This window comes from Halomonas sp. DP1Y21-3 (genome assembly GCF_019801245.1).
Taxonomy (GTDB): domain Bacteria; phylum Pseudomonadota; class Gammaproteobacteria; order Pseudomonadales; family Halomonadaceae; genus Halomonas; species Halomonas litopenaei.
Window position 1 is genome coordinate 1 of the sequence record NZ_JAHVJM010000001.1, and the last position, 57,671, is coordinate 57,671.

24 protein-coding genes and 2 riboswitches (1 of these 26 running past the window's edge) are annotated in these 57,671 nt (G+C 65.3%); of the genes, 7 read left to right on the plus strand and 17 right to left on the minus strand.

Annotation, left to right across the window (positions count from 1 at the left end; translation table 11 throughout):
- Window positions 1-630 precede the first annotated feature (630 nt).
- The 9 genes from KUV74_RS00005 to KUV74_RS00045 all read right to left on the minus strand — a co-directional run bounded on the left by KUV74_RS00005 (window position 631) and on the right by KUV74_RS00045 (window position 41,494).
- Window positions 631-1,530, minus strand: coding sequence for an efflux RND transporter periplasmic adaptor subunit (locus KUV74_RS00005; RefSeq protein ID WP_315900700.1), 900 nt, complete (start codon window positions 1,528-1,530; stop codon window positions 631-633).
- A 12-nt stretch (window positions 1,531-1,542) separates the two neighbouring features.
- On the minus strand, window positions 1,543-3,492 hold the full coding sequence (locus tag KUV74_RS00010) for a DEAD/DEAH box helicase (protein WP_222515314.1): 1,950 nt from the start codon (window positions 3,490-3,492) through the stop codon (window positions 1,543-1,545).
- Between the two features lie 4 nt (window positions 3,493-3,496).
- Window positions 3,497-5,659, minus strand: a complete 2,163-nt coding sequence (locus KUV74_RS00015; protein WP_222515315.1) for an HlyD family secretion protein — start codon at window positions 5,657-5,659, stop codon at window positions 3,497-3,499.
- 3 nt (window positions 5,660-5,662) lie between these two features.
- A complete protein-coding gene (locus tag KUV74_RS00020) occupies window positions 5,663-7,549 on the minus strand; it encodes an efflux RND transporter periplasmic adaptor subunit (RefSeq protein WP_222515316.1) in 1,887 nt (628 codons plus the stop codon).
- A gap of 43 nt (window positions 7,550-7,592) precedes the next feature.
- Window positions 7,593-36,209, minus strand: a complete 28,617-nt coding sequence (locus KUV74_RS00025; protein WP_222515317.1) for an LEPR-XLL domain-containing protein — start codon at window positions 36,207-36,209, stop codon at window positions 7,593-7,595.
- Between the two features lie 71 nt (window positions 36,210-36,280).
- The gene (locus KUV74_RS00030) at window positions 36,281-37,084 is read right to left on the minus strand and encodes a SapC family protein (RefSeq protein WP_222515318.1); all 804 of its coding nucleotides are present in this window, start codon (window positions 37,082-37,084) and stop codon (window positions 36,281-36,283) included.
- A gap of 44 nt (window positions 37,085-37,128) precedes the next feature.
- Window positions 37,129-37,986: a hypothetical protein gene (locus tag KUV74_RS00035; RefSeq protein ID WP_222515319.1), complete on the minus strand. Its 858-nt coding sequence runs from the start codon at window positions 37,984-37,986 to the stop codon at window positions 37,129-37,131.
- The gene (locus KUV74_RS00040) at window positions 37,970-39,337 is read right to left on the minus strand and encodes a TolC family outer membrane protein (RefSeq protein WP_222515320.1); all 1,368 of its coding nucleotides are present in this window, start codon (window positions 39,335-39,337) and stop codon (window positions 37,970-37,972) included. Before KUV74_RS00040 ends, KUV74_RS00035 begins: the two co-directional genes overlap by 17 nt.
- A gap of 477 nt (window positions 39,338-39,814) precedes the next feature.
- On the minus strand, window positions 39,815-41,494 hold the full coding sequence (locus KUV74_RS00045) for a diguanylate cyclase (protein ID WP_222515321.1): 1,680 nt from the start codon (window positions 41,492-41,494) through the stop codon (window positions 39,815-39,817).
- Between the two features lie 171 nt (window positions 41,495-41,665).
- Between KUV74_RS00045 and KUV74_RS00050 the strand changes: the two genes are divergently transcribed.
- Together KUV74_RS00050 and KUV74_RS00055 are read left to right on the plus strand one after the other, a co-directional pair.
- Window positions 41,666-42,454, plus strand: coding sequence for a hypothetical protein (locus KUV74_RS00050; protein ID WP_222515322.1), 789 nt, complete (start codon window positions 41,666-41,668; stop codon window positions 42,452-42,454).
- Window positions 42,455-42,513: 59 nt separating this feature from the next.
- Window positions 42,514-42,616, plus strand: a riboswitch (TPP riboswitch).
- 80 nt (window positions 42,617-42,696) lie between these two features.
- Entirely contained in the window at window positions 42,697-44,142 is a 1,446-nt protein-coding gene (locus KUV74_RS00055; RefSeq protein WP_108449909.1) for a sodium:solute symporter family protein, read from the plus strand.
- Between the two features lie 115 nt (window positions 44,143-44,257).
- Here KUV74_RS00055 and KUV74_RS00060 read toward each other — a convergent pair whose 3' ends face one another.
- The 3 genes from KUV74_RS00060 to KUV74_RS00070 all read right to left on the minus strand — a co-directional run bounded on the left by KUV74_RS00060 (window position 44,258) and on the right by KUV74_RS00070 (window position 47,275).
- The gene (locus KUV74_RS00060) at window positions 44,258-45,538 is read right to left on the minus strand and encodes an LLM class flavin-dependent oxidoreductase (protein ID WP_222515323.1); all 1,281 of its coding nucleotides are present in this window, start codon (window positions 45,536-45,538) and stop codon (window positions 44,258-44,260) included.
- An 8-nt stretch (window positions 45,539-45,546) separates the two neighbouring features.
- Window positions 45,547-46,356, minus strand: coding sequence for a 3-oxoacyl-ACP reductase (locus tag KUV74_RS00065; RefSeq protein WP_222515324.1), 810 nt, complete (start codon window positions 46,354-46,356; stop codon window positions 45,547-45,549).
- A 47-nt stretch (window positions 46,357-46,403) separates the two neighbouring features.
- A riboswitch (TPP riboswitch) is annotated at window positions 46,404-46,502 on the minus strand.
- Between the two features lie 98 nt (window positions 46,503-46,600).
- Window positions 46,601-47,275 (minus strand): SOS response-associated peptidase, encoded by a 675-nt coding sequence (locus KUV74_RS00070; RefSeq protein WP_222515325.1) that lies wholly within the window; start codon window positions 47,273-47,275, stop codon window positions 46,601-46,603.
- 164 nt (window positions 47,276-47,439) lie between these two features.
- Between KUV74_RS00070 and KUV74_RS00075 the strand changes: the two genes are divergently transcribed.
- From KUV74_RS00075 to KUV74_RS00095, 5 genes are all read left to right on the plus strand, one after another.
- Window positions 47,440-48,183: a thermostable hemolysin gene (locus KUV74_RS00075; protein ID WP_222515326.1), complete on the plus strand. Its 744-nt coding sequence runs from the start codon at window positions 47,440-47,442 to the stop codon at window positions 48,181-48,183.
- Window positions 48,176-49,810 (plus strand): AMP-binding protein, encoded by a 1,635-nt coding sequence (locus KUV74_RS00080; protein ID WP_222515327.1) that lies wholly within the window; start codon window positions 48,176-48,178, stop codon window positions 49,808-49,810. Before KUV74_RS00075 ends, KUV74_RS00080 begins: the two co-directional genes overlap by 8 nt.
- Window positions 49,807-50,577, plus strand: coding sequence for a TenA family transcriptional regulator (locus tag KUV74_RS00085; RefSeq protein WP_222515328.1), 771 nt, complete (start codon window positions 49,807-49,809; stop codon window positions 50,575-50,577). The genes KUV74_RS00080 and KUV74_RS00085 overlap by 4 nt, the downstream gene beginning before the upstream one ends.
- Window positions 50,565-51,395: an SDR family oxidoreductase gene (locus tag KUV74_RS00090; RefSeq protein ID WP_222515329.1), complete on the plus strand. Its 831-nt coding sequence runs from the start codon at window positions 50,565-50,567 to the stop codon at window positions 51,393-51,395. The genes KUV74_RS00085 and KUV74_RS00090 overlap by 13 nt, the downstream gene beginning before the upstream one ends.
- A gap of 151 nt (window positions 51,396-51,546) precedes the next feature.
- Window positions 51,547-52,326 (plus strand): glutaredoxin family protein, encoded by a 780-nt coding sequence (locus KUV74_RS00095; RefSeq protein ID WP_222515330.1) that lies wholly within the window; start codon window positions 51,547-51,549, stop codon window positions 52,324-52,326.
- Between the two features lie 96 nt (window positions 52,327-52,422).
- Here the strand turns inward: KUV74_RS00095 and KUV74_RS00100 are convergent, their stop codons facing one another.
- The 5 genes from KUV74_RS00100 to KUV74_RS00120 form a co-directional block, all read right to left on the minus strand.
- Entirely contained in the window at window positions 52,423-53,193 is a 771-nt protein-coding gene (locus KUV74_RS00100) for a copper resistance protein B (RefSeq protein WP_222515331.1), read from the minus strand.
- Window positions 53,194-53,206: 13 nt separating this feature from the next.
- Window positions 53,207-55,039, minus strand: a complete 1,833-nt coding sequence (locus KUV74_RS00105) for a copper resistance system multicopper oxidase (RefSeq protein WP_222515332.1) — start codon at window positions 55,037-55,039, stop codon at window positions 53,207-53,209.
- A gap of 211 nt (window positions 55,040-55,250) precedes the next feature.
- A complete protein-coding gene (locus tag KUV74_RS00110; protein ID WP_261394976.1) occupies window positions 55,251-56,600 on the minus strand; it encodes an ATP-binding protein in 1,350 nt (449 codons plus the stop codon).
- Window positions 56,587-57,282, minus strand: coding sequence for a response regulator transcription factor (locus KUV74_RS00115; protein WP_240184300.1), 696 nt, complete (start codon window positions 57,280-57,282; stop codon window positions 56,587-56,589). The genes KUV74_RS00110 and KUV74_RS00115 overlap by 14 nt, the downstream gene beginning before the upstream one ends.
- A 50-nt stretch (window positions 57,283-57,332) precedes the next feature.
- Window positions 57,333-57,671, minus strand: the 3' portion of a protein-coding gene (locus tag KUV74_RS00120; protein ID WP_222515333.1) for a plastocyanin/azurin family copper-binding protein. The gene runs 150 nt beyond the window's last position; 339 of the gene's 489 nt are visible here — the last part of the coding sequence; its start codon lies beyond the right edge, outside the window; it ends in the stop codon at window positions 57,333-57,335.

The window sequence follows — 57,671 nt, forward strand, 5'->3', positions numbered from 1 at the left end:
CTTGGCTCAAGGTTCAAACGTCTCGTTTGACGAGTCGCTTGCCTTGATATTTCAGTGACAGTGTCACTGACTCATCGGCAAGCGCCCACATGAATTACCTGATCAATTTTTAAAGAGCTTCTCGCTTTGCAGCGCCTGTTGGCGCAGCGCCCTGCGAGGAAGGCGTATTCTACAGAAGCGAAGCGTTTCGTCAAGGCTTTCTTTTTTCGCCGTGCAAGCGATGCCTGCAGGACTCAAGAGAAAGCGAAGCGAGCCTGACGCGCATTCTGCGATGCCGTCCTGGCGACTCCGATCGAGTGGCGCGCATTTTACCGATTTCTCGTTGCCCGTCAAGTGGGGAATTTCTCGAAGACTTGAAAAAGCCTTTTCAAAACAATCACTTTTACCACCCTTTACCGCCTGTGACGTTTGCTCGTCGCCGGCAGCGGATGCGTACTCTACGGATTGGGACCGGCCTTGGCAAGCACTTCGTGTAAAAAAATTTCACGCCACCGTCATCTGCATGACATCCCCGACAAGGCGACGAGGAAGGCGCCAAGAAACTGCAGCAAACCGCCGGGGCTTTCTCTGCTTACCCGGCCTCTGCTTACCCGGCTCGTCATGGAGCATCCACTGACGTATCGAATCGGCCTAGGCGTCGCCACCTTCCACGATGCCGCCGAGCTCACAGGCGATCCCTGCCGGAATCTGCTCATCTGGGTTGGCAAGCCGCATGGCCAAGGCGAAGGTCCCGCTCGAAGCGTCGATCACCGGGTCCACATGGATGACCTCCGCTGAATAGCGTTGCCCCACCGGGCTCGATAACGTTACCTCGATGACATCTCCTGCAGCGATTCTTCCGTAAGCGGCCAGCGGCAAAGCGGCCTCGATGCGTAGCGGATCGAGCTGAACCAGTTCAAGCACCGGCGTGGCGTCAACGAATTCGCCCTCCTCCGCCAGGCGTTCGCTCACCCACCCATCGAAGGGAGCCCGCGTCGTGAGCTGTTGCAGACGTGCATTGGCGAGATTGACCTGCAGGCGGGCCAGGCGAAGCTCGGTATCGATCTCGTCACGTTCGCTCTCGCTGAGCATATTGCGCTCGATCATTCGCTGGTTTCGCTGCATGCGTCGTGACGCATAGGCGGCGCGAGAACGCTCCAGTTCGACACTGGCGGATTCGACATCCCGCATCAGCGAAAACAGCGGATCGCCAGCCGCCACCCGCACGCCCGCTTGTACGTCGATTCGCTCGATGACGCCCGGCACCTGGCTCGACAGAGCAGCATGGCGACCTGGCTCCACCAGGCAGCTTATTTCACCAAATCCCGGTTCTTGCAGGTCCGTGTCCTGCGCCAGTGCCGGCGCGGCGATGCATCCCAGGGCGACGATCAGTGATCTCGCTGCTTTCATGCGCACTTCCTTTCCATCACGAAGACAAGGGTTAAACAACGATCGGCTATCAGCGCAGACCATGGCCATACAGATCTGCCAGTAGGAAAAACCATAGAGCGGATGAAAGAAATGAACGCGCCTCTTTCCGCGCGATGCCACTTCCGCGCCACGCTACTCCCCTCTTCCGCTGAAACCCAGTTGGTCATCTTCACGCCAGTCGGCTTCGAGCAAACGTACCCGCTCCCGGGCGTGGCGACGCTCCCTGGTCTGCTGCGCGCGGCGCAGTCGTGTGGCAAGCCTTCCAAGACGGCGTTGCCAGCCATCCAGTTCCGTCAGCAATTCATCCTCTTCGGACAGCACCCACTCGACGCTGCCCGGATCACCCTGGCGAGCGCAGCGCCCCATGATCTGACGATCTATCCGCGCAGCGTCGTGATGGCCCGCCAGGATCACGTGCAGGCCGCCCGCGCCACGAGTCACCGGATCAAGCGGAATATCGGTCCCGCGTCCTGCCATGCTGGTGGCAAGGGTGACCGCCCCTGGCGCCCCGGCTGCGGCGACGACCGCCGCTTCGTCGGCGTCCTGGCGAGCGCTCAGTACTCGGTGTGCAATGTCGTTGGCCTTGAGTCTCGCCGAAAGCGCTTCGGCATCAGCGAGGCTGACGGTGGTCACCAGCACAGCACGCCCTTGCGCGACGAGAGAAGGAAGACGTTGGCAGATCCATTCCCACTTGGCCGCCTTCGTGTCGCAACGCATCACCTTGCCGAGACGCCGCCGGCCAGGCCGATGGGGAGGCACCGTCACCACCTTCTGACGGTAAGTCGTCCAGAGTTCGCGCCGCACCTCCCTGGCCGTACCGGTCATACCCGACAGGTGGCGATAGCGGCGAAAGAAACGCTGGTAGGTCAGACGCGCCAGGGTAATGTTGGGATCGCTGGGCTCGCACCCTTCGCGGCGCTCGATCATCTGCTGCAACCCCTTTTCCCAGCGCCGATCCTCCATCACCCGGCCGGTGTGCTCGTCAATGATCAGCACCTTGCCATCCCGTACCAGGTAGTGGACGTCACGTTGAAAGTGGTGCTGCGCCAGCAGAGCCTGCTGGATCAACCACTGCTGACGGGAACGTCCCTGCCAGTGCCCGGCCATCGACTGGCGGGACAGTCGTTCGACCTGCGATTCCAGATAACGCTTGCCGCTGTCGGTCAACAACAGCTGCCCCTGTTCCCGCACGAAGTGCTCGTCCTCGACAAAGCGCTTCGCCATGGCGATGGCCTCATCGACAAGCGCAATATCCAGTGCACCCTCGCCGGCGGGGCCAGACAGGATCAAGGGAGTCCGCGCCTCGTCCATCAGCACGCTGTCGGCCTCGTCGACGATGGCGAAGTGCAGCCCTCTGAGCAGCAGCCTGTGGCTGGTGAGACGCCCCTGCAGTCGTGCAGCGTGGGCGCTCAAGGGGTGACGCCTGGTGCCCAGCTCCTGGGTGTCCCGCAGGTAGTCGAATACCAGTTCCTTGTTGGTGCAGTAGACCACATCCGCCGAGTAGGCCCTGCGCCTTTCGGCGGGCGTCATGCCGTGGACCACCGAGGCCACCGAGAGACCCAGGCGGGCGTAGACGGGGCCCATCTTGTCGGCGTCCCTTGACGCCAGGTAGTCGTTGACCGTGATGATGTGCACCGGGATGCCGGCCAGGGCGGCGGTAGCAGCCGGCAGAGTGGCCGTCAGGGTCTTGCCCTCGCCGGTCTGCATTTCCGCTACCTGTCCCTTCAGTAGGACCATGCCCCCCAACAGCTGCACGTCGTGGTGTGCCATGCCCAGTTCACGTCGTGCCACTTCCCTGACCAGGGCGAAAGCACGTGGCCATAGCCACCCAACCACGCCGCGACGGCGCAACGCCTGGCGCAGAAGGCCAGCCTGCGCATCGAGCGCGGTGTCGTCGAGTCGTGACAGCTGCCGCGCATGCCAGTGAAGGACGGGAAGACGGCAACGCAAGACCCATCGTCTGACCGAGGAGGGCCCGCCGAGGCTTGCCCTCAACCCATGCCAGGCCCGTTCCAGTGCACCAGGTGCTGACACCGGGCGCTCGGCGCGGCTGATGACGTCTGCGGGAACTCGTGTCAGCATCGACTCAGCGCTCGAACAGGCGCAGGAAGGAACGCCGGACCTGCCGCCACACGCGGAATCCAATCGGCTCCGGTGTGTGCTCGATACGCACCTGGACACCTTGACCCAGGCGCACCCTTGCAGCGCTCTCGATCAGGCTTGTGGCGCTGAAGTCCGCCAGATGATGCCGACGAAAGGCCCTCAGCGGCTCGCCTTCCCCCGACGCCGCCGTGGGGTCCAGGGCAACATCGCCTCCGCCCTTCTGGGTGAGACTCAGGCTCGGCACCTCATGACTGGCGCCAGGGGACAACCGCAGCAGGTGCGAGGCGACGGCCTTCGCATCACCGCCGGTACGCACGCTGACGCTGCGCCGGTCGTCGCGCACGAGTTCCGCCTGGTGGGTCGGCACCAGCGTCCGCACTCGCAGGTCACCGGATTTGACCAGCACCCCGAGGGCCTGGCCGCGGCGAACATGGCTACCCAGGAGGGGCGCCCCTTCGGGCATCATCCAGCGTCCATCGTGGGGGCTCGTCAGCAATGTCGCCGCCGCTCTGCGCCTGGCATCGACCAGCTGACCATCGACCAGGCGTTGAGTCTCCGCCAGCACCGACAGCGCCTGCGGGTCCCGAATGTCGGCCTGCTGCTGCTGCTGGATTTCCCGTGCCCTGGCCTCGAGCAGCCTCACCTCGGCTTCGAGTTCCGGTGCCGCGATACGGGCAATCGGGTCGCCGGTGCGAAGTGGCTGCCCTTGTATCGCCATCAGTTCGACCAGCTCACCGCTGACACCGGACCGCAGGCGCGCGGGCTCGGCAGAATCGATCACCCCCTTTAGGGTGGTGGCGTGAGGCGCGGGCACCAGCAGCAGGCCCGCCAGCAGCAACGCCAGGCCGCCGAGCAACCAGCTCCAGGCGCGAGTGCGAGAACCTTCGAGTTGGCTATCCACGGACATGGCCTTCAACAGCTTGAACAGGGGCAACAGCAGCGTCATGGTCACCGACCACAGCGCCAGCAGGATACCGATGAACAGGTACTGGGTGGCGACGAAGGTGGCGATGACCACCATGATGATCAGTCGGTAGACGAAGGACAGCACCGCATAGGCCACCAGCCACCAGGCCTCCTTGAGCGAACCGGCCTGACCGCTGACATCGCGACGTCCCAGCAGGTAGCGCTTGACCACGTAGGTGAGCTGCTGGTTGGCGCGGGAAAACAGATTCGGAATTTCCAGGTAGTCGGCCAGCACGTAGTAGGCGTCGAAGCGCAGCAGCGGGTTGCCGTTGAACATCAGGGTCGAGACACCGCCGATCAACATGACGTTGAAGGCCAGCGAGCGAACAACGCCAGGCTCGGCCATGGCCCACACCAGCATGGCCGCCGCCGCCAGCCAGAGTTCGACCAGCACCCCGGCGGCCCCGACCAGCATACGCTTGCCCTTGTCCGGGCAGGCCGCAGCGGCGCTGGCGTCGACGTAGGGTACCGGGAAAAAGACCAGCAGCATCACCCCGATCTCGTGGACCTCGCCGCCCGCGTCGCGGGTGGCCCAGGCGTGCCCCAGTTCGTGCAGGGTCTTGATCAACGGGTAGACCAGTGCCATCAGCAATAGATTGTCGACCCCCAGCACCCGATCGGCCAGGTTGTCGCTCAGCTGCGTCCAGTGGATGCCTGCGACCACCAGCGCCAGCACCACGGTCGCCAGCCACAGCACCGCGCCCAGCGGGCCCAGCAGCGGCCTTACCAGCGGGTAGCTCGCGGCGACGAAGCGCTCCGGATCCAGCAGCGGGATGCGGATGCCCAGCGGCGACTTGATCAGCTGCAGCCACTTGCTGCGACGCTGCCGCGTCTGACGCCGTGACAGTTCCGCGATATTGATGTCTTCGTGCCCCGAAAGCAGATTGGCACGATGCAAGCGACCGATCAGGGTGACCAGTTCCTGCTGTGTCGGCATGGCTTCGCCCAACGACCGGCTGACCTGATGCCAGATGTCGTCGAGGGTGCGTCGTCCATCGAGTCGCCCGATGATCTGATAGGACTCCGGCGTAAAACGATGCACCTGTCCAGTCAGCGAATCGTGCAGCACGTACCACGGCTCGCCGCGATACTCGTGGCGTGACAAACGCGCATGCCGGCGCAGGCGCAGGCGTAGATCGGCGACTCGGTGCCAGTGCTGGCTGAACAGTGCAGTGGTCATGATTCACCCCCACCAGCGCCACAGCGTCAGCTTGAGCCAGTCTCGCAGCCCGCGGGTCCAGATCTCGATCAGCGGACCTTCGCCGACCTCGACCCGCGCAATACCCGACAACCCTGGGCGCAGCAAGCGTTCCACCTGCCGGGGGTCAACCTCGCCGGCGTTCATCTCCAGGCGAGCCTCGACGATAAAGCGGGTCTGACCTTCACCGCTGGTGCTCCGGGGTGTGATCCGCTCGACCACCAGCGGCCAACGCTTGCCGGTCATCGAGGCGAGCACCATCGAGCCATGCTGGGTCGGCGCCAGATCATCGATACGGCCCTCGGGCACGGCCAGGTCCAGGCGAAACCCGTCCAGCGGAGAGACGCGAAACAGCTCCTCGCCCTGCTCGGTCACCGCGCCCAGTCGCTGAGTCAGGTCGCCACTGACCACCACCCCATCGAAGGGCGCGACCAGGGTGGCCCGATTGAGCCTGGACTCGACCAGCGCAACCCGTGCCTCGGCCTGCTCTCGCTGAGCCGCCAGCACGTTGAGCCCGGCGCGATCACCACGCGCGCGGGACTCCTGCTCCTGGCGTGACAGCTTGGCGATTTCGCTCTGCCATTGCAGCCGTTCCAGCAGCAGCTCCCGGGTTTCCATGCTCGCCAGCACCTGCCCGCGCTCGACACGATCACCGGCTCGCACGCTGGTTGCCTCGAGATACCCCCGGAACGGCGCCGAGATCACCCGCTGCACACGACTTTCGACGGTCACCTCCGCCGCCACCTCTTCCACCGTGGTGATCAGGGTGGAGGCGACCAGCAGAGCCACCAGCGCCAGCACCGCCAGCTTGAGCCCGAGATGTCCCGGTCCAAGCAGGCGCTCCAGTTGCTCGCCAGCCGATGCCAGCGCCTTGACCACCAGCGGCCGGTCGTTGCGCCTTTTCTCCTCCAGCGCACGGGTGCATAGCGCCAGCAGACTCTCCAGCGCCTCGATCTCGTCGAGGGTAAAGGGTCGATCGCGTTCCAGGGTCACGGCGCCACGCGCCACCCCATCGTCGAGGCAGGGTACGCTGACCACCGAAGGAACACCGCCGAGGGCGACCAGCTCCTGATGGGCCAGCTGGACACCGCCATCGTGCCGCCCTGCCGCACCTTCCACGGGAGGACAAGCCACGCTGGCCAACTGGTCGAGCGCCTCATCCATCGCCGCCGCCGTGGCCTTCACTCGATTCATCTTGCGATTGAACTGGGCGCTGTGGGAAATCTGCAACACGCGACAACTGGCACCGCGGCGCCAGCCGAGGCTTACGCGTTCGGCACCGAACTGCTCGGCCAGACGGGTCACCAGCTGTGCCGAGGCTGCGGCGAAGGTAGCCTCCGACAGCACGCCGGCCAGCAGGGACAGGCGGTCCCCGAGTACCGCCTGGTGTCGCAGCATGTCTTCTTGCCGCTCACTCATCAGGTCCCGTTCCAGCGCAGCGACACCTTCCTCGAGTCGCTGCATCAGTGGCACCAGGGACTGACGTGCCCGCGCCACACCGTCGTCGGAGGTGTCGCGCAGGCCAGGCGGAATCGCCAGGCTCAGCGCTACCGCGCCTGCCACCTCGCCATCCATGCTCACCGGATAGCCGATGCCCAGGTGCGCCTCATCCAGTTGGCTGACCATGCCACTGGCAACCTCGGCGACCTCACTTGCCAGCGCCAGCAGTGCCTCGCCGGCGCCCTCGCCCTCGCTGAAGCCCGGCCACAGCGCCACTGGCTCGATGCCGGATGGCCCACGCCACGCCACCAATCCCTCGACCAGCCGCACCTCATCGACAGCGCCGCTGCGCTCACAGTGCCGGGCCAGCCAGTGCTGCATCCGTTCACGCATGGACGCTTCAACGTCGCCCCTTGCCTCGTCTAGCAGCATACCGCTCCCGCTGGCCCGTTCAGGCCCCTCATCAAGGTGTCAATCAAGACGTCTCCTCATCGTCATCCTTGCGCAGCCGACGCCATTGCTCGGCGGCCTGTTCACGTCGAAGCGTCTTGAGTCTATCGGTGTGGTCGGTGGACGACGTCATGGCTCGGGCGACACCCCAGCCAGCGCCGGCCAGCGCCGCTGCCAGGCCACCCAGTGCCGAACTGCCCATGGCACCTTGCTGTTCGGCAGGAACGGACGCATCTGCCTCGCTCGACACCTTGGGCGATACCTCGGTCGACGCCGGTGAGCCTGCCGCCTGTGGCGACTGGTCCAGGGTTGCGTCATCGACCGACGGTACCGCCTCGAGCGACTCACTACCCTCCGCAGCGTCTGGCGCCGTTGGCACGCTGCCGGCAGCCGGGGGAGCGGCGAACAGCGGCAAGCCGCTGATGATGCCACCGCGACTGTCATGGTGGGCCGCCCAACCAGCGACAACACCACGTAGATCCTCGAGTCCCTGACTCGGAGCCACCGCTGCCGGGCGGTTGTTCGAGACCATCGCCTCGCCCAGGGCGAACGCGGTGCGATCCATCCAGCTCCAGGCGGCCAGGCGGCCGCCTGGCTCCTGCTCACGGTAGAGGTTCTGCTGCGCACCGCGCACCAGATCCAGCTTGCCCTGAGCCAGGGTCACGATGGAGGTGACACGCTCGACCTCCGGCACACTCGTCGAACCGGCAGAGGCCACACTCAACCGTACTCGGCCATATTCGCCGATCAGGATGTCGAAGCCGTAGTCACCACCGAAGCCGTCGAAGCCGGCGCCGCCCATCGCCACATCGTGGCCCAGTCCGGTCAGGATGACGTCGTCGCTACCTTCGAAGTTGTCGATGGTCTCGATGGTGATCAGCCCTGGCACGCGAGTCACCCGAGCGAAATCGCCCATCAGAATATCGTTACCGGCACCGCCCTCGAGCGTGTCCTGGCCGCCGCCACCCAGCAGCACATCGCGATCGATGCCGCCAATCAGGTGATTGTCGCTGCGCAGGGCAATATTGCCGGTTTCCGCCAGGCGGTAACGGCCGGTGGTATCACTGAGAATGCGGCCGTCATCGGCGATGGCCACGGTCTCGCCGCCGGCGTTGACAAGGGTATCGGCGCCGACACCGCCAATCGCCTGATCCCGGCCCACTCCCAGCAGGATGACGTCATCCCCACCGGTGCCCTGGCGCCGATCGAGGCTCTTCACCTCCTGGCGAACACCATCTTGTGCGGTGATCGACCCATTGTCCCCAATGACCACGTTGTCGCCGCCAAGGGCACTGATGCGTTCACCACCAAACCCGCCGATGATCCAGTCATCACCTTTGCCGGTAGTGATGGTATCTATCCCGCCGATGGCGAAATGAAGGGACGCAAAGGACGTCACCACGCCATTGGCGTCGAACAGTACCTCGGCGTGATCACCCGCTACCTTGTCAGCACCAGCGGCGGAGGTGATGACATCGTCGCCTTCGGCGCCGATCACCAGGTTGCCGCCGCTGCCGACACTGACGCTATCCGCCGCGCCGTGACCGTGCGCCAACGAACGCGCGCTCACCAGATGTCCCGCTGCGTTCCACTCCAGGCGACCGAGGTCGGCAAGCACCGTGCTGGTCTGATCACCCGTGGTGATGGCATCGCTGCCCGCACCACCGACGATCTCATTGCGACCGGCATTGACGCCGATGCGATCCTGTCCCGCCACCGCCGATGCGGTACTGGTCATCGTCCTCAACACCGAGGTGTCGTCCCACTGGAGTCGCCCATTGTCACCGATCAACTGGTGACGACTGGTGGCCGAGGCGGCGGTGATCGAAATCCGATCATCGCCAGCGCCGCCGATGGCCGTGACCGAACCGGCATTCACCTCGAGGGTGTCGTCGCCGCCGATGGCAGTCGCACTGGAGGCGGCGCTCAACAACACTCCGCTGGCACTCTGGCGCAGAGAACCGTTATCGCCAAACAGCAGGTGACGGGCGTCGACCGATGCTGCGCTGATCTCGATGGTGTCCGCACCGGCACCGCCCACAGCGGTGACCGAACCCGACTCGACAGCCACACGATCGGCGCCGCCGACGTTGGGCGTCAGACTATCGCCGTTGACCAGAACGCCGACGTCGCTCCAGCTCAGGGTGCCGCGATCCGCCAGCACCACATGGCGCGCCCCGTCGCCAGCCTTGACGATCTCGATCAGGTCACTGCCCACCCCACCGATGACCACGGAGTGGCCACCGCTCAAGCGAATGCTGTCGTCCCCGCCGCGGGTATTCAGCATAGCCGCCGTCTCGCTGGCGGCAGTATCGGACGCCAGGCGGGAGGTCGCAATGACCAGGACACCCGCAGGGTTCCACTCAAGCAGACCATGGTCACCGATCGCCACGCTGGCACTGCGCTCAGGCGAGGCGACAGTCACGCTGTCATTGCCACCGGTGCTGAGGCTGTCACTGCCTTCTCCGCCAATCAGGACGTTGCGACCATCACCACCGTCAAGACGATCCGCTGCCCCATTGGCGCTTGGCAGCGTGACCAGTTCACGCACCTGGGTGCCCACCACGTCCAGCCGGACGTAGTCGCCCACCAGCAGGTCATCACCGCTGCGACCGCCGCTGGTCAAGCTGCCACCGTAAAGCACGTCAGACCCGCCCCCCCCCAGCAGCAAGTCATTGCCCTCGCCGCCGAACAGTCGGTCGCCTCCGTCGTGGATACTGTCCTTGAGCACCAGCGTGGCACCACTGGACAGATCGTTCACCACCTTTAAGGTAACCTTGGCGTTGTCACCGATCAGCCAGTCGGAAGCGCCGCCTCCGCTCAGGACGTCGTTGCCACTGCCACCGATCAACAGGTTGTCGCCACCGCTGACGCTCAAGCTGTCATCGCCGCCCGACGCCATGTCGACGCCTTCCACCGCGAGCACCCGCTGACTATCGAGCAGTCGCAGGCCCGCCTCTCCGGGGCGAGCCTCCAGCTGGATCACGCCGTGGTCCCCCAGCAGGATGTCGTTGCCTCCCCCAGTACTCAGCACGTCATCACCGGCTGTGAGGCTATCTCCGGTCGGATGGGCAATCGCTGCGGCGCTGGCATGCACCGTCATCACCGTATCGGCCAGACTGAGGCGTCGGGAAACATCCACGTCGATGCCACCATCACCGTACAGATGGTTGTTACCGCCCTTTTCATCACTCAGACGGTCATCGCCGGATCCACCAAACAGCTGGTCATCACCGAGGCCGCCAATCAGCGTATCCGCGCCGGCACCACCCACCAGCACCACGCCACCGATGGCCTGACTGGCGTCCAGCAGGTTATCACCGGCCTCCAGGAACGGCTGAGCCAGCAGCGTCGGCCGGCCGCCGACGGCGCTGTAGCGCTCGCCACTGCGAGAGGTATCGCCGAACACCACCAGCGGCATCTGCCACTGATAGCCACCGCTCACCCGGATGTGGTCATCACCGCCGCCACCGTGGACCACACTGAGCGGCATTTCACGAATCACACGGCCACTGCTGGCACTCACCACTCCGTCGAGCACCAGCGCCCCGGCGCTGGTGATGTCGCGAATCAACAGACGCTGTTCGCCGACCAGTACGCTGTCACCAGCACGGAAGCCATCGGCGTACCAGCTGCCGGCACTACGATTCAGCTGGGAAACACCCGCCACCGTCTGTGCCTGCCAGTCGCCGTCGAAGGCCACCGGATCGGCATCGATGGCAAGCTGATCATTGCCTGCGCCCAGCAGCGCCTCGAAGACCTCGACACCGTGGAAATGAACCCCTCGCTCGGTATCGATGGTACCGCCCACACCGTTGTCCTGGGACAGCATGCCTTCACCCATGCCGAGCCCGCCGATCCGCTCGGCACCGATGACACCGGACAGGTCGGCCACGCTGGCATCCACGTGCAGCACCAGGCTGTCGCTATCCTCATGCGCGGTGCCGGAGGTCTCGGCGGCCAGCGCGCTGACACCTTCAGAAGGCAGCATCAGCGGCACAGACGGCACCGGCGTATCGGCGACAGTGCCCCCTTCGACGATCAGCGGTCCCTGAATGTCGGACAGACGCCGTTCGGTGACAAACTGCATGCCCGCCTCGACCGGAGCCCGATATCGGGTCTCCGCCACCACCTCGACGGCCACCTTGTCGGCCCAGTTGCTGGCGTCGAACACCACCGCAGGTGTGGTGACGGAGGTCAGCGTCAGGCTGTCACCGACCCAGCTTCCCAGGGTATCGTCGGACATCAGGTGCAGCCTTCCCTGGGCATCGATGTGGTTGATCCGCAGACGCCCGGCAATGCTCGATCCCGAGCCATCTTCCAGGCTCAGGTAGCGCCCGGTCTGGGCCCCCAGCGATGCCCAGTCGCCACCTTCCAGGACCAGAATCGCCCCGGCTCCCTGCGCGGCCAGCACCGTCACGCTACGCTCACCGTCGAACAGGGTATCCAGCACGATGCGCCCACCCAGGGGGAACTCGGTCTGGCCATCGCTATTGAGATGGACCCTGACCTCAGCGCTCGGCGCCTTGGTCAGCCTCAGCGTGTAGCTGTCGCTGCCGCCCAGGGTCGAGACTCGGGTACCGCCATCCGACTGCTCCACCACCAGCCCAGCGCTGTCATCGTCGTGGACGCTGACGTCGACCTTGCTCGTGGCGCGCTCGGCAAACGAGCTGGCCTGCCCCAGATTGCTGGAGATATCGAAGCCCAGCTGGGCGTCGATCCGGTCTTCGATGTCGGTGTTGCCGAGCGCCTCCAGCACCAGCGTCTGGGGCTTGTCCCAGTTGGAGGCATCGAAGCTCAGGGTGGCGCCGTGCTTTGCCACCAGACGACCGCCGAAGGCCGACAGATCCACGCTGACCGTGATCACCTCACCGGACTGGGGCGCCACCGACAGGCGCACTTCGAGGCTGCCGGACTGAGCCGACGCACCCTCGCCTTCGATCACCTGGAGTCGATCCTGGGCCGTGGACACCACCACATCTCCGCGCGTCGCATCGAATACCGTGATCTCGGTATCGACGATGGGCTGATCCAGCAGCGAGGCCAACGCCTGGGGCAACGGAGACGACGAGGGCGTCTCGACCTGGGCCAGATAGCTGATCGCCATCTGTCGAGTCCCTTCGGCCAGACCATCGGTCGGCGCCTTGACGAAGATCTGCTGGCGCGGTGACCAGCTACCCCCGGTGAACACGAAGTCCACGGTGATCGCCTGGGTAAACTCGCCCAGAGCGTCGAGTGACAGAAGCAGCGTCTCGGCCGACGCCGCGCCCGCCGCGTGACGGTCCTGAGTCGACGCCATGCTGGCAGACAGTGTCAGCGTCACCCTGCTGCCCTCGGCTATACCGGAGATCGGCAGGTTCGTCGACAGCCAGTAAGCGGCAGCGTCGCCGCCTTCCACCACCCGCGTCGCCCCACCGGGCTGCTCGACCAGGATGGCACCGTGCTCGGGGCTAGCCACCTGCACCGTCAGCGCCTCGGCCAGAAGATTTGCGTAGGCCTCGTCAGCGGACACCGTGCCATGGCCCACCAGACTGCTGGCACCCCTGGCGTCAATCGCCTTCACCTCGCCGCTGACGTCCCCCGCCACCTGGATCTGGTCACTGCCGAGACCACCGATGACCTCAGTCAGTACGCTTTCGCGGGTGCTCAGCACCTGAATCCGATCGTCTCCCGCTCCGGCCTCGACGCGCACACGCTCGAGATCGTCATGGGACAGATTGAGCCCAGCGCCAAACACGGCACCCGCGGTGATCACGAAGTTGTCCTCGGCGCTGCTGCCGAAGGCACTCAGACTGTCGTAGCCGTCTTCGCCATCAAGTGCCAGAGGCGCCTGGGTGGCGTAGACCTGATACTGATCGTTGCCCTGGCCCCCCAGCACGCTCATTGCCTGGCCGTTGCCTCGACTGACAAAGCCGTCGCCAGCCCGGGTCACCGCGATCTCGTCGCCCACGACGACGCCCGAGGCGTAGACGCCAGCGCTGGCCGTGCCTACAGGGTTCGGATGCTCGCCGTACTGCTGGCCAATCTCGAAGCGATCGTCGCCGCGACCTCCGTCCAGCGTCATCACGGTCGATGAGCCATCGACCACGAAGCGGTCGGCGCCATCGTGGCCATTGATGGTCACCCGGGCATTGATGCTGGCCCCCACATCGATACGCTCCACGGCGCTGCCAGCCTCGGCCAGACGCGCAACGAAGTTGTCGCGGACCAGGAACAGATCGCCCGTGGTAGACGCCGTCGTCCGGGCCCGGACCATACTGCCGTCATAGTTGTCGTAGCCACGACCTTCGATGAACAGGGAGTCCGCTCCGGCATTGCTGGCACCGCTGTCGAGAACGCGAATGCGGTAGTCGCCCTGATCCGCTTGGCGCGTGACAATCCGGTGCTCGTCGCTGCCGGAACCACCATCCAGGGTCAACAGCGCCTGGCGATCATTGAGCTCCACCACGGTCAGACGATCCTTGCCGCCGTCGCCGGCCACCAGCATGGCGCCCACCAGGGTATCGGCATGGATCAACATGTCGTCGTTGCCGCTGCCACCCCGGAAGCCCATGTTGTTGGTCACCGCGATATCGCCGTGCACATGCAGAATATCGTTGTCGTCTCCCAGATCGACGGCGATTGACCCTGCGCGATGCCGGCCATCGAAGAGCAGACGATCGTCTCCCGCCCGGGTCACCACCGTCAGGCTGTCGGCAAACTGCCATTGGCCCAGAAAGGACACCAGATCGTCGCCATCCCCGCTGTCTACCGACAAGGTGTCGGCCCGGTGATCGCCATTGAAGGTAACAGTATCGGTACCGGCACCAGAGGTGACCTTGGCCGCGGTGGTGACGGTCAGGTCTTCGGTCACGCCCAGGGTATTGGCGCCCTCGCCCATGGCGAGGGAGAGCGAGCCGGCCTGGATGCTGGCGTCGAAGGTGATGCGGTCATCGCCCTCTCTGGTCGTCACATCAAAGGCGTTGGTCACGCCCAGTGAGTTGTTGACGGACAGCACGTTATTCCCGGCGCCTAGCGCCAGACTCAGCGAGCCCGCCTGATGGGTGCCGTTGAAGGTGACGGTGTCCACACCCGATCCGGCGGTGACACTGGCCGCTGCGGTGACCGTCAAGTCTTCTGTCACGTCTAGGGCGTTGGCACCCTCGCCCATGGCGAGGGAGAGCGAGCCGGCCTGGATACTGGCGTCGAAGGTGATGCGGTCATCGCCTTCTTCGGTTGTCACACCAAAGGCGTTGGTCACCGTCAGGCTGTCTTTAACGGACAGCACGTTATCGCCGGCGCCCAGCGCCAGGCTCAGCGAGCCGGCCTGATGGGTGCCGTTGAAGGTGACGGTGTCGACGCCGGAGCCGGCGGTGACACTGGCCGCTGCGGTGACGGTAAGGTCTTGGGTCACGTCCAGGGTGTTGGCACCCTCGCCCATGGCGAGGGAGAGCGAGCCGGCCTGGATGCTGGCGTCGAAGGTGAAGCGGTCATCGCCTTCTTCGGTCGTCACACCAAAGGCGTCGGTTACCGTCAGGCTGTTTTTGACGCTCAGCACGTTATTCCCGGCGCCCAGCGCCAGGCTCAGCGAGCCGACCTGATGGGTGCCGTTGAAGGTGACGGTGTCGACGCCGGAGCCGGCGGTGACACTGGCCGCTGCGGTGACGGTGAGGTCTCGAGTCACGCCCTGGGTGTTGGCGCCCTCGCCCATGGCGATGGAGAGCGAGCCGGCCTGGACGCTGGCGTCGAAGGTCAGGGAGTCATCGCCCTCTTCGGTCGTCACATCGAAGGCGTCGGTCACGCCCAGTGAGTTGTTGACGGACAGCACGTTATTCCCGGCGCCCAGCGACACACTCAGCGAGCCCGCCTGATGGGTGCCGTTGAAGGTAACGGTGTCGACGCCGGTGCCAGCGATGACACTGGCCGCTGCGGTGACGGTAAGGTCTCGAGTCACGCCCAGGGTGTTGGCACCCTCGCCCATGGCGAGGGAGAGCGAGCCGGCCTGGATGCTGGCGTCGAAGGTGATGCGGTCATCGCCCTCTCCGGTCGTGCCATCAAAGGCGTTGGTGACCGTCAGGCTGTCTTTGACGCTCAGGACGTTATCGCCAGCGCCCAGTGCTAGGCTCAGCGAGCCCGCCTGATGGGTGCCATTGAAGGTAACGGTGTCCACACCAGAGCCGGCGGTGACACTGGCCGCTGCGGTAACGGTAAGGTCTTGGGTCACGTCCAGGGTGTTGGCACCCTCGCCCATGGCGATGGCGAGCGAGCCGGCCTGGATGCTGGCGTCGAAGGTCAGGGAGTCATCACCACCCGTGGTTTCGACATCGAAGGCGTTGGTTACCTTCAGGCTGTCTTTGACGGACAGCACGTTATCGCCAGCGCCCAGCGACAGACTCAGCGAGTCCGCCTGATGGGTGCCGTTGAAGGTGACGGTGTCGATGCCGGAGCCGGTGGTGACTTCGGCCAGACCATCGACGGTCAGATCTTGGGTCACGTCCAGGGTATTGGCGCCCTCGCCCATGGAGATGGAGAGAGAACCTGCCTGGATGCTGGCGTCGAAGGTGATGCGATCATCGCCCTCTTCGGCCGTCACATCGAAGGCGTTGGTTACCGTCAGGCTGTCTTTGACGCTCAGTACGTTATCGCCGGCGCCCAGCGACAGACTCAGCGAGTCCGCCTGGTGGGTGCCATTGAAGGTGACGGTGTCCACACCAGCGCCGGCGGTGACACTGGCCGCTGCGGTAACGGTAAGGTCTCGAGTCACGCTCAGGGTGTTGGCGCCCTCGCCCATGGCGATGGCGAGCGAGCCGGCCTGGATGCTGGCGTCGAAGGTGATGCGGTCGTCGCCCTCTTCGGTCGTCACATCGAAGGCATTGGTCACGTCCAGTGAGTTGTTGACGGACAGCACGTTATCGCCGGCGCCTAGCGACAGACTCAGCGAGCCCGCCTGGTGGGTGCCGTTGAAGGTGACGCTGTCGACGCCTGCGTTGCCGTCGATTCTCAGGCTCGCCGCCTCGACATTACCCTCGATAGTGACGCTATTGTCACCATCGCCGCCGGCAATGTTGAGTTGCTGGGCGATGTCCAGGCTACCCTGCTGGGTCAGCGCATCATTGCCGGCGCCCAGCGCCACGCTCATGCTGTCGGCTTTCAGGCTTGCACCCGCCGCGATCAGTACCGTCTGGCGCTTGTCACCCCCTTCCAGAGTGATATCACCGGCAACCGTCCAGTCACCACGCAATTCGACCTTGGCCTCCGGCGTATCACGGAAGGTGGGCTGGTCTTCATCTGGCGTGTCGACCTTCATCACCACATGGCGCGCGGCCTTCACGATGATGTCGTTGGCCTTGAATAGCAGATCGTCGCCCGCGGTCATCAGGATGTCGCGACCGGCATCCAGCGTCACCCCTGCCTCGATGTGCAGGTAGTCTTCGTTGTCATTGGCGTCAGAGGTGTTTTCCCTGGCCGTCAGCACGATATCGCCATCAGCCGAAACGATATCCTCGGTCACCGTGATCGGACTGTTGGCGGTTATCTCGATATCGCCGGTGGCCGTCAGTCCCAGACCATGGATGGTCAGATGTCCGGTGTTGTTGAGGTAGACCTTGCCGTCGCGGGACTGGCCTTCCAGGGTACCGATACGGGAGGTCAGCACCTTGCTCTTGGTGCCCACGTCCTTGACCGCGATCAGACGTACCCCGGCGGTCAACAGGTTGAACGTCTCGTTGGCACCCAGGGCGCTGTAGATGGCGCCCTGCGAGAACACGAACGCCAGTGCATCGGTGGAGCCCGCCGGCCCCGCCTGCACGGTTCCCAGCCGCAGATCACCCTTCACCTCGCGCACGAACACGGAATCGGCGCTATCGATATCGACGCGCCCCGCGGTGTCATCGGTGACCAGCGCCAGCAGGCGATCGGCGGCGCCGACTCCGCCGAAGCCGGTCTCGAGCTGCAGCGTTTTCGCCTCGATGTCGCCGCGGAATTCATCGGCATGGGTCGCGAGGATGGAGTTGAGCGCGCTGAGTTCGACCCGCTCTCCCCCCTTGATATGGCCGACCCTGAGATTGCCATCCACCGCCGCCAGGTAGACGTCTTCGCCGGCATCGACGGTGACGACACCATCGCCGCGCGTGGCCAGCTCGATGGCGTTGGTCGCCTGGCCCACGCTGTCGCCGGCGATCAGGGTGATATTGTTGGCCAGCACCTTGAGCAGGTCGTGGTTCAGCCCGTCGATGATGCTGCCCGCGGCCTTCAGCCACAGATCGCCGCGCTCGGTGAACAGGGTCGAGATCGCCAGATCCCCCTCGATCTCGTGCAGCGAGATATCGCCCTGAGCGCGTGCGGTCAGGGTGGCGGCATCGGTCAGGGCCAGCTTGAGCGGTGCACTGGCGCCGGAACCGATCTGCCCGCTGGCCGCTTCCAGCACCAGATCCGAGGTGCGTATGACCAGGTCGGCACCGGAGGACGTGGCCGCCAGGATCGATCCGGACACCTTGACCCTGGCGTCCTGTCCGGCCACCAGCTTGGCTAGGCGAATATCGGTCTCCGACACCACGTAGGCCGAGTTGGCGGCGGTGATAAAGGTATCGCCTGCGTTTTCGATGGCGAAGTCATCGATCAGGTTGATCGAGATGTAGCGAATCAACTGCTCACCGCTACTGACCTGGGTCTGGGGGTCCAGCAACACCGTTGCCAGCTCCACCTGGGCGCCAAGCTCGCCGACCACCTCCAGCGCGGTGGACAGCTCCAGCGTGCCGCCGCTTATCGCGGTCACGGTGTAGTAGCGTCCATTCTCGGTCACATTGAGCGACTTGCCGGCAAGATCGACGGCCTCGCCCACCTTGAACACGCTGGTATCCCAACTCTGCCCGTCGGTGCGCACCAGCTTGACCGTGGTCACACCCTGGTCGCGCTGGATATCAAGGAAGTCCACCACGGCGCTATGTGGCGCCTGCTTGAGGTAGGTGACATCGGCCCGTTCGGCGGCGGACAGCAGTACCCGCTGCTCGTCGGAGAGCCCGGTCAGCCCACCTGACATGTCGAGCAGCTCGCGTCCGCGGGCCACACCGACACTGTCGCCGGCGATCAGGGTGATATCGCCCCCGGCAATCACGTTGGGTTCCTGAATCTCGGTGCGAGTATCGGTGGTTTCCTGCAACAGGCCCGCGCCGATCAGCGACAGCAGCTCCTGCTCGGTCCACACCTTGATGCTGCCGCGCACCTGCTCCTTCTCTGCCGCGCTAAGGGTGACCTTGAAGCTTGCGTCCTGGTACTCGGTCGCACTGCCGTAGACGTCATGCAGCTCGTGGTAGATATCGGTGCGATCGGACTCGATGCCCGTGAGGCGAGCCTCGATCTGGGCGTCGTCGAGACCCTGGTCGGCGAAACGCTGACGATAGGCGTCACGCTCCGCCTGGGACAGCCTGATCACCTGATCGCTGGCGTAGAACGCCACACGACGGTAGGTCAAGGTGTTGCCCTGGGCCACGCCAGCCCCGGAGGCCAGGATCAACCCTTCTGCGCTGAGGTCGGTCAGACTGTCGATGGTGAAGTAGCTGCCATCGGCCCGATAGAAACGATGCTCGACGCGGGCATCACCGGCGACGATGTCCGGCGCGCTGAGGCGCAGCTCGTCACGTACTTCCAGGGTGCCGCCGCTACCATCGCTGATCTGACGCACAAGACCGAGCAGGATGGCCCCGCTGTCGACGCTGAGCACACTGTAGCTGGTGCCATCGGCCAAGCCGCCGATCCAGTCATCGGAGGTTGCCTGGCGGTAGTTCCAGTAGGTGTTGTACTCCTGGGTCTTGCGGGTTGCCAGGTCGTCCTCGGCGTCCTGAATCTTCTGCTCGGCGGCGCTGCCGACCAGATTGAGCTGTGACCAGACGCCGTCACGCAATTGCTCCACCGTACGCTCATCGACCGTGGCGGCGTCATTGCGGTCGAGCAGATCCCCCGCGGCACGCACCCAGACATCGCCCAGGCGGCTTTCGACCCGTTCGATCCCCAGGTCCCCGCTGAGCTGATCGATGGCAATATCGCCACCGGCCAGGGCATTGAGGCGGCCATCGGCGTGCTGGGCCAGGGTCAGGGGTGCGGCCAAGGAGCCGATCGCATCGCCGGCCGCCAGACTCAGGTTGTTGCCCTTGACGTGGACACCGCCAAGGGCACTGCCCGCCTTGAGCGAGCCCTCGGCAGACAGGCTGACGTCGCCCCAACCGCTGTGGGCGCGTAGCACGATCAGGTCAGCGTTTTCGTGCGCCAGATTCAGCGGACCACGCTCGGTCACGGCGTCCACCGTCATGGTCATCGCCGCAGCGCCGCCAGCGCCCTCGATGGACAGGAGCTTCAACGCCGAACCGTCACCGATACCGTCCGCTGCGCGCAATACCACGCTGGCGCCGGAGACCCGCACATCACGGGTCGGGTCATTGTAGTGAAGAATCTGGCCATCGCTGTCGATGCGTGTCTCGCCGTTATAGTTGGCCAGATCCCCGAGCACCACCACGTCGCCCACCGAATCGATATTGATCGAACCCGTAGCCTGGCCGAAGAAGCTGATATCCACCGACTTGTTGGCGGCCACCGAGTGGGTGTGCAGGATCTGACTCGACTGTTCCTGGACGAACTTGGCGTAGTGGGTCTTCTTGCCATACCAGGTGCTGGTCGACCACTTGTCGACGAGCTGCGGATCGGTCCACTCGCTGGCGTTGACCTCGCTCTTGTTGTACTGATAACCGGTCTCGCTGCTGGTATAGAAGTAGGACAGCGAATCCTGCAGGCGCCCAGGCGATATCTCGGATTCGCCCCAGTTCAGGGTATCCGGGTCGGCGGCAAAGGCGTCGATTCCCGCCCAGGCGCTGGAGGCGGTCTGAGCATAACGCCGCTTGGAGCTGTCCTGGACCACGCTGAAGCCGTAGCGCACATCACTGTCCGGCGTATAGGTGTAGGTCTTGCCAGGATCGGCGAAGTCGTAGCGATACTCGGTCACCAGGGGATTGGTACTGGAGCCCTTGTACTTGTCGGCGATCCGTAGATAGCCCTCGCCATGACGGCTGACGTCGAGATCCCCCACCGCCAGGGTGTAGGAAGTGTTGTTGGTGATATTGATCGCACCATAGCCCCCCAGCACCTCAAGCTTGCCGTTGCCGGTATTGGCGATGTGACCGGTGATATCCAGCTTGCCGCCGCTGATGGCAAGGCCGGTGACCTCGATCTGGCGAGTATGGCCATTGAAGATCACCAGGGCGTCGCCGGAGGACGCCGACAGCGTCAGGCTACCGCTGGAGCCGCTGCGGATGTGGTCGGCGATACGCTGGGCATCGGCGGCGCCGATGGTCAGGTCGTAGCCGTCGACGCCGGCACGAATATAGCCGTTCAAGTTGACATATTCGGCATCGATGACGATGCTGCGCGCCTCCACTTGTGGGCTCGCGCTCGCGCTGTTGGCGATCGCGGACAGCGCATCGGCGTCCAGCGCCCCTGCGCCATCGTCGCCATCGGCTCGCACCGCCGCGGCATCCGCGTTACCCCCGGGGTTGAACTGTGACAGCCCCTTGATCGTCAGCTCGCCCGGCGAGCTCAACAGGATGCTTTCAGCGCGCATCTCGTTTTCCACCGAGATGGATCCCTTGGCGTAGCCAATCAGCTCGCCGGAAATATTGCGGGTCAGCCCACCGAACACCAGGCTCGAGGGCGGAGCGGTGTCGAAGGAGCGACGATCGTAGAGCGACTCCGCGTCGCTGTAGCCAAGCGCCCCCATCAGCACGTCGCGGATCTTCTTCTGGTTGGCGTCGTTTTCATCGAAGGCAACACCGTAGCTGTTGACCACGGTGATGCGCGGCTGGCCATTCTGGGCGCCAGGGTCCCCCTCCACCGACAAGCCGGCGCTCTCGCTCGCGTTGATGGCGTCGATCTCGGCGCTGGAAGCCACCTGGGTCAGGTTCAGGTAAAGCCCCCCGGTAACCTGGGGAATCTCGATATCGCCCAGTACCATACGCGAGGGCGCCTTGTTGAGGATGGTGATGCTGGCGTCGGTGGGCGCCTCGACATCGCCGCCGCCGCTCAAGTCGTCGGCGTAGACGTAGACCGCCCCCGCCTGGGCCCAGACGTCATCCAGGGTGATGGTCAATTCGTCCACCCGACTGACGATCAGCTGGCCATTGACCTTCTCGCCATAGCCTTCATCGACCAGGGCCTGCTCGAGGCGCGCGATCTCGCCCTGGTAGAAGTCGACCAGCCGGGTATTGCCGGAGTTGCGATAGACGTTGTATGCCTCGCGAATGCGTTGAAGCTCGTCGACCAGTCCGCTCTGACCCGGAGTGACGCTCACCGCGAAACCAATATCGTCGTGGCCGGATTCAGCCACGATATAGTTGCCACTATTGGCCACCTTGGCCGCTAACTGGTCCTCGAGGGCTGCCATTTCGGCTTCTTTCTGGGTGCGCTCGGCAGGGGTCAGGCTGGTGCTGTTGAGCGCTTCTGCGAGGGCATTGATGCGCGAATTGAGATCCGCGATGTCTTGCTGTTCCTGCGTTACATCGATCACCCCGAGCACCAGCGTCTTGTGGCGCCCAAGGCCGGTTTCCACCCGGCCGTCGATGATCACGTCGGCGTCGGCGTCGGTCTCGACATCGCCGTCCACCAGTTGAGCGCCGCCGCTGCCGAGGGCTGCGTCGATGGCACTGCCCACCGCCGACAGCCAGTTGACGCCCTTGGCCCGCGCCTCCATGTCGCTGAAGCCAAAGCGCTCGGTAAACAGCAGGATATCCCGCGCACCGATGACCTCGGCCCCGCTTGCCACCTCGATGCGGTTGGTCTGGTCCATCTTGGCCAGGGCGTTGAGGTCATCGATCGGAATGATGCTGCCGGCAAAGCTGTCGAGCACCGCGCTGACCGCGTAGCGATCACGCTCGCCCTGGGCACTGCCACCGGCCACGATATCGATATTGCCAAGCGCGGACACCTTGGCACCACCGCGCACGGTGACCCTGTTGTCCGGAGTCACCACCACCTTGGCGCTGCCCACCCCGACGGTGGCCGCGCCATAGGTATCCATCAGCAGGGTCGCCGCCAGGTCGCCGCCGCCACGGGCCGACATCAGCAGTTCGCCCTGGCTGACCAGCTCGGCGTTGCTCTTGATCTCGACGCTGGCGGCCAGATTGGTGGTCAGGATGTCCACCGTGATACCGGCGCCGGAGGCCAGGCCGCCGGCGGTCAGGTTGACCTTCTCCTTGAACACCACCTGGTTCTTCGCCGCCAGGCGAAGATCACCGTCACTGGTGTGCAGGTAGGCATCTTCGCCGACCACCACTCGGGTATTCAGATCGAGACGGGCGACGCTGGAGGCGCCGGCGCCGGCCACCGCACCACCGGCCACCCCACGGATATTGCCATCGTCGGTGCCTGCCAGACGCTGCTTGTCCAGCCGGGTATCGCTGAATACGTCGATCGCCGCAGCCTTGACCAGCGCCTTGTCACCGACCTCGGCCAGGGTATTGGCGGTAATCCAGTAGCGCGACTCGGCGCCGCTTCCGGCGAACACGCCCCCGGAGACACTCATGATGCGGGCGTCGACGTCGAAGCTCTGATCGGCGTGCACGGTCAGCAGGCCGCTGTTGCCGGCAGCCTTCACCAGCAGCAGTTCGGCGGCGCCGATCAGCGCTTCGGTGGTGGCATGCTGGGTGACGTGGGTGGCGGCGCCGGCGCCGGCGGCCACACCGCCACTGCCGGCCAGGGCGTCGAGGGTCGCTTCCAGCTGCCCGTTCGCACGGACGCTGGCGTCTCCGGCGAGGATGCCATTGCCGCTGCCGATGCGTGCGCGACTGACGGTCCGCTGTTCGACGGTAACCTTGGCAGCCCCCGCCGCCACCAGGCCGCCGACGATGCTGCTGGACTTGCCAGAGAGGCGCGAGATCAGGTCGCTGGTGACGTCCAGCCGCCCGGCGATGGCAAGATTGGTGCTCTCGCGCAGGCTGCTGCCGCTGCCGTCCTCCAGGGAGGTGTCGGCGATCTCTGCCACCACCTCAGTGCTGTCCTTGAGCGTCACCAGGGTCGCATCGACGCCCAACAGCGCCCCCCCGGCGGAACCCAGGGCCTCACCGCTCAGGCTGTTGCCATTCGCCAGGGTATTCAGGGACGCGGCAACGTCCATGGACCCGGCGGTGATGCGGATATCATGGGCCGCGCTGGAGTCAGGCGTGCCGACCCGCGCCAGCACCTTGGCCTTGAGCTCTCCTTCGACCACCGAGACGCCGATGCCGACGCCCGCCGCCACCGATACCCCCAGGGTCTTGATCTGTACCGCAGGCGTCAGGCTGGCGTTGATGCTCAGGGCGTCAGACAACGAGATCCGCGCGCCGTCACCGATCCACGCCTGCACCTCCTGGGACAGGGTCACCAGGGCCACGTTGGCGCTGCCGCCGGCCATCCCGGCGGCCACCGCCACCACCTCCAGCGCGACCCGATCGATACTCGTGGCCGAGACGTTCAGCGAACCGACGCTCTGGTTCTCGCCCACCCTGGTATGCTCGCCGACCCAGGCCCTCGTCGCACCGCTGATCTCGACGGTGCCCACCGACACGCCTGCGGCCACCAGGCCGATGGCCCCACCTGCAGCCCTCAGTGAATAGTCGCGATCGGCGCTGGCCATAATATCGACGCGATCCGCCGCCTTGATCAGGGTGCCGCCAGCGGCGCTCGTGGCGCCTTCCAGCGAGGCAAGCTGCTGGGTGCGATCCAGCAGGATGGCCACCTGGCCACCCACCGCGATGCTGGGTGCCGCCGAACCGCCATAGGCGCTGATCGACACGTCACCGTCGTAGTCGCTCGCCACCTCGATGGTGTCCGCCGCATCCAGGGTCGAGCCGCGGCCCACCTGGGCGGTCACCGCCCCGTTGAGCTCGACCACCCCCACCGACAGGCCGACACTGGCAACACCGCTGACCGCACCGGAGCCGGTCAGGGTCTGCACCTTGAGGGCTTCGCTGGCCTTGACGCTGACGTCCCCGCCGGCGGTAATCACCACGCCACGTCCCAGGGTCGCGGCGGTGTCACCTACCTTCAGAGGCGACTTGACGTCGAACAGCTTGTCACCCGAGAGACCACCGGTCAGGGTGCTCAGGGCGCTGTTGGTCGAGGTGCGGTTGGCCTTGTTGTGGTTTCCGGCATCGTCGGGACGATCGAAGTCACCGTCGAACGCCGCCTGCTCGTCGCTGTCCAGCGGCGTATCGGTGCCGGAATCAGAGTCTTCGGCCTCGGCCTTCATGGCGAACTCGCCGCTCTGGAAGCCGGCGAAGGTATCGCTCACCAGGTCTTGCAGGTCCTCGACCCGCTCGAAGCTCTCCTCACTCAGCCCCTTGCCCAGACTGATCACCGAGATGGCGCCACTGAGGCTCAAAGAGCCGGAGCCAGCAAAGGCGATCACCGTGGAGTTGAGGGTACGCGACAGCCTGGCCTCGGCGGTCACATCGCCCCCCGCGATGATCTGCGCACCATCCGCCACACTGACACGGGTCTGCTCGCGCAGCACCATGACGTCCACCGAAGCACCGAAGCCCGCCGCGCCGACGGCGGCAGCGCCGACCCCCTGCAGATAGCCGGCCAGGCCACTGCGCTCATTGACCAGGGTGGTGGTGGATGCCTCGAGCAGCACGTCATTGCCGGCGTTCAGTTCGCTATCGCCGGACACCAGCACCTGCGTCACCGAATCCGCCGTCATCACCGATACCGCGCCGGCCACACCGACCGCACCGCCACCGGCGGTGGCTACGGTGATGCCCAGATCCAGGCGCTGGCTTGCCGACACCGCGATATCATTGCTGGCAGTCACTATTGCCTTGTCCAGCGACACTCGTGCCTCGGGGTTGAGCAACCCCAGCGCCAGCGAGGCGCCAAAGCCGACGGAGCCACCGGCCACCGCACCGACGATAAAGCGGCCGTCCACGTCGTTGTCGGCACGTACCGCCACGTTGGTGCCGGCGACCTCCACGTCCTTGAGATAGGCCAGGGTCTCAAGCGACAGATCGACCACGCTGGCCGATCCCGCACCGGCGACGCCGTTGAGGCCCACCGCCGCCCCCATCACCGTGGACAGGAAGCTCACGTCGGCGCGGGCCTCCACCGCCACGTCGCCGCCAGCCTTGACCATCAGGCCGTCGCTTTCAGCCGAGTGGTCGAAGCCGTCACCGCTGATGAAGGCCTCGGTCTTGTGCTGGAAAAGGGTGACATCGACACCAGCGGCGCCGGAGCTGCCCCCACTGACCGCCGCCGCGCCACCGCCACTGTCGGCGTCGCCACGATGCAGGGCCCGTACCACCACGTCGGCGGTGCTGTCGATGCGCGCCTTGTCGATGTAGGCGCGGGTCGCGCCGGTGACACCATCCACCACCACATTGGCCGCCAGGGCATTGCCGGCGGCGCCCGCCGCGGTCACCGCCACGCTGGTGAAGGACACCTCGCTGGTGGCCAGCACCACCACACCCTTGTGGCTGTCTGTCGTCCAGCCATTGTTCCAGTCATCGCGCACCGATACGGCCGCACCGCCGGCGCCGGCGCTGACGCGCGCACCACCACCGATCCAGGCTTCAGAGGTGCTGCCCAGCAGGTCGACCCCGACACCGCCGCCCAGCGCCACCGCACCCACGCTGACGGTGCCCAGGGTAATAGTGCTGACGTCCTTGCTGTCGCTGACCACGCTGACGTTGCCGGCGGCATCGACGCTGCCGCCGTCGATGCGCGCGACGCTGGTGTTGTTGATCAACGAGCTGCCGGCGTTGCCGGCACCTGCGCCGAAGGTGCCGTAGCTGACACCGGCTATCACGATCAGGTTGGTGGAGCGCGAGCGGGCATCAATGGCGATATCGCCGCCGCTCGAGTCGAGCGTGGCGCCCTGGCTACCGGCCAGGATGCTGTTATCGATGTCCAGGTAGGCCACCGAAAGACCGGCCGCACCACCCTTGACCGCCACGTTGACCTGGGCACTGGCCGCCGAGATCGCGCTGGTGTCGCTGGCGCTTACCGCGATGCCGCCGGCGCCACTCACCTCGGTGGCGCTGTCGCGAATATCGGCGACCACGTCCTTGCGGGTGAAATTGAGCGAGGTGGTACCGCTGAGTGCGGCGAAACCGGCCACGGCACCACCCAGGGAGTAGGCGCTGATGCTCGAGGATGAGACCGCTGAAAGGCTGACCTTGCCGTCGCTGGACGCCACGCTGGCGCCGCCCTTGATCAGCGCGTGGATACGGTTGGCGCTGTCGCTGGTGGGGTCGTCCGGATCACCGCCGATATAGTTGTAGGCCAGGTAACCGGCCAGGGCGAAGGCCCCGGCACCGGACCCCGCCACGGTAAAGGCATTGAGGCCGAGATCATCGCTGGCCGACAGGGCAATGTCTCCCGTCGCCGAGACCGTGGCCTGGTCGATCACCGCCGTGACGCTGCCGCGCAGCCAGTTGAGCGACAGCGCCCCGGCCACCGCCACCTTGCCGGCACCGGCACCGGCCAAGGCAAAGCTCCAGACCTGGTCACCCTGCCCGGGCGTCGCCGGGCGATTCTCGTCTGAGTCTTCTGGCGGTATCAGGCTGTCATCGACCTTGACCAAAGGCACATCGGTGATCCGAATCAGCTCGGCCTTGACGTCGACGCGCCCACCCGCCGTTACCTCGGTGCTCGCCCCGAGGATGCTCGCGCTCAGCGCCGACGCCATGTCGTTGGTCGCCGAGGCGCCGGCAAGACCGACGGAGCCGGCACCAGCCGCCGCGCCGGCCACGTTGATCATGATCGGCGCCACCGAGGCATGCACGCTGACGTCACCGGCGCTGGCCCTGACCACGGCACCATTGCCAATCGATGCCAGCACATCGTTCTGCATGAAGTTGATGCCGATGGAGCCGGCCAGGGCCACCGCCCCGGCGCCCGCACCGCCGGCGGTAATATTGAGCATGCTGGCTTCGGAACGGGCGTCCACCAGCACGTCGCCACTGGTGGCGGTCACACTGGAGGCATCGATCAAGGCGGCGATCTGGCCCACGCTGTAGCCGTGGTCGCTGCGCTCGCCCTGGAGGATGAAGGCGTCTTCGCTGGCGTCTACGTTCTGGTCGCTGGAGTTGTCGACGGTGCGCGAGGGATCGCTGGGGTCGCCTCCCAGATAGTTGAAGGCGATCGCCGCGCCCCCCGCCGCATTGCCGGCACCGGCGGCGCCGAAGGAGAAGTTGACCAGGCCCTTCTTGTCCTGGGCCAGCACGCTGACACTATCAGCGGCGGTGATACTGGCGCCCCCCGAGACTTCGGCCAGCACGCTGGAGCGCAGCCAGTTGAGCCCCACCGCAGCGGAGCCGGCCACGCTGCCGGCGCCCGCACCGGCGATGGTCAGGTTGATCACCCCGGCGGTCCAGTCCATGTTGGACATGTCCCGGGCGGCAATATCCGATGATCCCGTGCTCGGATTGGTCTCGGTGCCCTGGGTCGCCGGGTCCACCTCAAGTCCCAGTGCCGACAATTCCAGCGCGGCGCGACCGCTGCGCTCGGCCAGGCCCGCCCAGACGGCTACGTCACCACCGGCGATCAAGGTGGCCCCCGTCACCCGGGCCACAATGGCGTTGTCGACCTGAACGGTGCCGCTGCTGACCCCACCGGCCACGGTGCCGGCGCCCGCGGCGCCGATGGCCACGACTACCACCTGGGCACTGTCGGTGGCCTGGATGCGAATATCACCGGTACTGCTTTCGACGCGCCCACCGTCGATCAGCGCCTCCACCTTGCCCTTGATCAGGTTAACGCTGACGGCACCGGCGAGGCCCACCTTGCCGGCCCCGGCACCGCCAAGAGCGACCGACACCACCAGGCTGCTGGCCTCGGCGTCCACCACCACATCGCCGCCGGCCGAAACGCTGGCGTTCTGGATCAGCGCCTGGCTGTCGTTGTCGATCAGGTTGACCGAGACGCTGCCGGCCAGGGCCACCTTGCCGGCACCGGCTCCTGCGCCGCTGATCGCCACAAGCTCAGCGCGATCGCGGGTGGCCACCAGCACCTGGCCGACCGTCGAGACGTTGGCGTTGCTGATTGAGCTGCGCAGGGTATTGGCGATCTGGTTGACCGAGACGCTGCCTGACCCGGCGAACTTGGTGCTGGCGCCGACCCCCAGGGTCAGCGATCGCACCAGACCGGTGTTGGCCGCTACCACCGACACCGCGCCGGCGTTGGCGATGGCACCGCCACTGATCAGGGCCAGCGTTTCATTGGACAGACTGTTGACCGACACCCCGGCACCAAAGCCGGCGGTGCCACCGACACCGACGGCGCCGGCCAGCGTCCAGACGCTGCTGTTGTCCTCGGCGTTGATCTCCACTTTCGGCGCCGGCGCAAGGGCGTCACTGCCCTTGTCCAGAAAACTGTCGACCACACGCGCCTGGGTGGCATTGTCGATCAGGTTGACCGCGGCGGTCCCCGCAAGGCCAACCCCCTTGGGCCCGGTACCGATGCCGGCCGAACCGGCCAGGCTAATGATCAGGGTATCGCTGAGCGCCTGAACCGAGAGTCTGCCGATCACCAGCGACTCGCTGGCACTGCCCAGTGCTTCAACGTGGGCGTCGACGTCGTGGCTGATATCGGCGAAGGCCGCCGCCCCGCCGACGCCGGCCTTGCCGGCGCCAGCCACCGCGCCGGCGATCAGTACCGCGTTGGCGGCGTCACGCGCCACCACGCTGACGTCCCCGAGATCACCGGACTGGATGTTCAAAAGCCCCGCATCGACGGTGCGCGCGGAGGTCAGCACACTGGCCGCCCCGGCCACACCAAAGCCCTTGGCGCCCGAAGCGACGGCGACACCGGCGGCAGCGACCACCGTCCAGCCCTCACGCGCCGCGCTGAGTGCCAGACCGCCCGTATCAAAGGAGGTGACGCGATCGATCCGCGCCCGGGTGATGCCGCTGTCGAAGGCCAGGGCGGCGGCCCCGGCCACCGCCACCTGGGTGCCACTGCTGCCCAGCGACAGCGCCGCGCCACCGGCCAGCATGCCAAGATGACTGCTGTCCTTGGCGGCCACCGACGTCTTGCCGGTGATCTTCAGCGTCTCGATCCCCTGGATCAGGGCTTCGGTACGATAGTCGGCGATATTCACCACCACCGAACCCGAGACACCGAGGCCGAAGCTACCCTTCTGGTCACCGCCGGACGAGGTGGAAGACGTGCCGCCGCTGCCGCCGGAAGACGCCTTGGCGGCACCGCCGAGCTTGCCACTCAACTCCTTGAGCACGCTGTCATAGTTGCTCTGGTTGTTGGGCCACTTGTTGGGGTCGTCCTTGGTGGCGCTGCCCCCAGCCGAACCACCACCAGCGCCCGAGCCGCTGGCGTCACCGGCCGAATCCAGCCCGCTGGTACCGCCGCTGCCCGCCTTGGCTCCGGCCAGGGCGAGGTTGGCTACCACCCCGCCGTTATTGGCCTCGACCAGCAGATCACCTCCTACGGTGATGTTGCCGTTGGCGCTGGCTGGCGTGGTCACACCACCGATCACCGCTCGGGTGTCGCGCTCCATCACCGAGACCACCGCCGACACACCGACGCCAGCGCTTTTGCCGGAGGCGACGCTGCCGCCGATACCAAAGGCGTAGGTGTCGTCGTTGGCGCCGACCCTGAGCGCCGGCCCACTGGCCCCGTCCACCGAGACGGCACCAATGTTCAGCGATACCCCGTCCTGAATCTGCGCCAGGGTGGTGTTGTCGACGATATTGGCCACTGAGGTGGCGTTGAAGGCGACCTTGTCGGCCTTGCCACCGGACACCGCCGCCCCGATCAGCAGGGTGTCGCTGTCGGCGCGCACGTCCAGACTGCTGGCGACCAGCGCCACACCGGTCTCGATGACCGCACGAGTATCCGCGCCGAGCAGATGCACGCCGATGGAAGCACCGATGGCGCTGCCGTCGGACTGGATGCCGGCGAACCCGGACTTGATGGTATCGATATCGCTCTTGAAGGCGTCACGCCAGGCCTCGGCGCTGGCCTCGTCGGCGCCGGCAAAGGTCGGCAGGCTGAGATTGCCGACCAGCGACAGCAGGTGGTTGTCGCTGCGAGCGATGACCTCGACCTGCTGCTCGTCGCTGGGTGTGACGCTGGCCACATCGGTGGCGCCCCCCAGATTGATCCGGGCACCCTCGCGGATGCGGGCCTCGCTATCCTGATTGACCAGGAAGACGTTGGCGGCACCGGCGATGGCGAGCTTGCCCCCCTCGGCGGTGGCCACGGTCCAGCTGTCGAAGCTGCCGCTGATCCCCAGATTGCCGGTAGTAAAGGCGTTGAGCGCCTCGACGAATTCCTCGATACGGGTCTGCAACGGCGAGCTCAGGGCAGTCCAGCGGCTGTCGTCGCTGAAGTCTTCACTGGCGAGATCCACACCGCTGACGTCGGCCCCCTCGAACTGATAGATCAAGCCGGCCTCGCCCCCGCGCTGGTGGTCATCGGCCACCAGCACCTTGTCGCCGTTGGCCAGGTCTGCCGTACCTTCCGCGCTTGCATGGTCGTAGGTGCCATCGAGTTCACCCAGGGCCTTGCCCGCCACATACAGGTGACGCCCCCACAGGCTATCCATATCGACGCTGTTGAGGCTCTCGGCGGTGACGCTGATGGCATCGCCGGCGTCCAGGTCCACCAGGCCCTCGACCACCGCATCGGCGTGGTTGTTCTGCAGCGCAAAGACGAAGCCGCCGGCGACACCGACATCGGCTACCTGGCTGTCTTCCTTCTGATCCTTGGCGCTGTCGGTGCCCTGGACCTCGGACTCCGCCGCGGCGTCTCGCAGCTTGCCGATCAGGGTGTTGCCCAGCACCTTGTCGGTGAAGCTCTCTTCCTTTTCCTTCTTGTTGGGGTCGACGCCGGTAGCCGAACCCTCTGCACTGACCGCCGGGCGGTGGGCGCTGGTGGCGCTGACACTGACCGCGCCGGCCACCTCGATGTCGCTGCGCTGGGAGGCGATGGCGCCCAGTCGCGTCACGTTGGTGCCAAGGCGGGCCTCGGCACGATTGATGTCCACCGAGACCGCCAGGGCGGCGGCCACGTCCAGGGCGTTCTTCTGCTGGCCCTGGGATTCCTTGAAGTGCTCGCCGATGGAGGCAGGCCCGCGGTCGGCGATGCCTTCCTTGATCTTGTCACCGATGACGCCGCTGAGCGCCTCCTGAAAGTTGCCGATCACCGATGTCGGCGACAGGTCCTCGGCGCTGGCCGTGGCCCCGTCGACAAGGCTATCGGGGCCACCACCGGGGGCGGTACCGGCGCTGGCGCTGGTACCGCCATGGCCTTCGCCCTGGGAGGTCTCGGCGCTCAGCGTCAGATCGCCGCCCACACTGACGTCACCGGCCAGTTGCGCCTCGGTGTTGCTGGTCTCGACGTTGATCGCCAGGGCGATGCCGACCTTGCCCTTGTCAGGGGCGGAACTGGCGGAGGTTTCGTTTTCCTCCACGCTGGTCGCCGCGACCACCAGATCATTGCCTGCACTCAGGCTGGCGTCTTCCCACACCATCACCCGGGAATCGCTGACCAGCACGCTGACCGCTACCGCGCCGGCCACGCCCTTGAGGCCATCCGGTTCAGCAGAGACGCTCTGGGCGGTGCTGACACTGCTGCTCAGGTTGATGTCATTGGCGGCGCTCAGGGTACCGTGGACGTGCACACTTGAGCGGGTGATCAGGGTGCTGACCGACACACCCAGGCCCCAGGCCTTGCTGGCGCCCACCTCGGTACTGATGTCGAGCTCGGAGGCTACGGTGATGTCCCCGCTAGTGGCGGTGATGACCGCGTCAGAGCCGATATCGATGGCGACCTCGGCCACCATCACCGAGACACTGCCAAACAGCGACAGCCCCTGAAGGAAGTCCAGCGCCGTATCGATGCCCTGGTCGAGGAAGGCCACGCCGGTGCGCAGGTTGAACCAGTCGCGATCGGGATCCACCAGACGCGCATCGATGGTTACGTCCCCGCCCTTGAGCGTGGCCTTGTCGATATCCACCGACAGGTCGAACAGGCCCACGTCGACCAGGCCATTGGCAGGCGCCAGCAGGGGTTGAAACAACTGCGCGCCAAGGTGCAACTCGCCGCTACCGGCATCGATCACACTATCGCCACCGATCGTCAGCTCACGCGCCAGGATCGACAGATCGTGTCCCTGCGTCGGATCACTCATGCTCAGATCGACGTTGTCCAGGGTCAAGGCCCCGTCGGCACGCAGCTCGACACTGCTGGAGAACGTTCTGGTCACGTTGGACAGGGAGGCGTCGCCATCCCAGTAGCCCACCAGGCTGGCGCCCTCTCTGACGGTCACGTCGTCGAGCCGGGCGAGGCTCCCCGCCGCCAGTTCCACCTCGACCTGATCGCCAGGCTTGGCGTTCACGATGGTGTCGGTCGCCGCCTCGGCGATATCGATGGCCAAAGCGCCGGTAAAGGCAGTGGCCGTCAGGGTCTTGTCGGCGCCTCCGGTCAGGCTCAGGCGCGCCGCCTCGATCCCGGACAGCGTGGTTGTGGCCGAACCAACGACCAGACCGGTATCGGTCAGCGTCATGGAGTCGCCCGCCGCCGCCAGCAGGCTGTCGGTGCCGGCGCCGCCGGCGACACTGGCGGCGCCGGACACGACGACGATACGGTCATCGCCACGGCTACCGATCAGGGCATCGCTGCCGCCGGCACTGGCGTCCAGCACCACGCCGGTCCCGCTCAAGGCGGTGCTCTGCCATTTGTCGGCACTGACGCCCATGCCGAGTGCATCGGTCAGGATCTTCGCGGTGGCGTCGGCGCTGACGGCGAAGCTCGCGCTTCCCGTGGTGGTGTCGGTGACCACAAGGCGCCCGCTGGCACCATCGAAGCTCGCGGTCAGACCTTCGACGTTGTCCAGCAGCACCAGCAGGTCGCCTAGGGTGCGGGCGTCGGCCACATTGAGCACCCGCGTCTCGCCATTCTGCAGGGTGAAGCTCAGGTGCGCGCCGGAGTTCTCGAGTTCGCTACCGGTGACGTAACGCGCCAGATAGGACTCGTACTCCGCCTGGCTGGCGAAGTCTTCTGCACCGGGAATCGCATCGCCCAGCGCCGAGAGGAAGGTCTCGATCTTGGCGTTGGAGGCGCCGCCAGCGGCCATCAGCGCAGTGACCCGGGTCTGTTCGCCGACCCCGTGCCAGCCACTGGCATCGAGGGTGTTGGCGCCGGCGTTGCCGACCAGCGTCAGCGCCTCGATATCGCGATAGCTCGAAGCGGTCCCGCCGTCGATGCTGAAGCTGTCCCCACTTACGTTGATGGCGTTCTGGCCATCGGCCAGGACGATTTCCAGACGATCCTGGCCGACGCCGCCGCGGATCTCGTTCTGCCCAGACCCGGCACGAATGACGTTATCCCCGGCTACCGCCACGAACTGGGTCGTGGCCTCGCCACCGATCATCAGGTCGTTGCCGCTGCCCCCCTGGAGATAGACACTGCCGCCAAAGCCGCTGGCGTCGAGCACGGTGTCGCCAAACTCGGCACGCAGCATGCCGTGCTCGATGCCGACCAGGCTGTCACGCCCCGCTTCCCGAGCGCGCACCTGGGTCGAGGTCACCGTGGCGCTGGCCCCGGAAGCTCCCAACGCCAGACCACTGCCGACCAACGCCTTGGCGAAGGCACCGTCGTCGGCCACGGCCATGAAGTCGCCGATAAAGCTGACGCGCCAGCGTACCTGCTGCTCACCAGCGGATTCGAACAGCTCGCGGGCCACCTGCAGGTTGCCTTCGCCCACCGCAGACAGTGCCTCGAGCGCCTGCTGTACCGCCAGGGCGTCGGCGTCCCAGGCCAGCGCGTCTGTCTGCTCGCCGGCGAAGTGGAAGACCACCGTCTCACCGGCGCTGCGCGACCACACCAGCTCGCGCTCCTCGGCGACGTCACCGCGCACCAGGGTGGCGCTGCCGCTGCCGCCGAACAGACGTAAGCTGTGGGAAGTACTGCCCAGCACCGAGTCGCTGCCGCTGCCACCATCGAGGCTGTTGCTGCCGCGATTGCCGAACAGCACGTCGTCACCGACACCCCCGACCAGGATGTCGTTGCCACTGCCGCCCAGGAGTACCGCGTCGCCGGCGCCGGCCTTGAGGGTGTTGTCACCGGCGACGCCTTCCAGCTGAACCGAACCGCTGAACGCAGAGGCGTCCAGCACATTGGCAGAAGCACCGCCCACCAGGGTGGCGAGTTCGACGTCGCCCAATACCCAGTTGGTCCAGCCGGTCACGCTCAGCGCGGTATCGGTCAGGGTCATGTCGGCGTCGGCGCTGGCCTCGATGCGGTCGTTGCCGCCACCGGCCTGGACACTGCCGCCCCCGGCGCTGAGCACGAATCGGTCGTCCTGCGCGCTGCCGACAAGTTGGCTATTGCTGGCGCCATCCAGGCTCTGGAAGGTCACGCCGGAAAGCGAGTAGCCGCTGGCATTCAGCGTCTGGCCGGTCCCCGCGGCGGACAGCACCAGTTCCACGGGCTGGCGCTGGAAGCTCAGGCTGCCGTCGCCGGTGGTGATCGTGGCGGTGGCGCCAGCGCTGGTCAGGGAGATGTCCCCGGATGCGCGCTGCACCACATAGGTCAGCTCGGCCTCCTCGGGGGTGAACTCACTGCCCAGCTCGCTCTGTTCGAAGCGATCGCTGCCGCTCACCGACACCAGGGTACTGCGACCGGCGCCGGCTTTCAGGGTATCGTCGCCGCCGCCCCCGACGATCAGGTTGTTGCCATTACCCCCGTCGAGGATAGTGTCGACCTGCGAGGTGACATCACCGATCAGGCGGTCGTCGCCGCCGGTACCGATAACGTGATTGAAGCCGTCGATACCGACGAAGCCGGTGGCCTTGCCGGTCCCCAGATCGACCTCTACCGAGGTGGAGAAGTCGCTGAAGTCGAGGATCTGGCCGGCCCGACCGTCGAGTCGGTCGATGCCGTTGAACGCGATATTGCCAAGCCCCAGACTGCCCTCGTCGTAAAGCGACCAACGCGCCCCGTCCTGGCTGCTCGAGAGCCGGTGCTGGGCGGCATCGTCCGTGGCTGACAGCACGCCGTCGTCGCCCTGGCGATAGGAGGCGGCGTTCACCGTCTCGATGCCCGTGAAACTGAGCCAGCTATCGTTGCGCGCCGCCGTGGTGGTGCTCGACCAGTCCACGCTGCCCGCCCCATCGGCGCTCACCTGCCACTCGGTGTTGCCCTGGATGCCCTCGATGCGATCATCGCCCTCGCCCCCCGCGAAGGTGATGGTCAGCCCCTGGCTATGCTCGAGTGCCAGAACGTCGTCGCCGTCGCCGCCCTGGAAGCTCACCAGCAACCCATCCGCCTTGCCCAGCAGGCTCTGGTCCACGCGCAGGATGTCCTGGGCGTCGCTGCCCTGGATGACCACGCCGCCACTGGCCTTGGCCTCATCGAGACCGCGTGAGGCCACCACCTGACTGACGCCTTGCTCGTCGAGTTCGACCACCTGCAGCACCTGCTGCTGGTTCTCCTCGACCACCCGCAACGTCATCTCGGCACCACCGGCCACGCTGGCGGTCAGCGGGTCCGCCGACATCAGCATGCGTGGCTCGAGTCCCTCGAACACGAACCGGGACGGCTCTGCCTGGGCACGACGAGCACGCCTGGGCTGGCGGAGAAGACGAGCGATCAATTCGGACAGAGGCTTGCGCTGGTGGCGACTCATGGGGGGACTCCGGTGGCGAAAAACGTCAAGAGGCGCATCGCGGCGACGATACGCCCCCTGATCTCGGTCGATCAGTGAACGGGAGTGTCCTGTTCGGCGTCGGACGCGACCGCCTCCTCGGCGGGGTCGCCCTTGGCCAGAGCACCCAGCCGCGAACCACCCTGCGCCTGACGGCTCAGTCGATTGAGATTGCGCAGCGACTGCAGGTGGACGTAGAGCAGCTCCAGTTCGTCACTGTCCAGCAGCGCCTTGAGGCTGTCCTCAGGCAGCGCCTTGAGCTTCTGACGGTTGACCGCCTGGAAGCCGGTCAGGGTGCGCTGACCACCTTCCGGCAAGCGAATCTGGGCCTCGACCGACTCGAGCAGGTCGAGCTCGACCAGACGGGCGCAGAAGGCGTGGGTGCGCTGGAAGTGCGCCTGATAGTCCTGAAGGAAGTCCAGCACCTTGCCCAGGTACTGGGTCTGCTCACCGTCGGCGTCGAAGAAGCGCTCGCCGCGACCGTCACGATTGAGCCCTTCGTAGTCATCATCGATGCACAGGGTGAAGGTCTTGTCGTTGTCGGCGGAGGCAAACACGAAGGGATAGCGGCGGAAGAAGGCCGGCACGTACTCACCGCGCCACTGGCCTTCACGGTCCACCAGCAGATTCTGGTCCTGCTCGAGTCCCAGCACGGCGACCGGCAGCACCCCGTCGTCGGCCTGGGTGAAGACGATCGGCAGGTCGGTGGCGGCGGTCGGAAATTCGGCCGCCATCAGCGGCACCGAGTTCACCCCGCTGGCAAAGCCGAAGTCCTTGCCGACCTTGAGCGACAGCTCGCCATGCTTGTCGCGGGTGATCGGCTGAACGTTGCGATAGATAAGAAGTTGAGTCGCCATGAAAGAGTCCTCTAGTACTTGAGTGTCGTCCCTGGGCCTGGACGTCAGCGTCGTTGCGCGGCCAGCGCGCCGGTGGAAGTCGGGGAGACCAGAGTCACCCCGTGGTAGAAGGTCACGAAGGGTTCGCCTTTCGCATCGAACCCCAGAGAAAGGTTGCTCAGCGGCTTGTCGCCGTGGGCGGCAATCCACTCGATCGCCTGTGCGCGCGACGTACAGCGCCACTCGCGAGCCAGCGACAACAAAAGGCCCGCCAGTTCGCCCAGACGTATCTCGGCCGGATGTAGATGCAGATTGAGGGAATCGCGGCCGGTATCGCGACCCTGGCGCCGTTCCTCGATCCTCACGGTCAACGGTGGCCAGGGCTTTCGTGCCAGCGCGTGGCTGACCTCGAGCTGTTCGATCACGTCGCCGACGAGCGGGGGCATCGCCGCAAGCGTGCTCGCCATTGCATGGCGCACCGCCTCGGCGCTCTCGAGCAGGACATAGTCGGAGACACTGGCGTCGACGCCAGGGCGCCACTTCCACGCCTGGTACAGCGGGAAGCGACGCCCCGGCAGGGCCTTGTCCGGCAGCGGCGCTTCCCAGTACACCTTGGTGGTCGCGGCCTCCAGCCCGAGATGCAGATAGTGCGCCATCGTCTGCGTCGACAGTCCGGCGACAAAGGCCCTCCGGTCGCCAGGCGCCAGCGCCAGCGACTCCAGCAACCCCTCGAGGCGCACCGCAAGATCGTCGGCGTCAACGCCCTCGAGCGGCACACTGTAGAGCCTGCGCTGAGGAGCCCAGCGGGCGGGAGCGCACTTGACCGAGCGCTCGGCACTGTAGGGACGCGCGAGGCTATCGAGCCAGGACTCGATCAACGCCTGACGCTCGGCGAAGGGCCGGGGTTCAGTGCTGGAAGGCAAGGAGGTCCATCCGGTCATTCATATGGGCGTCGATCTCCGCCAGGTCTTCGCCATTGATGACGCCGGCGGCATGCTTCAGCCGCAGCACGCTGATCAGGTAGTCGTAGCGCGCACTGGCAAGTTCGCTGCGGGCGAAGAACAGATCGCGCTCGGCGTCGAGCAGTTCGAGCACCGGCATGACTCCGGATTCATAGGCCACCTGGCGGTATTCGACGATGCGCTGGTTGGCGGTCAAGGACTCGCTGAGAGCCCTGACCCGGGACATGGCGGTGACGATACCCTCGAAGGCCGCACGTATCTCGCGGTCGAGTTCACGCCGCACCTGTTCGAGTCGAGCCTGCCCTGCCTCGATCAGACGGGTCCCTTCGCGCACCTCCGACGACACTCGCCCACCGCTGTAGACCGGCACATCGAGGCCGACCCGAATGGTCTGGGTCTCGACCTCGCTGCCGCCGCCGAACAATGAGCCCTCGGTCTCGTCGTTGTCGTAGTCGAGACTCAGATCGAGGGTCGGATAGTGCCCACCGCGACTCACCTTGACCTGCTGATTGGCCACTTCCACCGCCAGCCGTGCGGCTGACAGACGAGGATTGCGCTGCATCGCCAGCTCGATCCAGGCCTCGACTGACGACGGTTCCGGGCTTGCCAGGGTCAGGTCCTCATCGACCAGGCTAAGCTCCACCGGACGCACGCCGCTGACCTCGGCCAGGGCATTGAGGGCATCGCGCAGACGGTTGGCCACGTCCAGCTCGCGCGCCTCGACCTGCAGAAAACGCGCCTGGGCGTCGAGCAGATCGATCTCGCGAATCAAACCGTCCTCGAAACGCGCCCTGACCTGCTCGAGATTGGTCTGGACCTGCTTCTTTTCGGCCTGCAGGAAACTCAGGTTTTCCGACAGGGCGAGTACCGCAAAGTAGCGTTCGGCCACCCGCAGGTAGAGATCCTGGCGCGAGACCTCGAGCTCGGACGCGGCCTGCTGGATCTCCAGCTTGGCCTGGCCAAAGGCTGCCCAGCGGGAATAGTCATAGATCGACTGCTCGAGCGAGACACCGTAGACGGTGGTCGGGTAGGACGTGCTGCCGCTGCCGTAGACCTCGTTGTCGGTACTGACGATGTCCTGGGAGATCTCGCTGCGCTCGACATTGACATTGATCTGCGGCAGCAGCGCTGAGCGCGCCTGATAGTAACGCTCATCGGTGGCCTGCTTACCATAAAAGTCGGCCTGAAACTGAGGATCGCTGTCCACCGCGAGCTCGTGAAGTTCCAGCAGACTTTCTGCCAGCACGGACGGAGCAAGCAGGCACGCCCACCCGCCCAACGCCAGGCCGAACGCAAGCTTGTTGAGATGCATGATGATTTTTCCCCTGCGCACCGGTGGGACAAACACCGGCATTACGCAACTGCTTTGTAATATTTTATTAACAACGGATGTACGATATTACCCACATCTTTTGTAGGAACACAGCTCCTATCTACTCTTTTGCAGGCAACATGATCAACGCAGTATCGACGCAGTAGGAAACTACATCGCAAAAGATGAGAAAGTTCATACCCGCCATCGCATTCCGCCACCGAAGGGAATCGGGTAACACATTGAAACCTGAAAAGTTCAGGAACTACGCCTAGGCAGGAGGCACTCTTCGGGGCCGAGGGTGTGGTGAAAATCCCGTGACGGGAAGGTGATACCAGGGCCTGCCAGCCGCTGTCACCTCAGCCCAGCCACCTGAGATTACCCAACCACCCACACTGGGCCTTTCAGACTAGACCGAAAGCACGAGCAAAGTCCTACGCCAGCGATGACAACGCTGCACCTGGCGACACCTGGGCACTATTCATCCAGGCTGGCAATGCGGTTGCGACCACTACGCTTGGCGCTGTACAGGCGCCGGTCGGCGCGCTCGAACAGCGGTGCAAACCCCTCCCCCTTGCGATACTGACTGACGCCGATGCTGATGGTGATGCGAATCGTCTGTCCATCCGACAGGGTGATTTCCCCCCCTTCCACCGCACGACGCACCCGCTCGGCCGCCTTGATCGCCTCGGGCAAGGCGGTGCGCCGCATGACCACCACGAATTCCTCGCCGCCGGTGCGCGCCACCAGATCGCCATCACGCAGGCAGTTGGCTACTGTTTGCGCCAGCCAGGTGAGCACCTGGTCACCGGCCGAATGACCGAAACCATCATTGACCTGCTTGAAGAAGTCGATATCGACCGCGGCCAGCGAGAACACCATCCCGCCACTGTCGCATTCCTCGATCAGGCGGGTGACGTGGCGATCCAGCTGGCTTCGGTTGGGGAGTCCGGTCAAGGCATCGGTCATCGCCTGATCTTCCAGTTGATCACGTTCGAGGCGTATACGATCGACCTCCATCTCGTTGGAAATGACACGTTCGACGGCCCCGACCAGTAGTCGGACCAACTCGATGTCGACCTCGCTGAAGGCGTGCCGCCGCGCCGACGGACTGGAGAAGTTCAGGGTTCCCCAGACCTTGCCCTGGATCCGCAGCGGTGCACCGATATAGGTCTCCAGCTGAAAGTTCTCGTAGCAGGGGTGGCCCTTGACTCGCTCGTCCTGCCCGGCGCGGTGGGTATGGAAGACGTCATCGGCGTCGAGGGTCAGCCGACAGTAGGTGTCACCGAGTGCAAAGCTGTCGCCGGAGGCGACTGGCGCATTATCCGAGGCCGCCCAGCGAACCGTGTAACGCTCCCCCTCGACCTGACTGACAAGCGCGATATCCAGCCTCAGGTAGCTCAAGGCGTCACGCAGCAGCATGTCGACGATCTCTGATACTCCGATATCGGTGCGATTTACCCCGGTATGGACATCCCGTAACAACTGGATCATCGAGCGATACTCGGAGACGTCCTGGATGATGGCGTAGAAGCCCATCACCTCATCTTCCACCAGGTCCGGCAGATAGTGGACCTTGAAGTAGATCTGGCGACCATCCTGGAGCACCAGGGAATCCTCGTAGCTGACCTCCTGCCCCGCCAGCGCCAGATCGAAACGTGGCCGGATCTTGGCGTAGGAGTCTGCATCCAGCACCGAAGACACCGGCTGCCCCATCAGCGCCTCGGCAGGCAGGCCGATGAAGTCGAGGTAGGCACGATTGTTGAAACGGAAGCAGAAGTCGCGGTCGACGTAGGCCACCATCACCGGCAGGTGGTCGGCCATCCGCGCGATGACACCGCGGCTTGCCTTCTGCCGAGCCGACAGTCGCAGCACCAGCCCACCATCGGCCAGGCGACAGCAGCTGCCATCGCCCAATTCCAGCGGCATCGAAGGCTTGGCAGCATGAGCAGCACCCCGGGAGACCCAGGCTTCAGCTACTGCCGCGGCCTCGCCAGGCAGCTCTGCCAGCCCCCGCCCGATCCAGACCTCTCCAGGCTCGCCCAGCACGCGCACGGCATCACCGACCACGTCGTGCACCTGCAACTCCGGCGTCAGGCGTACCAGCACCGTTCCGGACGACACCAATGCCTCTTCCACCCAGGCAAAACGCTCCATGAGGACATCTCCTTGCGTAAGCCCTGCCCTGGACCGGCAGCAGGTCAATACCCTGGCGGCTCGCATACCGTCTTCTCTAGCCTATGAAAAGATGCTTATAGATGCCGGATTATTTCGCTTGCCCGCTTCCACGTTATGCTGGCGTCGCCGACACCGCCGCGGGAGCTGCCCATGAACCACCAGGATCTTGTCGCCATCGAACACGCCCTGACGCTGGCCAATCGCGGGGATACCAGCTGGCTGTGCACGCGCCTGGACACCCCTGCTCCCGCCTGCCCCCACCTGAGCGTCACCAGCGATGCCGATGGCCCCAGGTACGCCGGACAGCCCATCTTGCTGACCCAGGCGCGGGACGGCGGCGCCTGCCTGGTCAATATCGACAACAACGCCAACGATGGCACCCCCTGCCTGGTCGAGCGCCTGTCACCGAGCAGCGAGACCCTGGTGCACCTGGAGGTCATCCATGCAACGCTCGCCGGCCAGCCATCGCTGATTCGCCGCGTCAGCCTGGGCAGTACGTCCATGAACCTGCAGCGACCCACGCCAACCAGTCCGTTGGTCCAGATCGGCGACGACGTCGTCGAGGTGCTGATCCAGCCGGCCTTGCGTCTGGTGCTGACCGGCCACTCCCCGGTCAACGCCGACCTGGCGCGCCAGGGACAACGGCTCGGCTTCGAGGTCATCCTGTGCGCCCCAGACCACCCCGACACGCATCACTCGACAGCGCCCCTGCCGGCAGGCGTCGAGTTCCAGCGCGCTCCCGCGGCCCCCTTCCTGCGCGGCGGCGGCGGGCACCGACGCACCCTGGTGATGGACGCCACCGACGCCTCGACCATTGTGCGAGCGAGCCGCGAGGCCTGCTGTCATGGCTATCTGGCGATGGCTGACATCGATCCAAGCCGAGCGGCAAACTGGCTTTACGATGGCTGGCACAGCCTGCGCACCTCGCCCACCGTCTGACGCCCCGTCGCTGCGGCCAAAGCGCCAATTGACAGCCATCGGAGGCGGTCCTACGCTGTGCGCATTCCTGGGGGAGCCTGACGGCTGAGATTCCGCATCACGCGGTAACCCTTTGAACCTGATCCGGGTCATGCCGGCGAAGGGAAGGATGGTTGCGTCATCTCCTCTTTCTTCCTGTCCGCCGCTCGTCCCGCCTGTCCACCGGTCCCTGCGGACAACGACAAGAAAGAGGTCTTCTTTCGATGATGCTCGATCCCACCTGGACGGCGCTGTGGCTTCTGCTGTGCGCCGCCATCTTTGCCATCCCCGGCCTGATCTATGCCCGACGTCGTCAGGGCGGCCTGGATGACTACATCTCTGCTCGCAACAGCCAGAACACCCGCGCCACGGTGTTGACCCTGGTGGCCACCACCCTGGGCACCTGGATCCTGTTCGGCCCCGCCCAGGCGGCCACCTGGGGCGGCATCGGCGCGGTACTGGGCTATGCGCTGGGTTCCATGGTCCCGCGCCTGGTGATGATCCCGCTGGGACGACGCATGCGTGAGCTGATCCCCGAAGGCCACGGCCTCACCGAGTTCGTGATCCATCGCTACGGGCGCACCATGTACGCCTTCACCCTGACGATCATGCTGTTCTATCTGTTCATCTCGCTGGCGGCAGGCCTCACCGCAATCGCCCATATGGTCACCCTGCTGGCGCCGATCCCGCTGTGGCTGACCGCCTGCGTAGTGATGATCGCGACCCTGCTCTACACCTTCTACGGCGGCCTGCGCACCACCATCTTCACCGACAAGGTACAGATGCTGGTGATCCTGCCGTTGCTGGCGCTGCTGCTGGTGTTCGGCTGGCAGGCCGCCGGCGGCGTCGCGCCGACGCTCGAGGGCCTGCAGGAACGTGCGCCCCAGTTGCTGGATGTCACCGATGCCGGTGGCCTGCGTGCCGGTCTGACGTTCTTTATCGCGGTGATGCTGACCGGCCTGTTCTACCAGGGCACCTGGCAGCGCATCTACGCCGCCCGGGACAGCAAGGTGCTGCGGCGGGGCTTCTGGATCGCAGGGCTGTTCAACTTTCCGGTGATCGTGCTGATGGGCCTGTTCGGCCTGGCCTTCGTCGGCCTCGGGCTCGAGGGAGACGGTTCGGTGGCGCTGTTCAGCGTGCTGCTGTCCGAGGTGCCGCTGTGGTTCGCCCTGGCCTTGATTCCGCTGGGTCTGGCCCTGGTGATGAGCAGCGCCGACACCACCGTCAACGCCACCTCCAGCATCATCGCCGTCGACATGCACCGGCTGCTGCCCCAGGCCAGCGAAGCCACCCTGATGCGCCTGGCACGCTGGCTGATCGTCGCCGCAGCGGTGCCGGTGACCTGGGTGGCAGCCCAGGGCTACAGCGTGCTCTATCTGTTCCTGCTGGCGGACCTGCTGTGCTCGGCGGCGGCCTTCCCGGTGTTCTTCGGTCTGTTCAATCGCCGCTACGACGGGCGCAACGCGGTCCTCAGCACCGCTGCGGGCCTGGTCGCCGGCCTGGCGATGTTCCCGTCTCCCAGCGGCGGTACCGCTACCCTGCTGGAATCCTTCCTGCTGGCGGCCTTCGTGCCGGTGCTGGTCTCGCTGGTGCTGATGAAGCTGCTGCCATCCCGCCAGGACTATGACTTCACCCGCATGGGCAGTCTGGTGCGGCGTTTCCAGAGCTGACACCGCCACGCTGACAGCCTGGCAAGGTGGGATAAAAAACAGCGGGACGTGCTGACGCGTCCCGCTGTTGTCGTTTCAAGGCCTGGCGATCAGGGGCCCTGGCAGTTCCGGCTCATCAGCGACCGGGCCGCGCCAGTCCCAGGTGGTCGCGCAGGGTGCGGCCCTGGTACTCGCGTCGAAACAGCCCGCGACGCTGCAGTTCGGGCACGACCTGTTCGACCACGTCCTCGATGCTGTCCGGCAGCGACGGCGGCATCAGGTTGAAGCCGTCCGCCCCGCCCTGCTCGACCCAGCGCTGCATCTCGTCGGCGATACGCTCCGGGGTGCCGACCATGGTGCAGTGGCCGCCACCGGCGGCGAGCCGTCCCAGCAACTGGCGCAGCGTCGGTCGTTCGCTCTCGATGATCCGCAGAATCGTGGCGTAGCGCCCCTTGGGCCCGCTGAAGGCCTCCAGTGGCGGCAACTCGGGCACCGGGGCGTCGAGCTCCCAGTCGCTCACGTCCTGGCCGATGAACTGACTCAACTGGCGCCGTGAGCTGTCCACCGGCAACAGTTCGTCGAGCTCCCGCTGCTTGCGTCTGGCCTCCTCTTCGGTGGAGCCGACGTAGGTGACCAGCCCCGGCATGATCGCGACCTTCGGTCTGCCAGCGGCCTTTACCCGGGCCTGAAGGTCGCTGTAGTAGGCCTGGGCGGAGGGCAGATCGTAGGCCACCGCGTAGATGGCCTCGGCGTAGCGCGCGGCCAGGTCACGGCCCTGATCCGAGGCGCCTGCCTGGAACAGCACCGGGTGGCCCTGGGGCGGACGCGGCACCGTCAGCGGGCCATCCACCAGAAAGTGCTCGCCGTGATGATGGATGGGACCGACCCGGCTGGCGTCGACGTAATCGCCCTGGCGGTCCCTCACCAGGGCGTCGTCACTCCAGGAGTCCCACAGCGCCAGCACGGTATTGGCGAATTCCTCCGCCCGGGCATAGCGCTCGGCGTGGCTTGGCATGGCCTCGAGCCCATGGTTGCGCGCCTCGCTGTCGAACATCGAGGTCACCAGGTTCCAGCCCAGGCGTCCGCCGGAGATATGGTCCAGCGAGGCCAGCATGCGCGCAGCATGAAACGGCGTATAGAAGGTGCTGGAGACGGTCGAGATCAGCCCGATGTGTTCGGTGGCCCGCGCCATGGCCGCCAGCATGGTCAGTGGCTCCAGGGTCCACAGCGGGCCGTCGGCGACGCTGCCCACGGCGTGACCATCGGCGAAGAACACCGCATCGAAGCGACCCCGCTCGGCGAGCCGCGCCAGCTCCTCGTAGTAGCGGATATCGGCCAGGCGCTCGACGCTGGAACGGGGATGACGCCAGGCCGCCTTGTGGTGGCCACAGCCCATGATGAACAGATTTAGGTGCATGCTGGCCATCAGTCCTTCACCAGTCCGCCGTCGACCACCAGGTTCTGGCCGGTGACCGCTCGCGACCAGGGCGAGGCGAACAGTAGCGCGGCGTCGGCAAACTCCTGCGGCGTGGTCACCCGTCGCAGCGGTGTGCTGGCGGCGATCAGGTCGAACACCGCCTCCGGCGTGGCGCGGGAGGCATCGGTGGTGCGCAACAGGCCGCCGGAGATCATGTTCACGGTGATGTTGTCCGGGCCCAGATCGTGGGCCAGGGTGCGCGTCAGCGACAGCAGCGCCGCCTTGGCGGCGGTGTAGTCGTGGTAGGGCACCACCGGGTTCTGGAACAGGTTGGTACCGATATTGACGATGCGACCAAAGCCGGCCTCACGCATGCCGGCAAGCGACGCCTGCACCGTGTTCAGTGCTCCCCGGGCGACGCCCTGAAGCTGATGATCGAGGTGCTCCCAGGTCAGCTCGTCGGGACCGGGACGGGCGTCGCCGTTGAAAGCGAAGTCCGGCAGCGCATTGTTGATCAAGGTGGTGACCGGTGCGCCGAAGTGCTCGCGGGCACGCGCGAACATGGCATCGACGGCGCTGCGATCACAGACGTCGGCGGCCACTGCCAAGGCTTGCTCGGGATAGTCGGCTACCAGCGCGTTGGCGCCCTCTTCGCTGCGTCGATAGTTGACCACCACCCGCGCGCCCTGCTCGAGGAAACTGCGCGCCAGGCTGACGCCGAGGCCACGTCCGGCGCCGGTGACGACGACCAGCTGGCGGCAAATGGGAAGCGCGGGCGGGCTTGCGGAGGTAGCGGGTGAGGCGTCGGAAAGGGTCATCTGGCGGGTCCTTGGTCGAGGCGAGGAACGCACGCCGACCCCTGGACTGACGACTGCGCTGACATCCCTTCGCCGGTATGAACTGGATCAGGTTCGACGGGTGTTTCTCAGCCCCGCTATCGTGCGGGACACCCCGTGCCATGCGCCTTCGACCTTAGCCCATCGGAGCGGGACGGACAAGCCGCGCAGCACCTGGAACATCACCGCAGCCAGGGCATGCAGATGGGCGCTTCAGACCCGACGGTCAGCCCGGTGCCTGGACGGCTTCCATCAAGTCACTTCCTTCCTCTCCCGCCCGATTGACCCTGGTCGAGACCGGCCATGCCCCGAAGGCGCCAGCGGGTAGATGCCGCACCGTCTGGCGCATGACGTCGCGATCACTCAGGGCAGGATCGAGCCAGGGTTCAAGGCTGCCGTCGTCCAGCGCCAGCGGCATCCGGGAGTGCACCTCACTCGCGCAGCCCCGGGCAGGTTCGGTGAGGATGGCAAGGCCCGGCCTGCCGTCGGCCCGTTCACTGAAGATCGCCGCCAGCCACAGCGGCGCGCGATCTTCACGACATAAAAAATAGGGCTGCTTGCCGGCCTCGCCCGGCAGCCACTCGTACCAGCCGTCCGCCGGCACCAGGCAGCGATGGCGGGCAAAGGCCCCACGAAAATAGCGCGAGGTGGCGACCTTCTCCACGGTGGCGTTGATCGGCTCCGGCGCCCCGGCCTGGGCCCAGTGGGGTCGATAGCCCCACCACATCGAGGTAAAGGAAGGTACAACCTCCCCGTCCATGGCGAGTGACGTGATCCAGGTGCCCGGCGCGACATTGTAGCGAGGTGGCGGCTCCTGCTCGGGCAGGCGCGGCGCCACCGGCAAGCGCATCAGCGCCGCAAGCTGAGCAAAAGGTGTGTAACAGGCGAAACGGCCGCACATGGATACCTCCTTTACCGGACCCTGCAGGATCAGCCTAGCACCATCTCTTGCGTCCACTCAGGCCACCTGTGCGCGCTACAGGTTAGTCATCTGCGAACGTTAAGTTTTCGCTAAGCTAGGCAGCCTAGCCTTGCCATCAACTCCTCTTTCAAGGACGCGATGACATGGCCCCGGCAATCGCAGCATCGGCCTCGAAGACGACAGCCCACACGGATGCTCCCGAGCCGAACATGCCCTCCGGCCTGTGCTGGGCGTCCCCGGAGCGGCTGGGTGAGGCAAACGCCTTCATCTCCGACGTCTATCGTCTCCATCACAATGCCTCCCTCAGCAACCCCTACCAGCGCTTGCTGACACTGCGAGACCCCCATGGCGCGCTCGTCGCCACCACAGGACTCAGGCGTGCCGATGAAGGCCCTCTCATGGTGGAACACTACCTCGAGGCACCTGTCGAGATGGTGCTCGCCACTCGTGGCCTCTGCGACCTTGCGCCGCCGCGCCACCAGGTCATGGAGGTCGGCGCCCTGGCCAGCGCATCGCCAGGCGCCGGCCGACGGCTGATGCTGTCGCTGGTGGTGGTGCTCGAGCGACTGGGTATCGACTGGCTGGTGGTGACGGCATCCAGAGACGTGCGCAACGGCCTCGCCCGGCTCGGCATCGAGATGGACACGATCGGTCGCGCCCATCGCCACTGCCTGGACAACCCTGTGGACTGGGGACGGTATTACGAGCGGGACCCCAGGGTCGTGGTGATTCGCCCCCTCGAGGTGGCCAACAGCATGCGCGCCACCCCGCTCGGCGCTTTGCTTCTCGCCGGCGCAGCACAGCTTGCCCCGGAGGCGGCAGATCCCGTACCGGCGCTACCCCATGTCCACGCCTGCTCGGCGGCCGGGGACGTGCCCCATGGATAGGCTACACCAGCGCCTGCGCCAAAGGGCGAGGCTGTCGCCGGATGTGGAGAGCCTGCTCGGGCAAACCCCGGATGGCGCTGACATCCGACTTACCGCCCGGCAACTGGAGGCCGCCACCGACACTGTCGCGCACCAACTCGAGCAGTCGGGCGTTTCTCACCTGGGCCTGCTGGGTCACAACTCTCCTGGCTGGCTGGTCGCCCAGCTCGCTGCCTGGCGGGCTGGCCTGCCAATCACCCCGATTCCTGCGTTTTTCAGCGAACAACAGATCAACCATCTGCTCGACACCACCGGCTTGGACGGTCTTCTGCTCGCGCATGACAGCCCGCTGGACGCCTGGCTGCCATCTGCCCGCGCCAACGACTTCAAGCGCCAGCCACTCGACGCTCCGGCCGGCCTGTCCATCGCCTTGTTCCGGCGCCCCTCGACGCCCGCGCCACTGCCGGACGGAACGCGACTGATCACCTTTACCTCCGGTACCACCGGCACCCCCAAGGGGGTCTGCGTGTCCGGGCCTCATCTCGAGTCGGTCATTGAAGGGCTGGAACAGCGCCTTGCAGGTGTAACCCTGCATCGTCACGGCGTGGTGCTGCCCATGGCGGTGCTGCTCGAACATCTGGCCGGCGCACTCTTCGCGCTCTGGCGAGGAGCCACGATCGTTATCGATACGCCCAATCTGACCGGGCTACATGGCAGCGGTACGCTAGACCCCGACCAGTGGCAACGCTGGCTGGCCAAGCGCCGACCCGACAGCCTGATTCTGGTGCCGGCGCTGCTCAAGGCGCTAACTCACCTGGCCTCACATCATTCTGCGGCAAACGGTTGGCAACAGGTGTTGTCGCTAGTCGCCGTAGGCGGTGGCCAGGTGCCCCGCCGCCTGCTCGAACAGGCAACCCAGCTGGGACTCCCTGTCGCCCAGGGCTACGGCATGTCCGAGATGGGCTCGGTGGTCTGTCTGAGCCGCCCGGACGAGCCCCAGGATGGCCGTGTCGGGTGCCCCCTCAAGGGATTGCGCCTAAGCACCGATGAGCAGGGGCAACTGCTGGTCCACGGTCGTTGCATGCTCGGCTACCTAGGGTCCGATCATCACCTTCCATCAACCGAGATGCCCTGGCCCAGCGGAGATCTCGGTCACCGCCTGGCGGACGGTCATTGGCGCCTGGACGGGCGTCAGCGCAACGTCATCATCCTGTCGAACGGACGCAATCTCTGTCCCGAGTGGCTCGAGGCGGAGCTCGAGCTCATCGACGGTATCGATCGTGCCTTCGTCTTCGGCGAAGGCTTGCCGGGGGTGCTGGCGCTCCTTACCCCTTCAGCCGCTATCCAGCCCCCCCGCCTGGAAGCCCACATTGCCGCGCTCAATCAGCGCCTGCCCGACTACGCCAGAGTCTGCGGCTGGCAGTCGTTGATGCGGCAACTGCCAGGGGTCGCTGCACCGCTTTCGATTGCCAGCAACGAACTGACCGCCAACGGACGCCTGCGCCGGGCCAGCATTCAGCTCCGCCGTCGCTGCGACATCGAGCGGCTTGTCGCCAGAACCTTCCCTGGCCATGAGCAGGTGTCAGCAGCGCTTTCCTCCGCCGCCGACGGCCTCCCTTCATACCCACAGGAACCCCCACCCCCATGAACACGCTGACCGATACCCCGATCGTCACCTCGCCACCTGTCGACAACGACAAGCCCGATGGCTTCTACCGCCACCTGCTCGCTGCCACCGAAGACGAACGCCAAGCCTTGATGGGAGGGGAACTGATCGGGCGCGCCCAGGGTGGCAAGATCACGCTGCCCGAATATCGCGCCTTTCTCGCCCAGGCCTATCACCATGTGCGTCACACCGTCTCACTGATGATGGCCTGCGGCGCCGAGTTGTCCGCTCCGAACTTCGTGCTGCGCGAAAACCTGCGCATGGCCATCGCCGAGTACATCGACGAGGAAAAGGGCCACGAACATTGGATACTCGATGACCTGGAGTCCACCGGCGTCGATCGGCACCACGCGCGTTCACGCCCACCGCTGTTCGAGACGGAATGGATGGTGTCCTACGCCTACGACAGCATCAGACGGCGCCATCCGCTGGCCATGTTCGGCATGGTGCTGGTGCTCGAGGGTACCAGCACCTCGGCGGCCAGCGCCGCCGGCAGGGCCATCCGCGATAGCCTGGGCCTGACCGATGACGCCTTCCACTACCTGTTTTCCCACGGCGAACTGGACATCTCCCATATGGCCTTCTTCGCCGAACTGATGGACACCATCACCGACACCGAGGAGCAGGCCCAGATCATCCATTCGGCCCGTGCCTTCTATCGCCTCTATGGCGCGGTCCATGACGCCGCCCTGCGAGACGCCGACCACTGGACGGACGAAGCGCTGGAGGCAAACTCATGCCATCACTGAGCGAGCGCAGGATTCTGGTGACCGGCGCCACTGGCGGCATCGGCTCGGCGCTGGTAAAGCGGCTTGACGCCGAAGGCGCCAGCTTGTGGCTGGCAGGGCGTGATAAGGGCAAGCTCAGCGCCCTGGCGGGCGAGCTTGGCAAGGCTGCCTCGAGACACACCCTCGTCGCTGGCGTCGATCTGACCACCGCGATGGGCCGCCAGCGGCTACTCGACCAGCTAAGTCAGACAGTTCCCGAGCAACGACCTTCGACGCTGGTCCACCTGGCCGGCATCAATCACCTGGGCTGGTTTCGCGAAGCCTCGCCAGACGACGTCACCCGGGTGCTCGATACCAATCTGACCTCGACCCTGCTGCTGACCCAGGCCCTGCTGCCCTTGTTTCTCGGACAACCCAGCGCCAACCTGCTGTTCGTTGGCTCGCTGCTGGGGCATATCGGCCACCCGGGCTATGTCGCCTACTGCGCCAGCAAGGCCGGCCTCAAGGGCTTCGCCGAAGCGCTGTCGCGGGAACTGGAAGACACCTCGGTCCGGGTGCAGTACCTGGCCCCCCGCGCCACCCGGACCGCCATGAACGGCCCCGACGCCGAAGCCATGAACGAGGCCCTTGGCAACACCGTGGACAGCCCCGAGCGCGTGGCCGATGCCATCATCACGCAGCTGAAAAGTGGCCAACGTCGCGCCGCTCTCGGCGGCAAGGAGCGCCTGTTCGCCCTGATCAACGCCATCGCCCCCACCCTCGTCGATCGCGCTATCGCCCGGTCCCGAGCCGATATATCCCGCCACCTGGATCCCCCTGCACAGGTTGTCCAGGACTAACCAGCCGATGACCGTATCGCCTTGACCCTTGTGCTGCACAAGGGTTTTAGTCTGTGGTGAAGATGCTCGAACTTGCACAGTAGTGACGGAAGCCTCAGGGGCCACCACCCTGGCCTGTCTGGGCTTTTCTCAACCACCACAGGGAGAGGAAATGAGCACGAACACAGCAAGCCCGGCGCAGCGGGCCTCATCCAGCACTGCCCGCCTCTATCGCATGAAGACCGCGGAGCACCTCTGCCCCTTCGGCCTCAAGACCCTGTCGCTGCTCAAGCGCAAGGGCTACCAGGTCGACGACCACACCCTGACGTCACGTGAAGCCATCGACCGCTTCAAGCAGGAAGCCGACGTGGACACCACACCCCAGGTGTACATCGGCGACGAGCGCATCGGCGGCTACGAGCAGCTGCGCCGCTACCTCGGCATGAGCGTGCCCGGCGACAAGGAAGTCAGCTACCGTCCTGTCATCGCCATCTTCGCCACGGCCCTGCTGATCGGCCTGGCGGTGGGCTGGGTGTCCGGCCAGTCGCTGGTCTCAGTGCGCACCATCGAGTTCGCCGTCGCCTCGGCCATGGTTCTGCTGGGCCTGCAGAAACTGCAGGACGTGGAAAGCTTCAGCACCATGTTTCTCAACTACGACCTGTTGGCCCAACGCGATGTACGCTACGGCTACATCTACCCCTACGCCGAAACACTGGCCGGGATACTGATGCTGGCAGGCAGCCTGATCTGGCTCGCCGCGCCTGTGGCCCTGTTCATCGGTACCGTGGGGGCCATTTCGGTGTTCAAGGCGGTCTACATCGACAAGCGCGAACTCAAGTGCGCCTGCGTCGGCGGCAACAGCAACGTTCCCCTAGGCTTCGTTTCCCTGAGCGAGAACCTGATCATGCTGCTGATGGGCCTGTGGATGCCGGCCAAGGCACTGTTAATGTAAGACACGCTTGCCCTGACGGCTCCAGACGTGCAGCAAAAACCCGCCAGGCATTGCCTGGCGGGGTTTCCTTGAGTGGCAGCCATGTCCGCAGAGGGATCAAAACCAGACGCGTAGCCCGGCAACCACTGCGGTGTCCTCCACTTGCCCTCCTTCATCACGCGCCATATCGGCAGTATCGCCATAAAGTTTCTGCCAATAGGCGCCGATATAGGGCGCGAACTTGCGATGTAGTTCATAGCGAAGGCGCAGGCCGGTGCGCAAGGAATTGAATCCCTCCCCTACACCGAACTCCTCGGCATCATCGAACGCCACTTCCATTTCCAGGCGAGGTTGCAGATAAAGCCGCTGGGTCAGTCGCAGATCATATTCCTGCTCCAGGCTCAAGGAGGTATCACCATCGTCACTGACACGAAGATCCAGCTCGGTTTCCAACCGGTAGGGCGCCAGCCCCTGCAGACTGATCACGCCGAAATAGCGCTCGGGATGGTCATCGCTGCCAAGCCCTCCCTGATAGCCAAGCCCTCCCTGTAGCTCCCAGAAGTCGGCGATCAGTCGGCTATACAGCAGATCCAGCGATTCAAATTCCGCATCTTCGCCATCCCCTTGGGTATTGTTCCCTTCCCCCTTCAGGTAGACGCGATGAACGTCGCCTCCGTACCAGGCCTGAAAATCCCAGGTTACTGCCTCGCTGTCTTCAGACGGCCAGACGTATTCCAGACGGTCGACCAGCACCGAGCCACGCAGATGTTCCTGCATCGGCGACGGCCAGTGATCTGGCGCGTCGTAGCCATCCTCAGCCAGCGCCAGCGACGACAACCCCAGGCCCGATAGCGTTGCCAGGCAAATACGGCCCACACGAATTTCCATGCGTCATCTCTCCTCAGGCAACCTTGACGACGCGGAACATGCCGGCGTCCATGTGATAAAGAAGGTGGCAGTGGAACGCCCAGCTGCCCTCGGCATCCGCCGTGATCAGTGCAGAAAGGCGCTCGCCTGGCTTGACGTTCAGGGTGTGCTTGCGCGGAATCAGCTCACCGGCACCATTCTCCAGCTCCATCCACATGCCGTGCAGGTGGATCGGGTGCTCCATCATGGTGCGATTGACCAGGATGAGGCGCAGACGCTCGCCCTTGTCGAAGTGGATCGGCCCCGAGACCTCACTGAATTTCTTGCCGTCGAAGGACCACATGTAGCGTTCCATGTTACCGGTCAGATGAAGCTCGAGTTCGCGACCAGGAGGACGACGGTCAGGCCATGGCGCGATGGCCTTCAAGTCCTGATACACCAGCACACGACGCTCGCGGGCATCCAGGCCGATTCCAGGCTGATCGAGGCGGGAGCCTGGCTGCGCCACGCCCACCGGAAGCATGGCGGTACCAGTGGCGCTCTCCGTACTGTCCATCTGAGCGTGATCCATTCCCGCCATGTTCGAGTGATCCATACCGGTCATCGAGCCATGATCCATGCCGCCCATGTTCGAGTGATCCATACCAGCCATCGAGCCGTGATCCATACCGGCCATCGAACCGTGATCCATACCAGCCATCGAGCCGTGATCCATGCCCTCGTGGGCTCCCATGGCCTCCATTCCTCGATCGGCAATACGTCGGCGTTCCGGCAGCGGCGCCACCATCCCCATACGCGGCGCCAGGGTCCCCCTGGCAAAGCCGCTTCGGTCCATGGACTCGGCAAAGATGGTGTAGGCCACATCGTCTTTCGGCGTCACCAGAACGTCATAGGTTTCCGCCACCCCGATGCGGAACTCCTCGACGGGCACGGGCCGAACCGGCTGGCCGTCGGCCGCCACCACCGTCATTTCGAGCCCCGGAATCCGCACGTCGAAGTAGCTCATGGCGGAGCCATTGATGACACGTAGCCGCTGCGTCTCGCCGGGGCGAAACAGGGCAGTCCAATTGTCATTGGGAGAATGACCGTTGAGCAGATAGGTGTAGGTGGCGCCGGTAACATCGGCGATATCACGGGAGCTCATGCGCATCCGGCCCCACATGGCACGCGCTTCCCAGGTGGAGGCGAGCCCCTGACGGTCCACATCGGCGATGAAGTCTCCCAGGGTGCGCTCCTGGAAGTTGTAGTACCCCTCCCCGGTCTTCAGGTTGTGGAAGATGGTCGAGGGGTCCTCGAAACTCCAGTCGGTCAGCAGCAGCACGTGCTCGCGGTCATAGCGAAAGGGTTCGCGCTGTTCGGCGTCGATGACCAGGGGGCCCACATGGCCAATCTGCTCCTGCAGTCCTGAGTGGCTGTGGTACCAGTAGGTGCCGCTTTGACGGAGGGGAAAGCGGTAGTTAAAGGTTTCACCCGGCATGATGCCGGCAAAGCTCACGCCGGGGACGCCATCCATCTCCGGCGGCAGGAGAATGCCGTGCCAGTGAATCGAGGTGGGCTCGTCCAGCAGGTTGGTCACCCGCAGCGTCACGTCCTGCCCTTCCTTGAGCCGGATCAGGGGGCCAGGGCTGGTGCCGTTGAGGGTAATCGGCCGTGCAGACTGGCCAGCGATGGGCACGCTCTGGCGACGTATGGCCAGCGAGATATCCGGACCGCTTTCCACCCCCTTGGGGTAACTCGAGGTCTGTCCCCAGGGGTTGGCCCAGGCAGGCGCCAGACCGAGGGCGGCGGTGCCGATTCCCAGGGCTGCGCTTCCCTTGATGAATCCTCGTCGTGATAGCCGATGTGGCGGCAGAAGTGTCGTCGACATGGGTGCTGTCTTCCTGTGCGATGAACTTCTGCCATCTTCCATCGCCAAGCTGAAAGCCAGCTGAATCCTTAGGCGCTGTCCGAAAAGTCGACGAGCGAAGGTTAGACAAGGCAAAAATCGGTGAGAAAGCGCAGTTTACGGGGTGTAAATGAGCATTTTGATCCGATTTTTAACGCCGTATTACCGAGCGCAGGCACTTTTCAGACAAGCCCTAACGCACGGCCTCTCTCTCGGAGGTTGACGCCAGCGCCAACGGCAAGCGGATGGTCACCTCGAGTCCACCGCTGGGCGGCGCCTGAAAGCCGACCTCTCCCCGGTACTGCTCGACCAGTTCAAGCAGAATCGACAGGCCAATGCCGTTGCCTGGCCGCCCTTCATCCAGCCTGTGCCCTCGCCGGCCCAACAGCGGCAGCAACTCCGCCGCCACTCCGGGGCCATCATCCTGGATCTTCAGCTCTAGACATCGCCCCAACGTCAGCGCGAGCCACACCGACTGGTTGGCCCACTTGCCCGCGTTGTCGAGCACGATGCCAATCATTTCCAGGAAGTCCTGTCGCTCCATCTCGATGCAGGCATCCTCGGCGTCCCCGAGGGCCATGACGAAGCGCTTGTCGGGGTACAGGCTTCGAAACATGTCAAAAAGCTGGTCGAGTTCCCGCTTGACCCGGGTGTGCTGGCCGCCACCGGGGCCCGCCAGACGCGCCTGACGCAGATGGGACTCCATCAACTCCTGCATCAGCGTCAACCGCTCCAGCAGACGCTCACGGCGGGATTTATCAAGCTCACGCTTGCTGCGCAGCGCCTGCATCACCGCGGTCAGAGGGGTCTTGAGCGCATGGGACAGGTCTGCAACGGCGTTACGCGAACGCACCAATCGGCGCTCCTGGCTGTCCATCAGACGGTTGAGCTGCGAGACCAGAGGGCGGAACTCCTGCGGCACCTTCATTCTGAGACGCTGTCGCTGACCACTTCGCAGCTCGGCCAGCTGGCGCTGCAACAGATCCAGTGGCCGCAGGGCGGCATTGACCGCCAACCCGTTAAGCAGCGAAAGAGCCAGCAGCACCAGACCTGCGATGGCGCCAATCCACCAGTGCAGGGCCGCAAGGCCTTCCTCGACGCTGTCGAAGGATTCTCCGATGAGCAGCACCCCAGGCCTGCCGTCCACCGTAAAGGTTCGCCTCAACACCAGCAGGTGACGTCCCTCCAGGTGTACATCCAGCAGCGACCTGTCAGGCCCATCCAGATGGGGCGTCAATGCCGACAACCAGCTCGGATGGGAGGTGGTGACGAGCTCGCCGCGCTTGAGCACGTACAGGTGATGAAAGACCTCGGCCGACAGGCTCGAGGGCAAGGTGGGGGCCGGTACCGGGTCTGCGGCTTGACGCAGTTGCGCCAGGCGATACTCCGCCTCCTGCCGCAGTCGGTCACCCAGAAAGTCCCGCGCGGTCTCGCGCAGCAGCAGGCCATGCATGAACCAGGTCAACCCCATGACCAGCAGGGACACCGCCCCGAGGCTGACCAGCAGGCGCAGACGGAGACTATTGCGTCTAATGCGAAACAAGCACGTACCCCTGGCCACGGCGGGTCTGGATGACATGCTTGCCCAGCAGACGCCTCAGGCGCGCGATATAGACCTCCACCAGATTGGGCGCCGGGGCATCCTGCTCCAGGGCGTAGAGCTGATCGAGCAGCTTCGTCTTGGAGTGCACCCGGTCAGGGTGGTGCATCAGGTAGCGCAGCAGGCAGAACTCGGTGGCGGTAAGCGTCTGCCATGGGCCTCCCGCGCAACTGACCTGGCGCTGCTCCTCGTCAAGGCGGATGCCATTGACGATCAGCCGCGCCGTCAATTCGGTACGCCGCCGCAGCAGCGCCTGTATCCGCGCCAGCAGTTCCTGTTCGTGAAAGGGCTTGGTGAGGTAGTCATCAGCCCCCCGACGAAGGCCGTCCACCTTGTCCTGCCAGGCATCGCGAGCCGTCAGGATCAGCACCGGAAGGCCTAGGCCGTGTTCACGCTGGAACTCGAGCCAGTCGAGCCCCGAACCATCGGGCAGGCCGATATCCAGGATCATCAGTGCATACTCTTCGCTGTGCAACAGCGCCTTTGCCACGCTCAGTCGCTCGGCAACGTCGACGCGATAGCCATGATCATCCAGCGTATCCTTCAGACTCTCGCAGAGCAGGTCATCGTCCTCGACCAGCAACAGCTTCATCACCATCATCTCCCTGCCAGCGGGCCCAGGCATGCCACGCCTCACTCGAGCCGGACGGGGTGGCCCCGTCCCAGGCTTGCCGCCTATTCTCCCACACTCAGGGTGCCATGCATGCCCGCTTCAAAATGTCCGGGTACATTGCAGGCGAAGGTCAGCGATGCCCCCTGCTCCGGCGCCTGCCAGACAAGCGTCCTGGTCTCTCCCGGCGCCAGAGTCACCGCCGGCATGTCCATGGCGCCGTGCATCTGACTCAGGTCGTGGCCGTCACCGTGCATGCCATGCCCTCCCCCCGAGGCCATCTCACGCATCATCTTGCGGTGTGCGTCCTGAGCCTCGGCGGAGCCGATCACGAACTCATGCTCGAGCTGACCGCTGTTGGTGACCTCGAAGGCCACCACCTCCCCGGGGGCAACGCTCAAGCT

Bases quoted from the DNA above. Each gene is read 5' to 3' on its own strand.
- KUV74_RS00010 (WP_222515314.1), bottom strand. From the start codon at position 3,492: ATGCTGACACGAGTTCCCGCAGACGTCATCAGCCGCGCCGAGCGCCCG.
- KUV74_RS00015 (WP_222515315.1), bottom strand. From the start codon at position 5,659: ATGACCACTGCACTGTTCAGCCAGCACTGGCACCGAGTCGCCGATCTA.
- KUV74_RS00020 (WP_222515316.1), bottom strand. From the start codon at position 7,549: ATGCTGCTAGACGAGGCAAGGGGCGACGTTGAAGCGTCCATGCGTGAA.
- KUV74_RS00025 (WP_222515317.1), bottom strand. From the start codon at position 36,209: ATGAGTCGCCACCAGCGCAAGCCTCTGTCCGAATTGATCGCTCGTCTT.
- KUV74_RS00030 (WP_222515318.1), bottom strand. From the start codon at position 37,084: ATGGCGACTCAACTTCTTATCTATCGCAACGTTCAGCCGATCACCCGC.
- KUV74_RS00040 (WP_222515320.1), bottom strand. From the start codon at position 39,337: ATGCATCTCAACAAGCTTGCGTTCGGCCTGGCGTTGGGCGGGTGGGCG.
- KUV74_RS00045 (WP_222515321.1), bottom strand. From the start codon at position 41,494: ATGGAGCGTTTTGCCTGGGTGGAAGAGGCATTGGTGTCGTCCGGAACG.
- KUV74_RS00050 (WP_222515322.1), top strand. From the start codon at position 41,666: ATGAACCACCAGGATCTTGTCGCCATCGAACACGCCCTGACGCTGGCC.
- KUV74_RS00055 (WP_108449909.1), top strand. From the start codon at position 42,697: ATGATGCTCGATCCCACCTGGACGGCGCTGTGGCTTCTGCTGTGCGCC.
- KUV74_RS00060 (WP_222515323.1), bottom strand. From the start codon at position 45,538: ATGCACCTAAATCTGTTCATCATGGGCTGTGGCCACCACAAGGCGGCC.
- KUV74_RS00065 (WP_222515324.1), bottom strand. From the start codon at position 46,356: ATGACCCTTTCCGACGCCTCACCCGCTACCTCCGCAAGCCCGCCCGCG.
- KUV74_RS00070 (WP_222515325.1), bottom strand. From the start codon at position 47,275: ATGTGCGGCCGTTTCGCCTGTTACACACCTTTTGCTCAGCTTGCGGCG.
- KUV74_RS00075 (WP_222515326.1), top strand. From the start codon at position 47,440: ATGGCCCCGGCAATCGCAGCATCGGCCTCGAAGACGACAGCCCACACG.
- KUV74_RS00080 (WP_222515327.1), top strand. From the start codon at position 48,176: ATGGATAGGCTACACCAGCGCCTGCGCCAAAGGGCGAGGCTGTCGCCG.
- KUV74_RS00085 (WP_222515328.1), top strand. From the start codon at position 49,807: ATGAACACGCTGACCGATACCCCGATCGTCACCTCGCCACCTGTCGAC.
- KUV74_RS00090 (WP_222515329.1), top strand. From the start codon at position 50,565: ATGCCATCACTGAGCGAGCGCAGGATTCTGGTGACCGGCGCCACTGGC.
- KUV74_RS00095 (WP_222515330.1), top strand. From the start codon at position 51,547: ATGAGCACGAACACAGCAAGCCCGGCGCAGCGGGCCTCATCCAGCACT.
- KUV74_RS00100 (WP_222515331.1), bottom strand. From the start codon at position 53,193: ATGGAAATTCGTGTGGGCCGTATTTGCCTGGCAACGCTATCGGGCCTG.
- KUV74_RS00105 (WP_222515332.1), bottom strand. From the start codon at position 55,039: ATGTCGACGACACTTCTGCCGCCACATCGGCTATCACGACGAGGATTC.
- KUV74_RS00115 (WP_240184300.1), bottom strand. From the start codon at position 57,282: ATGCCTGGGCCCGCTGGCAGGGAGATGATGGTGATGAAGCTGTTGCTG.